This is a genomic window from Pseudomonas kielensis (genome assembly GCF_014236655.1).
Lineage (GTDB): Bacteria > Pseudomonadota > Gammaproteobacteria > Pseudomonadales > Pseudomonadaceae > Aquipseudomonas > Aquipseudomonas kielensis.
Map to the genome: position 1 here is coordinate 114,646 of NZ_JACMYG010000007.1, position 57,014 is coordinate 171,659.

Sequence of the window (57,014 nt, forward strand, 5' to 3'; positions counted from 1 at the left end):
GCCCTGGTGGCCGCCGCCAAGGCCGACGGCCATGTCGACGCGCGCGAGCGTGAGCTGATCGAGGGCGAGTTCCGCAAGCTGGACAACGACCAGGAGCTGCAGCAGTGGCTGCACGCCGAACTCAACAAACCGCTGGACCCGGCCGACGTCGCCCGCGCCGCCAGCACCCCGGAAATGGCCGCCGAGATGTACATCGCCAGCGTGATGCTGGTGGACGAAGAGAACTTCATGGAGAAATCCTATCTCGACGAACTGGCCCGCCAACTCAAGCTGGAGCCGGGATTGAAAGCCGAGCTGGAGCGGCAGGTGCGCCTCTGAGTGTCGAGTGTCGCAGGTGAGCCATCGTCAAGTGACACGCGGCGAGGACTGCGTCTTCGAACGCAGCCTCGCCGGCTCGCCCGCAATGGCCAATCCACGGTCTGTTTCTACACAAATATCACTGGCGGCGCCCGGCCCATCTGACGGAAAGTAGCCGTCCCAGAGCGGATCCAGACTTTTCGCTCGGGATGAGACGCAGTGCGCAACCGCTGCTTAAACCCAGCGCGCCCTCGGCTATACTCCCCACCATTTGAATGGCCCCGAGGACTGACTGTGAAGAACTGGACGTTGCGCCAACGCATTTTGGCGAGCTTTGCGGTGATTATCGCCATCATGTTGTTGATGGTGGTCGTCTCTTATTCACGTCTGTTGAAGATCGAAGCCAGCGAGACCAGCGTTCGCGATGATGCCGTGCCAGGGGTCTATTACAGTTCGATGATTCGCAGTGCCTGGGTCGACAGCTACCTGGAGATCCAGAAAATGCTCGGCCTGGAGGAAGGGCAGGGGGTCACTGAGCAAGACCTCGCCAACTTCAAGGACTTCGAGCAGCGTCTCGAAGAGCAAATGGCCAACTACGCCACGACCATTCAAGGTGCCGAAGACCGCACCGAGTTCGATGCCTTCCAGAAAGCGCATCAGAACTTCACCCGGATCCTGGCCACCGTCCTTGACCTGCATAAAAACCACCAGGAGCAGGAGGCGATCCAGTTGTTCAATGAGCAGTTGACGCCAGCCTGGGTGACCGGCCGCCTGAAGCTAAACGACATCATCCGTGAGAACAAGGCGGTTGCCGACCACGCGACCGCCGCCATCGACGACGCCGTCGTCGCGGCGAAAATCAGTATGGGCGTGTCGTTGTTGGTGGCGGTGCTGGCGGCGGCGCTCTGCGGACTGCTGCTGATGCGCGCGATCATGGCGCCGATGAACCGCATCGTGAAGATCCTCGAAATCATGCGCACCGGAGACTTGAGCAATCGCCTCAACCTCGACCGCAAGGATGAGTTCGGCGCCGTGGAAAGCGGCTTCAACGACATGATGACCGAGCTCACCGCGCTGGTGTCCCAGGCCCAGCGTTCGTCGGTACAGGTCACGACCTCGGTGACCGAGATCGCCGCCACCTCCAAGCAACAGCAGGCCACCGCCACCGAAACCGCCGCGACCACCACGGAAATCGGGGCGACCTCGCGGGAGATCGCGGCAACCTCGCGCGACCTGGTGCGCACCATGACCGAAGTGTCCACCGCTGCCGACCAGGCCTCGGTATTGGCCGGCTCCGGTCAGCAGGGCCTGGCACGCATGGAAGACACCATGCACTCGGTGATGGGCGCGGCCGACCTGGTCAACGCCAAGCTGGCGATCCTCAATGAGAAGGCCGGTAACATCAACCAGGTGGTGGTGACCATCGTCAAGGTCGCCGACCAGACCAACCTGCTGTCGTTGAACGCCGCCATCGAAGCGGAAAAGGCCGGTGAGTACGGTCGCGGTTTTGCCGTGGTCGCCACCGAAGTGCGGCGCCTGGCCGACCAGACGGCCGTTGCCACCTATGACATCGAGCAGATGGTCCGTGAGATCCAGTCGGCGGTCTCGGCCGGTGTGATGGGCATGGACAAGTTCTCCGAAGAGGTGCGCCGCGGCATGTCCGAAGTGCAGCAGGTCGGAGAACAACTGTCGCAGATCATCCATCAGGTCCAGGCGCTGGCGCCGCGCGTGCTGATGGTCAACGAGGGCATGCAGGCCCAGGCCACCGGTGCCGAACAGATCAACCACGCGCTGGTGCAGTTGGGCGATGCCAGCAGCCAGACGGTCGAGTCGTTGCGCCAGGCCAGTTTCGCCATCGACGAATTGAGCCAGGTGGCTGTCGGGCTGCGCAGCGGCGTCTCGCGATTCAAAGTCTGATGAGCGAACTCGTGGCCAAGCGGGGCGCGGGTGTGGCCCCGAAACAAGCGCTGTTCCTGGTGTTTCGCATCGGTGGCGAGCGTTATGCCTTGCAGGCCGTGGAAGTGGCGGAGGTGCTGCCACGCCTGCCGCTCAAACCGATTGCCCAGGCGCCGCACTGGGTCGCCGGGGTGTTCGCCTACCGCGGGACGGTGGTGCCGGTGATCGATGTCGGCGCGCTGACCTTCGGCCTGGCTGCCGAGGCCCGCACCAGCACGCGCCTGGTGCTGGTGCACTATCAACCCGATGCCACGCTGCCCGCGCAACTGCTGGGGCTGATTCTCGAGCAGGCCACTGACACCTTGCGCTGCCATCCGGCGCAGTTCCAACCCTACGGCCTGGACAACCGCCAGGCGCCTTACCTGGGGCCGGTGCGCAAAGACGCCCAGGGACTGCTGCAATGGGTGCGGGTCGCGGACCTGCTGGATGCCCAGGTGCGGGCGCTGCTGTTTCCATCGCCCCCCTTGGACCCGTCGCTGCTTGAGGATCGAGCATGAGCAGTGACCAGCGTTTTTTCGACTTCCTCAAGGAGCGTATCGGCCTGGACGTGACGTCCGTCGGGCCGGCGATCATCGAGCGCGCGGTACGCCAGCGCACGGCTGCGCAACAGGTGCAAACGGCCGATCAGTATTGGCAACGCTTGTTGGGTTCGCGAGACGAGCAGCAAGCGCTGATCGAAGCGGTGATCGTGCCCGAGACCTGGTTCTTCCGCTATCCGGAATCCTTTGCCACGCTGGCCAGGCTGGCAAGCAAACGCCTGGCCGAGCTCCACAACATGCGCGCACTGCGCATCCTCAGCCTGCCGTGCTCCACCGGCGAGGAGCCTTACTCGATCGCCATGGCCTTGCTCGATGCCGGGTTGGCCCCCCATCAGTTCAAGGTCGACGGCCTGGATGTCAGCCCATTGTCGGTGGAGCGGGCCAAGCGGGCGCGCTACGGCAAGAACTCCTTTCGCGGGCAGCAGGGCGATTTTCGCGAGCGGCATTTCAGTGTTGAAGATGACGGCTATCGCCTCAGCGAGCGGGTTCGCGAGCAGGTGCGTTTGCAGGTCGGCAATCTGCTGGACCCGACCCTGCTGGCCAATGAGCCGGCCTATGACTTCGTGTTTTGCCGCAACTTGCTGATCTATTTCGACCTGCCGACCCAGACCCAAGTCTTCGAAGTGCTCAAGCGCCTGACCCACGTTGACGGTGTGCTGTTCATCGGTCCGGCCGAAGGCAGTCTGCTGGGGCGCCTGGGCATGCGTTCGATCGGCATTCCCCAGTCGTTTGCCTTCAGCCGGCACAGTGAGCCTGAACCCCAGCCACTGCCGGCCTATATCGCGCCAGCGCTGTCGGCGAGCTTGCCGGTGCGCCGCGTGCCTGCGCCGCCAGTGCGCAGTCGGCCCTTTGCAACCGTGGCCCGCCCAGTGTCACCCCGGGCAGAACCGCCGGGCGCTGGCGATGCCGCGGTGCTGCTGGCCCACATTGCGACCCTGGCCAACGAAGGCAAAAGTCCTGAAGCGCGTGCCGCCTGTGAGGCGTACCTGCGCAGCCATGGCCCGGTGGCACAGGTGTTCTACTGGTTAGGCCTGCTCAGCGATGTGGCCGGCAGTGTGCTCGAAGCCCAGGGGTTTTATCGCAAGGCGCTGTACCTGGAGCCGCAACACCCCGAAGCCCTGATGCACCTGGCCGCGTTGCTCGCGTCCCAGGGCGATGTGGCCGGGAGCCGGCGCCTGCAGGAACGCGCGGCGCGCAACGAACGTACCGCTGACAGTGAGCGCAAATGATGACCGGTTCAGTTTCGTTGAACGTGACCCACGCCGATGCCCAGGCCATCGACGACTGCTGGAACCGCATCGGGGTCCACGGTGACAAGTCCTGTGGGTTGCTGGCGGAGCACATTCATTGCCGCAACTGCGCGGTCTACTCCGCCGCGGCTACCCGCCTGCTGGACCGATATGCGCTGCAACAGGACGACCAGGCCCATGGCTCGGCGACGGTCGAGGCGCAGGTCGCCACCCGTTCGCTGCTGATGTTCCGCCTGGGGGAGGAGTGGCTGGCGCTGAGCACCCGCAGCCTGGTGGAAGTGGCGCCTTTGCAGGCGGTGCATTCCTTGCCCCACCAGCGCTCACGGGCGTTGATGGGGGTAGCCAATGTGCGTGGCGCGCTGGTGGCCTGCCTGTCGCTGGTGGAGTTGCTGGGGCTGGAGGCCTCGACGGCAGGCCCATCCAGTGCGCGGGTCATGCCGCGCATGTTGATCATTGCCGCCCACGGCGGCCCGGTGGTGGTGCCGGTGGACGAGGTCGACGGGATCCATGCCATCGATCAGCGGCTGCTCGACGCGGCCTCGCGCTCGGGCCCGCAGGCCAGCGCCAAATACACCCGAGGCGTATTGCCCTTTAATGGGCGCAGTTTGCGTTGGCTGGATGAAGAGCAGTTGCTGTCCGCCGTGACCCGGAGCCTCACATGACCCCCGAGCAAATGCGCGACGCCTCGCTGCTGGAGTTGTTCAGCCTGGAGGCCGAAGCCCAGACCCAGGTACTCAGCGCCGGATTGCTGGCGCTGGAACGTGATCCGACCCAGGCCGATCACCTGGAAGCCTGCATGCGCGCCGCCCACTCGCTCAAGGGCGCGGCGCGCATCGTTGGCGTCGATGCCGGGGTCGAAGTGTCCCATGTGATGGAGGATTGCCTGGTCAGCGCCCAGGAAGGCCGCCTGCTGCTGCGCCCCGAGCACATTGACGCGTTGTTGCAAGGTACCGACCTGCTGATGCGCATCGCCACGCCCGGCAACGCGGTCGGGCCCAGCGATATCTACGCGTATGTGGCGTTGATGGGACGGTTGCTCGATCCCGCGTCGGCACCGACGCCGACGCCGGTGAGCCTGCCGCCGCCGGCGCCGGAGCTGCCGATGGCCGAGCTGCAACTCGAACCCCCTGTCTCGCGCTTTGAGCTGTCGGAGCTCGAGCCGTTGCAGGTGAACTCGGCGGAGCTCGCCAGGCCCGCCAAGCGAGTCACCGAGGGCGGCGAGCGGGTGCTGCGGGTGACTGCCGAGCGTCTGAACAGCCTGCTCGATCTGTCGAGTAAATCGCTGGTCGAGACCCAGCGTCTGAAACCCTATCTGACGACCCTGCAGCGCCTCAAACGTATGCAGAGCAACGGCCTGCGCGCCCTGGAAAACCTCAATGCCCAGCTCAAGGAACAGAGCCTTGGCCTGGAAGCCGAGGAGGCCCTGGAAGAGGCGCGGCGGCTGCTGGCCGAGTCCCAGCAATTGCTGGCGGAGCAAACCGCAGAGCTGGACGAATTTGCCTGGCAGGCCAGCCAGCGGGCCCAGGTGCTGTACGACACTGCGCTGGCCTGCCGCATGCGCCCGTTTGCCGACGTGCTGACCGGTCAGGCACGGATGGTCCGCGACCTGGGCCGCAGCCTGGGCAAGCAGGTGCGCCTGGAGATCGAGGGCGAAAAGACCCAGGTCGACCGCGACGTGCTGGAAAAACTCGAAGCGCCGCTGACCCACCTGCTGCGCAATGCGGTGGACCACGGCATCGAGTCGCCGGAGCAGCGCTTGCTGGCTGGTAAACCGGCCGAAGGACTGATCCGCCTGCGCGCGTCCCATCAGGCCGGCCTGTTGGTACTGGAGCTGAGCGACGATGGCAACGGCGTAGACCTGGAACAGGTCCGGCGCAGCATCGTCCAGCGTCAGCTGTCGCCGGCCGAGACCGCGGCGCAATTGAGCGAAGAGGAACTGCTGACGTTCCTGTTTCTGCCCGGCTTCAGCCTGCGAGACAAAGTCACTGAAGTTTCCGGCCGTGGCGTCGGCCTCGACGCGGTGCAGCACATGGTGCGCCAGTTGCGTGGGGCGGTGATGCTGGAGCAGAAGGCGGGCGAGGGCAGTCGTTTCCACCTTGAAGTGCCCCTGACCCTGTCGGTGGTCCGCAGCCTGGTGGTGGAAGTCGGCGAGGAGGCCTACGCCTTCCCGCTGGCGCACATCGAGCGCATGTGCGACCTGGCGCCCGAGGACATCGTGCAGGTGGAGGGCCGTCAGCACTTCTGGCACGAAGGCCGGCATGTCGGGCTGGTGGCCGCCAACCAACTGCTGCAACGGCCAGTGAGCCAGAGCAGCGCGGCCACCCTCAAGGTGGTGGTGATTCGTGAGCGCGATGCGGTGTACGGCGTGGCCGTCGAGCGCTTTATCGGCGAGCGCACCCTGGTGGTGCTGCCGCTGGATGAGCGCCTGGGCAAGATCCAGGATATTTCTGCCGGCGCCTTGCTGGATGATGGTTCGGTGGTGCTGATCGTCGACGTCGAGGACATGCTGCGTTCGGTGGAGAAACTGCTCAATACCGGGCGCCTGGAGCGGATCGCCCGCCACAGCCAGCAGGCCGCGCAGGTGGCCCGCAAGCGGATTCTGGTGGTCGATGACTCGCTGACGGTACGCGAGTTGCAGCGCAAGCTGCTGCTCAACCGGGGTTATGACGTGGCCGTCGCCGTCGACGGCATGGACGGCTGGAACGCCCTGCGCGCCGAGGACTTCGACCTGTTGATTACCGATATCGACATGCCGCGCATGGATGGGATCGAACTGGTCTCGCTGTTGCGCCGCGACAATCGCTTGCAGTCGCTGCCCGTGATGGTGGTGTCCTACAAGGACCGTGAAGAGGATCGGCGCCGTGGACTGGATGCGGGAGCCGACTATTATCTAGCCAAAGCCAGCTTTCATGACGATGCCCTGCTCGACGCAGTGGTCGAGCTCATAGGAGGAGCGCGGGCATGAAGATCGCAATCGTCAACGATATGCCCCTGGCCGTGGAAGCGCTGCGCCGGGCCCTGGCGTTCGAGCCGGCGCACCAGGTGGTGTGGGTGGCCAGCAATGGCAGGGAAGCGGTGCAGCGTTGCGCCGAACTGACCCCGGACCTGATCCTCATGGACCTGATCATGCCGGTCATGGACGGGGTCGAGGCGACTCGCCGGATCATGGCTGAAACCCCGTGTGCCATCGTCATTGTCACGGTCGATCGCCAGCAGAATGTGCACCGGGTGTTCGAGGCCATGGGCCACGGCGCGCTGGATGTGGTCGACACGCCGGCCCTGGGGGCTGGCAATGCCCAGGAAGCCGCCGCACCGCTGCTGCGCAAAATCACCAACATCGGCTGGTTGATCGGCGAGAAGGGCAACCGCGAGCGCCCGGCCCCGAGCCCGCTGCGCAGCTCGGCCTCGCGCCAGCGCCTGGTCGCCATTGGCTCCTCGGCCGGCGGCCCGGCGGCGCTGGAAGTGCTGCTCAAGGGCTTGCCACGGGATTTTCCGGCGGCCATCGTGCTGGTGCAGCATGTGGATCAGGTGTTCGCCGCGGGCATGGCAGAATGGCTCACCAGTGTCAGTGGCCTGAATGTACGCCTGGCCCAGGAAGGCGAGCCGCCGCAAAGCGGCACGGTGTTGCTGGCGGGCACCAACCACCATATTCGCTTGTTGAAAAACGGCACGCTGGCCTACACCGCCGAGCCGGTCAACGAGATCTATCGGCCCTCGATCGATGTGTTCTTCGAAAGTGTGGCCAGTTACTGGGGCGGTGATGCCGTGGGTGTGCTGCTCACCGGAATGGGCCGCGATGGCGCCCAGGGACTCAAATTGATGCGCCAGCAGGGCTACCTGACCATCGCCCAGGACCAGAACAGCAGTGCGGTGTACGGTATGCCCAAGGCCGCCGCCGCCATCGACGCCGCGGTGGAAGTTCGCCCGCTGGAAAAAATAGCGCCACGATTGCTGGAGATCTTTGCAAAATGAATGACATCCGCAGCGGTACTGGCCAAGTAGTATTTCAGGTGAATCCCCATGGATGAGTTACAGCTCGACGATTTCAAGAACGATGAAAATGCCGCGATGGTGCTGCTGGTCGACGACCAAGCCATGATCGGCGAAGCCGTGCGGCGGGGGCTGGCGAACGAAGAAAACATCGACTTCCACTTCTGCGCCGACCCGCACCAGGCCATCGCCCAGGCGATTCGCATCAAGCCGACGGTGATTCTGCAGGACCTGGTGATGCCCGGCCTGGACGGCCTGACGCTGGTGCGCGACTACCGCAACCACCCGGCAACCAAGGACATCCCGATCATTGTGCTGTCGACCAAGGAAGACCCCTTGATCAAGAGCGCGGCGTTTGCCGCCGGGGCCAACGATTACCTGGTGAAACTGCCGGACAACATCGAGCTGGTGGCGCGTATTCGGTATCACTCGCGCTCCTACACCACGCTGATCCAGCGCGACGCGGCCTACCGGGCGTTGCGGGTCAGCCAGCAGCAGTTGCTCGACACCAACCTGGTGCTGCAGCGCTTGATGAACTCCGACGGCCTGACCGGCCTGTCGAACCGCCGGCACTTCGACGAGTACCTGGAACTGGAGTGGCGGCGATCGCTGCGGGACCAGACCCAATTGTCGTTGTTGATGATCGATGTCGACTACTTCAAGTCCTATAACGACAGTTTCGGCCATCTTGAGGGCGATGAAGCCCTGCGCAAGGTGGCGACGGCGATCCGTGATGCCAGCAGCCGTCCCTCGGACCTGCCGGCGCGTTATGGCGGTGAAGAGTTCGCCCTGGTGCTGCCCAACACCTCGCCGGGCGGTGCACGACTGGTGGCTGAAAAACTCCGTCAGACCGTCGCCGCCCTGAAGATCCCCCACATCGCCCCGGCCGAAGGCGCGAGCCTGACCATCAGCATCGGCCTGTCGACCATCACCCCGAAACAGGGCAGCGACTGCCGGCAATTGATTTCGGCGGCTGACAAGGGCTTGTACCTGGCCAAGCACAATGGGCGCAATCAGGTGGGGATCGAGTAAAAAACAGCCGTTTTGGTGGCCCAATAGCCGCCAGGCGGGCTGCCGTGGCGGCCTGATTACGTTATACTCGCCGGCTTTCAAAAGTTCGCCAACGAGTGCTGCCCGCCATGGAAATCAACCCGATCCTTAACAGTATCAAGGACCTGTCCGAGCGCTCCGAAACTATTCGGGGGTATCTTTGACTACGATCAAAAGCATGAGCGTCTGACCGAAGTCAATCGCGAGCTTGAAGATCCGAGTGTCTGGAACAACCCTGAGTACGCTCAGAACCTGGGTCGCGAGCGCTCGCTGCTGGCCCAGATCGTAGAAACCCTCGATGAGATGTCCAGCGGTCTGGCCGATGCCAAGGACCTGCTGTTGATGTCTGCCGAGGAAGAAGACCAGGCCGCCGTCGACGACGTTGCAGCTGAAGTCGAACGCCTGCGCGAGGCCCTCGAGAAGCTCGAGTTCCGCCGCATGTTCAGCGGTGAGATGGACGCCAACAACGCCTACCTGGACATCCAGGCCGGCTCCGGTGGCACCGAGGCCCAGGACTGGGCCAACATCCTGCTGCGCATGTACCTGCGCTGGGCGGACAAACGCGGTTTCGACGCGACCATCATGGAACTGTCGGCCGGTGAAGTCGCCGGGATCAAGGGCGCCACCGTGCACATCAAGGGCGAGTACGCCTTTGGCTGGCTGCGCACCGAGATCGGCGTGCACCGCCTGGTGCGCAAGAGCCCGTACGACTCCGGCAACCGTCGCCATACCTCGTTCTCGGCCGTGTTCGTGTCGCCGGAAATCGATGACAACATCGAAATCGACATCAACCCGTCGGACCTGCGTATCGACACCTACCGCTCCTCCGGTGCCGGTGGTCAGCACGTTAACACCACCGACTCGGCCGTACGTATTACCCACGTACCGTCCAACACCGTGGTCAGTTGCCAGAACGAACGCTCCCAGCACGCCAACAAAGACACCGCGATGAAAATGTTGCGGGCGCGCTTGTACGAGCAGGAAGTGCAGAAACGCAACGCCGCTTCGCAAGCCCTGGAAGACACCAAGTCGGACATCGGCTGGGGTCACCAGATCCGCTCGTACGTGCTCGATGCCTCGCGGATCAAGGATCTGCGCACTAACATCGAACGCAGCGACTGCGACAAGGTGCTCGACGGCGACATCGACGAATACCTGGTGGCCAGCCTGAAACAAGGCTTGTAAGACATGCAGCACGGGATCGCCTGACACACCGCGATCCTCTGTAGGAGCCGGCTTGCCGGCGATCCCCAGGCCGCAGGCCTGGGGGCAACGAACCCGTGATGGAATTTTTGAAGACATGAGCGACCTAGAACTCGATCCGCAAGCCCTGCAACAGGAAGAAAACACCCTGATCGCCCTGCGCAAGGAAAAGCTTGCTGCCGAGCGCGCCAAGGGCAACGCCTTCCCGAACGACTTCCGCCGCGACAACTACTGCGATGCCCTGCAGAAGCAGTACGCGGACAAGACCAAGGAAGAGCTCGCAGAGGCTGCAATCCCGGTCAAGGTTGCCGGTCGCATCATGCTTAACCGTGGCTCGTTCATGGTGATCCAGGACATGTCCGGGCGCATCCAGGTCTATGTCAACCGCAAGACCCTGTCCGAAGAAACCCTGGCCGCGGTGAAAACCTGGGACCTGGGCGACATCATCGCCGCCGAAGGCACCCTGGCCCGTTCCGGCAAGGGTGACCTGTACGTGGAAATGACCAGCGTGCGCTTGCTGACCAAGTCGCTGCGCCCGCTGCCGGACAAACACCACGGCCTGACCGACACCGAACAGCGTTATCGCCAGCGCTACGTTGACCTGATCGTCAACGAAGAAGTGCGCCAGACGTTCCGCGTGCGTTCGCAAGTCATCGCCCATATCCGTAGCTTCCTGATGAAGCGCGACTTCCTTGAAGTCGAGACGCCGATGCTGCAAACCATCCCCGGTGGTGCGGCGGCCAAGCCGTTCGAGACGCACCACAACGCCCTGGACATGGAAATGTTCTTGCGTATCGCGCCTGAGCTGTACCTCAAGCGCCTGGTGGTCGGTGGTTTCGAGAAAGTCTTCGAGATCAACCGCAACTTCCGTAACGAGGGCGTTTCGACTCGTCACAACCCTGAATTCACCATGTTGGAGTTCTACCAGGCGTACGCCGACTACGAAGACAACATGGACCTGACCGAAGAACTGTTCCGTGAACTGGCGCAGCTGGTCCTGGGCAGCACCGACGTGCCGTACGGTGACAAGGTGTTCCACTTCGGCGAGCCGTTCGTGCGTCTGTCGGTCTTCGACTCGATCCTCAAGTACAACCCTGAGCTGACCGCCGACGACCTGACCGACATCGACAAGGCGCGCGCCATCGCCAAGAAAGCCGGGGCCAAGGTGCTGGGCTTCGAAGGCCTGGGCAAGCTGCAAGTGATGATTTTCGAAGAACTGGTCGAGCACAAGCTGGAGCAGCCGCACTTCATCACCCAGTACCCGTTTGAAGTGTCGCCGCTGGCCCGTCGCAACGATGACAACCCGAATGTCACCGACCGCTTCGAGCTGTTCATCGGTGGTCGCGAAATCGCCAACGCCTACTCCGAGTTGAACGACGCGGAAGACCAGGCCGAGCGTTTCATGGCCCAGGTGGCCGACAAGGACGCCGGTGACGACGAAGCCATGCACTACGACGCCGACTTCGTGCGTGCGTTGGAGTACGGCATGCCGCCGACGGCGGGTGAGGGCATCGGTATCGATCGCCTGGTGATGTTGTTGACCAACTCGCCATCGATCCGCGATGTGATCCTGTTCCCGCACATGCGACCGCAAGCGTAAATGCCGCAGTGAAAAAGCCGCCTACATCAGGCGGCTTTTTATTGCCTGTATGGAACAAACGTATCAACTTATTGCTTCCAACTGCGAGGTAAGACCGGTGAATCGTGCAAATGCTCAAGAAGGAGCAGCGGGGGTCGCCACGGCGGTCGCTGAAAGTGTTCAGTACCAGGGCCGCAAGGCCAGTCGACAGGGCAGTGAACAGCGTCGACAGGACATTCTCGACGCCGCGATGCGCATTGTCGTGCGCGACGGCGTGCGGGCGGTGCGGCACCGCGCCGTGGCCGCCGAGGCCAGCGTGCCACTGTCGGCGACGACCTACTATTTCAAGGACATCGATGACCTGCTCACCGATACCTTTGCCCAGTACGTGGAGCGCAGTGCGGCCTACATGGCCAAGCTGTGGGCCAATCACGAGGGGCTGCTGCGCGAGATGGTCGACAGCGGGGATGGCAGCCCCGAGTCGCGTTCGCGGCTGGCCGACGACATTGCCCGGTTCACCGCCGACTATGTGCACCGGCAATTGCTCAACCGCCGCGAGCACCTGATGGCCGAACAGGCGTTCCGCCAGGAAGCCTTGCTCAACCCGCGCCTGGCGTTGCTGGTACGTTCCCACCAGCAGATTCTCCTGCAGGGTACCTGCCAGCTATTCCAGGTGCTGGGCTCGCCCGAACCGCAGCAGGATGCCAAAGTGTTGACGGCGATAATCGGACGGATGGAATATCAAGGCCTGCTCAACGAGGCAGAGCCGCTGGCGGAGGAAGAAATGCTCGGAATCCTCACGCGGTATATGCACTTGGTGCTGGCCTCGGTGTAACCCTGGGGGCTGGGCAGATGGCGGTGTCGGTGTGTGCTGATTGGGAGTCTTGAATGAAGTACTGGCGTGTCGTGGTGATCACCCTGTCGTTCCTGCTGCTCAGCGGCTGCCTGGTGTCATTCAAGCAGGCGATGCCCGCCAGCGAGGCTGCGCCGGCGGGTTTGCTCGGTAAGTGGACCAGCAAGAATGCCTGGGGTGAAGCACAGAACCTGGACCTGACTCGCGTCGGCCCGCACCGCTACCAGGCGGTCAGCTACTTCAAGGCCAAGCCCAAGGAGCGCGAGGCCTATCCGTTCACGGTGGCGCGCCACGGCAATCGCTGGTACCTCTCGGCCAAGGTGCCGGCCCAGTACGGCGGCAACTTCACCATCGCCGGGTTTGAACTGAACGATAAACAGGAACTGGTGATCTACAACCTCGATCTCGAGCAGATCCGCCAGGCGCTTGGGCAACACCTCCAGGGTGAGCCTTTCAGCACCGACGACGGCGACGGCGTGCTGGTCAGCAGCAGCATGGACCAGGTGTTCGCCTACCTCGACGATCCGGCCAATTCCGACGTATTCGTCGAGGCCGCGCGCTATCAACGGCCGCACACCACTCAATCAGCGCAGTAGGCAACGGTTAACCAAGGGAGCAACCGGTGGACGATTACCAGCAGACGATACGCACCTTGTCTGATCGCATAGTGCTGGCGCAAACGCCGATCCGGGTCCTTGATGCGGTGAAATGGGACGACAGCATCCGCAAGGGGTTCCTCAAGGCCAAGGGCAAGGAAATGCCGGCGGTGGACCGGGACTATTACCTCAATCGGCCACTGGCCTTCGATTCCAGCAAAGTGAAGCTGGAATTCCAGAACATCGAGCGCGACATCACTCGCCAGCTCGGCCAGTTCAACCCGGTCGGACAGATCATGCGGCGCATGTGCAAGGAGTACCGCATGGTGGTGCGGATGCTCGAGGCCCGTGGCACCGAAGACTTCGGGCTGATTTCCCAGGAGCTGTATGGCGCGGCGTCCGATGCGTTCCATGCCGGTGACCCAACCCTGGCCGATCTGGGCCTGATGATGTCCGACTACTTGAACAACATCGATGGTCGCGGCGACCTCAAGGACGAGCCCAAGACCCTCACCGCCAAAGAGGCGGTGCACCTGCTGCAGACTCGCTTGAACAAGGTGTTCGGCGAGGCCGAGGAAACCATCCGGGTGTTCGAGTCCGACGGGATCGTCGCCGACGCGGCGGCCGGTGCCGACTACATCAAGATTCGTACCGACGCGATGTTCAACGAGCGTGACGTGCGCGCCCTGGAAGTGCATGAAGGACTGGTGCACGTGGGCACCACGCTCAACGGGCTGAATCAGCCGATCTGCACCTTCCTGTCCAAGGGCCCACCGTCCTCGACCGTGACCCAGGAAGGCCTGGCGATCCTGATGGAGATCATCACCTTCGCCTCCTACCCGAGCCGCCTGCGCAAGCTGACCAACCGTACCCGGGCGATCCACATGGTCGAGGAGGGCGCGGATTTCCTGCAGATTTTCGAGTTCTTCCGTGAGCAGGGCTTCGAAATGGCCGAAAGCTATGGCAATGCCAGCCGGGTATTCCGTGGATCGGTGCCAAATGGCCTGCCATTTACCAAAGACTTGTCCTATCTCAAGGGCTTTATCATGGTTTACAACTACATTCAGTTGGCCGTGCGCAAAGGCAAGCTTGAGCAGATCCCGTTGCTGTTTTGCGGCAAGACCACCCTGGAAGACATGCGAACCCTGCGCCAGTTGGTCGATGAAGGCCTGGTGGAACCGCCCAAATACCTGCCCGCGCAGTTTCGTGACATGAACGCGTTGTCGGCCTGGATGTGCTTCTCCAACTTCCTCAACCACTTGAGCCTGGACCGGATCGAAGCGGATTACTCAAATATTCTGTAACCCCGGGGGTTGCAGCACCCTGAACCCATTGCGAGGCTTCAAACGGATGAGAATCCTCGGCATCCTTTGCCTGCTCCTGACCCTCAACGGCTGCAGCTCGCTGCTGTTCTACCCTGAGCCCGGCCTGCCGTTCACCCCGGACAAAGCCGGCCTGCAGTACCGCGACGTCAGCCTGACCACGGCCGATGGAGTCAAGCTGCACGCTTGGTGGCTGCCGGCAAAAGAGGGGGTGGCGGTCAAGGGCACGGTCCTGCATCTGCACGGCAATGGCGGCAACCTGGCGGCGCACCTGGGGGGCAGTTGGTGGTTGCCCAAGCAGGGCTATCAAGTGTTGCTGCTGGACTATCGCGGTTATGGCCTGTCAGCAGGCGAGCCCGGTTTGCCGCAGGTCTATCAGGATATCGACGCCGCCTTCACATGGCTGGACCAGGCGCCACAGGTGCAGGGCACGCCGCTGATTGTCCTCGGCCAGAGCCTGGGCGGGGCCATGGCGCTGCACTACCTGGCCGAGCACCCACAGCGCCAGGCGCAGCTCAAGGCGCTGGTGCTCGACGGCGTGCCGGCCAGTTACCGCGAAGTGGGCCAGTTTGCCCTCAGCACTAGCTGGCTGACCTGGCCGTTCCAGGTGCCGTTGTCGTGGCTGGTGCCGGACGCTGACAGCGCAATCCGCGCCATGCCCCAGGTCAACGCGGTGCCCAAGCTGATCTACCACAGCATCGACGATCCCATCGTGCCTCTTTCCAACGGCATCCGACTGTATCAAGCTGCGCCCCCGCCGAAGGTGCTGCAATTGACCCGCGGTGGCCATGTGCAGACATTCGCCGACCCGGTCTGGCGAACCGTCATGCTGCGCTATCTGGACGATCCGCAGCACTTCAATGGTGTGCGCCGCCTGGGAGAGATCCCCAATTACCCGGCCCCCAGCCATTCACCCGATCAACCGCAAGAGAGCCCGCAATGAGTGAAGAACGTAACGCCATCCCACTGATCATCACCGGTATCTGCAGCATCCTGGGCACCGTCGCTGCCCTGTGGTGGTACGGCTACCTGCACTTTGCCAAGCCGGAAGACGCCTTGTTGCTCAATGAGTTCACCATGCTCAAGACCGTGCCGGGCGAAGACTACAAAGTCTCCCTGGAGCCGGCTGCGCAAGTGGCGCAGTGCATCGACGGCGTGTTGGTGTTGTTCGACACCGAACAGAAAGGCCTGACCGGCGTGCTGATCAACAGCAAGAAAAAAGCCGTGCGCTGCATGGGCCAGGAAACCCCGCAGAAGCTCGAGCCCTGATTCGCCTCGGCCTGTAGACCTTGTAGGCGCGAGCTTGCTCGCGATGGCGGCATCCCGGCCGACACACACAAAAAAGCCCCGCCTGATCAAATCAGGCGGGGCTTTTGCGTTACTGCGTTAAGCGCTTAGTTCGAACTGACTGCCGAACGTGGGATCACCGGCTGGTTGTCGTTGGAAATGGTCACTTCCACCCGACGGTTCATCGCCCGGCCCGAGACGCTGCTGTTCTCGGCCACCGGGTACTCTTTGCCGTAACCCTGGGCAACCACACGCGCTGGGTCGACGCCCATTTTCACCAGGGCCATGCGCACCGAGTTGGCACGACGCTCGGACAGGCTCTGGTTGTAACTGGCAGCGCCGGTGCTGTCGGTGTAGCCCTCGACAATCACCTTGCGGTCCGGATTCTCGGCGAGGAAATGCGCCAGTTTGTTGATGTTCACCAGGCCGCTGGATTTCAGTTCAGCCTTGTTGGTGGCAAACAGCACATCGCCGAAGGTCACCAGGGTGCCGCGATCGGTCTGCTTGGCGTTGAGGCTGTCCTGCAACTGCTTGATCTGCGAGTCACGGGCATCAAGGCGGGCCTGGGCCCGATGTGCCGAAGCGTTTTTCAGCTCGGCTTCAGCGGTACGCAGGGCGATGGTCTGCTTGGCGACTTCAACACGTTGATTGGTCAGGTAGGCCAGTTGATCGACCTTCTCGGCCTTCTCGCGCTCCTGGAAGGCTTTGTCGGCCTTGTCCAGGTAGTCGCTGGCTTCCTTGGTTTCCAGGGCCGCGACTTTGCTTGCTTGTGGATTGGCCTGCAGGCCCGAGTAGTTGGTCCGGGCCTGTTCCAGGTTGGCATTGGGAGGTGTCGAGCAGGCGGCCAGGGCAACGCTGGCGGCCAGGAGAGCTGGGATCATCAATTGCTTACGCATAGTGGTTCGTCCTTTCTATCGATTCGCGGGTGCACAGGGGCGTGGGGCAGGGCTTATTGCACGCTGCGCTGGCTTTCCTGGCGCAGTTCCTGAACGCCTTGCTGAGAGTCCTTGAGCGACTGTTCGGCCTTCATCGCCTGGGCTTTGCGTTCGGCGACGCGGGCATCCCACTCAGCCTGTTCGGCCAGCAGTCGGGCCTGGTCGTACTGCTTGTCGTGCATGGCCAGTTCCGCTTGTTTGAGCTTGTCCTGGGCTGCTTTCATTTCCACTGCGGCAAACTCGGTACCGCCGGCACTGACGGCGCTGTTGACCGCTGATTGGGTCACGGCGTACTGCTCGGTCGGCGGGTTGCCGGCGCATCCGGCCAGGACGAAGCCGCAACCGAGTGCCAGGGCGGCCAACTTGAGACCGCGCGGGAATGTGGACGTGGTGGTGGCGGTGCTGGTTTTCATGGTCTTCAACTCCATTGGATAACTCCTGAACATCGTCAAATCCATCCTGGTTGTGGAGCCGTGGGAACGTTGGGCGGCGCCTGCGACAGCGTGATGTGGTACGGCTGTTCCAGTGATGGTTACTGGGTCTGACCCATGGCTTTTTTTCAAAGTTCAGAAAAGATGGCGTATCGCCCAAAAAACCGTCGAGGCCTTGCGCGAGGCTCTAAACCGGGAACTTTTTCGTCGTGCAGGAGTACTCCCGAGCCACAAAGGGCTCAGGAATACGCGGTTTCAGAAGTGTGGAACGCAGGTGTGGCTAGTGTTTCTGCTTGCCGGCTGCGGCCGAAATATCATGCAGATGTTGCCGGGACAGGGCGAGGAAGCGTGGGGTGGGGCCGACGTCTTCGTAGAGCGGATCGCCCTCTTCGTCGGTGGCGATGACTTGCTGGCCCTTGATGTAGGGGAAGCTCGCTTCGAGTTCCTCCAGGGCGGCGCCAATCAGTTCCCCGAGCAACTCTTCGGGGTGGCGCTTGGGGTACATTTCGCTGAGTGCCGCCAGGCGTGCAGCGGCCTCGACGTCCAGGTGAATGCTGTAGCCGGTCTTGGTCAAACGGCCTTTGGCGGTTTCTTCCCAATGCTGGGCCAGTTCACGAATTTTCATAATGACCTCAATAATCACCTGCTCGTGACAGGGTGTGATGCGTCTACGGCGGTGGCCGATCGCAAGCCTGGGTATGGCTTACTCATGAGACTAGCCGCAACCGCGAAGGTTTAAAGTCGATTCGTCGCCTGCTTGTAAGAACCGGCTGCGAGCGGCACTCTTGAGCCTCAGGACTGCGCCTGATAGCTGACTGCCATTCGCTGGAGAACCGCTGATGACCGATATCGATGCACGCTTGCGCGAAGATGTTCACCTCTTGGGTGAGCTGTTGGGCAACACCATCCGCGAGCAGTACGGGGATGGGTTTCTCGACAAGATCGAGCAGATTCGCAAGGGTGCCAAGGCTGACCGGCGTGGCTCCATGGACGCCGAGCTGAGTGCCAGCCTCAACCAGTTGAGCGAGGATGAACTGCTGCCGGTGGCGCGGGCGTTCAACCAGTTCCTCAACCTGGCGAACATCGCCGAGCAGTACCAGTTGATCCATCGCCGCGACGAGTCGCAGCCGGCGCCGTTCGAGGCGCGGGTCCTGCCGCAACTGCTGGCCCGGCTGCGGGCGGAGGGCCACAGTGCCGAGTCACTGGCGCGGCAATTGGGCCGCCTGGAGATCGAGCTGGTGCTCACTGCGCACCCTACCGAAGTGGCGCGCCGGACCCTGATCCAGAAATACGACGCGATTGCCGCGCAACTGGCCGCGCAGGACCATCGCGACCTCACCAGTGCCGAGCGCGAGCAGATCCACCAGCGCTTGCAGCGTTTGATTGCCGAGGCCTGGCACACCGAAGAAATCCGCCGCACCCGACCCACGCCCGTGGACGAAGCCAAGTGGGGGTTCGCGGTGATCGAACACTCGCTGTGGCAGGCGATTCCCAATTACCTGCGCAAGGCCGACCTGGCCCTGCAGACCGCCACCGGCCTGCGCTTGCCGCTGGAGGCCGCGCCGATCCGCTTCGCCTCCTGGATGGGCGGCGACCGTGACGGCAATCCCAATGTGACGGCGGCGGTGACCCGTGAGGTGCTGCTGCTGGCACGCTGGATGGCGGCTGACTTGTACCTGCGCGACGTCGATCAACTGGCGGCCGACCTGTCGATGCAACGGGCCAGTGCGGCCCTGCAGGCCAAGGCCGGTGACAGTGCCGAGCCTTACCGGGCGGTGCTCAAGCAATTGCGCGACCGCCTGCGGGCGACCCGCAACTGGGCCCAGGCGTCGTTGGCAGGCAACACCCCGGCCGGGGCCGATGTGCTGCACAACAACCGCGACCTGCTGGACCCACTGGAGCTGTGCTACCAGTCGCTGCACGAATGTGGCATGGGTGTGATTGCCGATGGCCCGCTGCTCGATTGTGTACGCCGGGCCGTGACCTTCGGCCTGTTCCTGGTGCGCCTGGACGTGCGTCAGGACTCCTCCCGGCATTGCTCGGCGATGACCGAGATCACCGATTACCTCGGCCTGGGGCGTTATGAAGACTGGGACGAGGAGGCGCGCATCGCGTTCCTCATGACTGAGCTGCACAACCGCCGGCCGTTGTTGCCCAGCCACTTCAAGCCTTCGGCCGATACCGCAGAGGTTCTGGCGACCTGTCGGGAAGTCGCCGCTGCACCGGCGGCGTCGCTGGGCTCCTATGTGATCTCCATGGCTGGCGCCGCCTCCGATGTGCTCGCCGTGCAACTGCTGCTCAAGGAGGCCGGGGTGCTGCGGCCGATGCGGGTGGTGCCGCTGTTCGAAACCCTGGCCGACCTGGACAACGCCGGGCCGGTGATCGAAAAGCTGTTGCTGCTGCCGGGTTACCGCGCGCGTTTGCAAGGGCCCCAGGAAGTGATGATCGGCTATTCCGATTCGGCCAAGGACGCCGGCACTACCGCGGCGGCCTGGGCGCAATACCGGGCGCAGGAACGGCTGGTGGATATCTGCCGTGAGCAGCAGGTCGAATTGCTGTTGTTCCATGGTCGCGGCGGGACCGTGGGCCGTGGCGGTGGCCCGGCGCACGCGGCGATTCTGTCGCAGCCACCGGGGTCGGTGGCCGGGCGTTTCCGTACCACCGAGCAGGGCGAGATGATTCGCTTCAAGTTCGGCCTGCCGGACATCGCCGAGCAGAACCTGAACCTCTATCTGGCCGCTGTGCTGGAGGCAACCTTGCTCCCGCCACCGCCGCCGGAACCCGCATGGCGCGGCTTGATGGACGAACTGGCCGCCGATGGCGTGAGCGCTTATCGGGCTGTGGTGCGGGAGAATCCGCAGTTTGTCGAGTACTTCCGCCAATCCACCCCCGAGCAGGAACTGGGACGGCTGCCCCTGGGCAGTCGCCCGGCCAAGCGCCGGGCCGGTGGTATTGAAAGCCTGCGGGCGATCCCGTGGATCTTCGGCTGGACCCAGACGCGCCTGATGCTGCCGGCGTGGCTGGGGTGGGAAGCGGCGCTGAGCAAGGCGCTGGCCCGTGGCGAAGGTGAGCTGCTGGCGCAGATGCGCGAACAATGGCCGTTCTTCCGCACCCGGATCGACATGTTGGAAATGGTCCTGGCCAAGGCCGATGCGGACATCGCAAGGTCCTACGACGAGCGTCTGGTGGAGGCCGATTTGCTGCCTTTGGGTGCGCATTTACGCGACCTATTGTCGCAGGCCTGCGCCGTGGTCCTGGGGCTGACTGGCCAGTCGCAGTTGCTCGCCCATAGCCCCGACACCCTGGAATTCATCCGGCTGCGCAACACCTACCTCGACCCCCTGCATCTATTGCAGGCCGAGTTGCTGGCCCGCTCGCGGCAGCAGGAGGTGGCGCAGGGCAGCCCAGTGGAACAGGCGTTGCTGGTGTCTGTAGCGGGGATTGCCGCCGGTTTGCGCAACACCGGCTAAGGCCCGATGGGCATCCTCGGCAGCCTGCTCTGTCCGGCCAACCGGTCGCAGGGGAGGGCTGCCGGCGCCTGCCAGGCGACACTTTGTTATGGGGTTGCGACTTGTAATACCTCGTCGCAACGGCTGGGCCGGCGCGGGTTCCTCCGACTTTCGGCGGCTTGTGTGGGCCGTGCCTGCTGTGTATCTTGATCAGCCTTTGGCCGTTTGGGCGGCCCACGACCCTATTCTGAGATTGGCCCCACGCGGCGAATCCGATCGTTTATAAATAAGAAATTGAGGAGCACATCGATGCGCGTCATTCTGCTGGGAGCTCCCGGGGCCGGTAAAGGTACTCAGGCTAAGTTCATCACCGAAAAATTCTCCATTCCGCAGATCTCCACCGGCGACATGCTGCGTGCGGCGGTCAAGGCTGGCACCGAGCTGGGCATCAAGGCCAAGAGCATCATGGATGCCGGTGGCCTGGTCTCCGACGACCTGATCATCGCCCTGGTCAAGGACCGTATCGCCCAGCCGGATTGCGCCAACGGTTTCCTGTTCGACGGTTTCCCGCGCACCATTCCGCAGGCTGAAGCACTGGTCAGCGAAGGCGTCGAGCTGGACCACGTAGTGGAAATCGCTGTCGACGACGAAGAAATCGTCCAGCGTATCGCCGGTCGTCGTGTCCACGAAGCCAGCGGCCGCGTGTACCACACCGTCTACAACCCGCCAAAACTGGCTGGCAAGGACGACATCACTGGCGAAGAGCTGGTGCAGCGCAAAGACGACACCGAAGAAACCGTGCGTCATCGCCTGTCGGTCTACCACGATCAGACCAAGCCTTTGGTAGCGTTCTACCAGAATCTCGCGGCTGCCCAAGGCAAGCCGAAGTACAGCCACATTGCAGGCGTTGGTTCGGTTGAAGCCATCACCGGCAAGGTGCTTGAAGCACTGAGCTGATAAAGCTCACTGGCTTTACGTTCAACGGCCCGCTTGCGGGCCGTTGTTGTTTATACTGACGAACTTTTTTCTACGACGCTGACGGAAACATCGATGAGTACCTTGCTGGCCCTGGACACCGCGACTGAAGCTTGCTCCGTTGCCTTGCTGCATGACGGCAAGGTAACCAGCCATTACGAGGTGATCCCGCGCCTGCATGCGCAAAAGCTGCTGCCGATGATCCAGCAATTGCTGGCCGAGGCCGGCACCACCTTGCAGGCGGTCGATGCGATTGCCTTCGGGCGTGGGCCTGGGGCGTTCACCGGCGTACGGATTGCCATTGGCGTGGTCCAGGGCCTGGCGTTTGCCCTGGATCGTCCGGTGTTGCCAGTGTCCAACCTGGCCGTGCTGGCGCAGCGCGCGTTGCGTGAGCACGGCGCGACCCAGGTGGCGGCCGCCATCGATGCCCGCATGGATGAAGTCTATTGGGGTTGCTACCGCGAAACCGCCGGTGAAATGCGTCTGGTCGGCGCCGAGGCCGTGTTGCCACCGGAAGTCGCGGCGTTGCCCGCTGATGCTGCGGGTGACTGGTTTGGCGCCGGTACCGGTTGGGGGTATGCCGAGCGCATAGCCGTCAGCCTGAGTGGCCAGGACGCCGGCATGCTGCCCCACGCCCAGGACTTGCTGAGCCTGGCGCGGTTCGCCTGGGAGCGTGGTGAAGCGATTGTGGCTGACAACGCCCAGCCGGTTTACCTGCGCGACAAAGTGGCGACGCCCAAGGCCCGTTAAGCCTGGGTCAGCGGCTGTCATTGCAGCCAATCGTCAGTTTCCAGCCCGGGCTTTTAAACCTTTTGCCTTTTATGTGTTCTAGTTATCACTTGGCAGTTTGCGCGTCGCAGTAAGTGCCGCTAAATTGCCATCATTGATAACGAGTTTATCTCTATGCGCGTAGACGGTTTTTCCTCGCAGTCCTATCCCATCCCCCGCAAGCCTCGCAAAGGCAGTGCGACGGTGGACGAGTCCGTCCTGGACCACGACGATGAACCGCAAGTGCCCTCTGAAGAGCAACTGGCCGCCCGCGCCGCACAGCGCCAGAGCAACCTGCCCGCGCGCCCGCAAGACCTGCTCTACCACCGCGCCATGAGCCGGCATGTCTCCCTGGCCCTGGCCAGCTACCTGAGTACCGCCGCTTTCGTCGATTGGGACATGGAAGTGCTGGGTCTCGACCTGCACATCTGATGTCGCTGCCGTATTTCCTCGGCTGCCCGTCCTGGAGCGAAAACGCCTGGCGCCAGTACCTGTATCCGCAAGACGCCCGTCCCAACCAGTTCCTCGAACTGTATTCCCAGGTATTCAACGCCGTTGAAGGCAACACCACCTTCTATGCGCGCCCGGCACCGGCGACGGTGGCACGCTGGGCGCAAACCATGCCCGCGCACTTTCGTTTCACCGCCAAGTTCCCCAGCGATATCAGCCACGGCGGGGATCTGCGCGAGCACCTGACGGCCGCGGAGTCCTTCGTGCAATTGCTCAGCCCGCTGGGTGAGCGGGTGGCGCCGTACTGGCTGCAGCTGTCGAAGGCCTTCACCCCGCAACGCTTGCCGGAACTGGCGGGGTTCATCGACGGTTTGCAGCAGCCCCTGGCGGTGGAAGTGCGGCATCGGGATTTTTTTGCCAAGGGCGACGCCGAGCGCCAGCTCAATCGCCTGCTGCTGGCGCGTGGCGTGGAACGGATCTGCCTGGACCCGCGCGCGCTGTTCAGTTGCACCTCGCGCGACCCTGGGGTCCTGCATGCGCAGTCGAAGAAACCCAATGTGCCGACTCGCCCGGCAGCGTTCACCCAGTGCCCGCAGGTGCGCTTCATCGGTCATCCGCTGCTGCTGGCCAATGATCCGTTCCTGACGCCCTGGGTCGAGAAAATCGCCCAGTGGATCGAAGAGGGACGCACGCCGTACATCTTCCTGCACACCGCCGACAACCTGCAGGCAGCCGCCTTGGCACAGCACTTTCATGCCCGATTGATGACGCGTTTGCCTGGCTTGCCGGCGCTGCCTGAGCTATACAGAGAACCCGCCGCGGAGCAGCTTGGGTTGCTCTGACGACGGGCCAATCCCCCGCGACAGGAGAGAGCCAATGGCAACGCAGATCTTCAAAGCCCAAGCGTTCAAAGCCTTGCACGAAGGTCCCGGGACCTTTGTGATCCCCAACCCCTGGGATGCCGGCTCGGCCAGGATGCTGGCCAGCCTGGGTTACCAGGCGTTGGCGACCACCAGTGCCGGTTACGCGTTTTCCATGGCCCGCCCCGACGGCGCGCTGAAGCTTGAGGACACCCTGGCCAACGTCCGGGCGATAGTCGCGGCCAGTGACTTGCCGGTTGCCGTGGACCTGGAGAACGGTTTTGCCGATGACCCTGCGCTCTGCGCCGAAAGCCTGCTGCGTGCCGCCAGTGCCGGGGCCGTCGGTGGTTCCATCGAAGACGCCACGGGCCGCGAAGACGGCCCCATTTACTGCTTCGAGCATGCCGTGGCGCGCATCGAAGCGGCGGTGGCGACCGCACGCAGCCTGCCATTCCCCTTCACCTTGACCGCCCGCGCGGAGAACTACCTGCACGGCAACCCAGACCTGGCCGACACCATCCGCCGCCTGCAGGCGTTTGCCGAGGCGGGCGCCGATGTGCTGTATGCCCCCGGCCTGCGTACGGCCGCTGAGGTGCTGGCGGTGGTGCAGGCGGTGGCGCCCAAACCGGTCAACGTCCTGATGTCCGGGGGGCTCAAGCTCAACGTGGCGCAACTCAGCGAGATGGGGGTCAGGCGCATCAGCGTCGGTTCGGCCATGGCCTTGGCGGCCTATGGCGAGTTCTTCCGCGCCGCCCGGGAGATTCAGGAGCATGGCACCTTTGGCTTCACCGAGCGCTCGATGCCGTACGCGCAGGCCAATCAACTGTTCAAGGGCTGACTGACGGGGCGTGATGGTGAAGTGGCTGAAAGTCCTGGCACTGTTGTCATTGTTGGTGGGGGCTGTGATGTTCGGCGTCTGGCGTGGCTGGATTGCAGTGCCTGCGGCATGGAATCCCTGGGCGCCGCTGGATGTGCAGGCGGCGCCGAACCTGCTGACGCGCTACAAGCTGATGCGCCTGCGTGATAACCCGACACTCTGTGACCAGGTACTCGCCACTTCTGGCCTTAAGTTCAGCCGCCAGGCGGACAGCCCGGTCGATGCGGCCTGCCCGTTGCACAACACCTTGCGTGTGCAAGGTGGCGAGGTGGCGCTGAGCAGCAGCTTTCTCGCCAGTTGCCCCTTGGCGGTGGCCTTTGCCCTGTTTCAGCGCCACGCGCTGCAGCCGGCGGCTCAGGCGGTCTACGGCCAGGCGGTGACGCGGGTCGATCACCTGGGCAGCTTTGCCTGCCGCACTATGTACAACCGGGAAAAAGCCGCACGCAGCCAGCACGCCACGGCCAACGCCCTGGACATTGCCGGTTTTCGCCTGGCCGATGGGCGCACTGTCAACGTGCTGCGGGACTGGCCACAGGACAACACCGATGCGCGGTTTTTGCGCCAGGTGCGCGATGACGCCTGTGAGGTGTTCAACGTCGTGCTGAGCCCGGACTATAACGCCGCCCATCGCAATCATTTTCACCTGGATGCGGGGCCCTGGTGGGTGTGTCGCTGAGACTCAGGCGGCGATGCGCAGGTTGTGCAGGACGACCGGTCGTGCCCAGCGCGTGTCGAAGTCCAGTTGCTTCTGCTGTTCGACCAGTTCTTCCGGTGGATAGGGCGGGGCAGGCGGCGGCAACAGTTGCAGTTCGAACTCGGCGATCGGCAGGAACAGCGCCCGTGGTTGCGGAGCTGGCGATGGGGGTGGCAGTGGTTGGCCGGCGGTGAGCACCAGCGGGCGCAGCCACTCGCGGTCGAAGTCCTGTTGCGCTTGCTGGGCGACGATCTCGTCAGCCGGGAAGGGCGGGGCTGGCGGGTCCAGCAGTTCCATTTCGAATTCGGCAATCGGCAGGAACAACGGCTCGGGCGGGCGGATCTCGGTATCGACGACGTCGCATGCGCGCTGGCAGACGATTTCGTTGAGCAGCTCGGTGCCGCCTGCGGGCTCAATCGGACCGTCAATGGCAACGGGCGTGTAGTCGCCCGCCGCCGGTACCCGGTCACCCAACTGATCGGCCAGGGCCTGGGCAAAAAAATCCTGCCACAGGTGACTGACGCCGCTCAGTGTTTGGGTGTTGTGCCGGCTGTATTCGCGGTAAGGCGAAATAAACCCGGCGGGTACGTGTTGAATGTCTGACATTTTTCTCGGTCGACGCTCAGCTCTGGCAAAATGCTCGATAGTTTGGTTATCGGCCGTTTTTGCCGATCATTAATTTTTTGAGTGTGTTTTCTGATGAGTGAGCAACCTGCGGCCAGCCGCATCAAAGTCCAGGCCCTGGCGGATGGCTTTCAGGCGCAAGCCTTGCATTGGGCCGAGTGCCTGGGCCTGCCGCTGCAACTGGACGATGCCGAGTTCGCCCTGCAAGTGGGTGAGCAGGGCCTGCAGTTGCAGCAACTGGGGCCGGATGCGCCGGGTCCGGTGCGGGTGGACTTTGTCGAAGGTGGCGCGGCCCATCGTCGGTTGTACGGTGGCGGCAGTGGACAGATGATCGCCAAGGCGGTGGGCGTTGCCCAGGGCGTGCGCCCCAGGGTGCTGGATGCCACGGCGGGGCTGGGCAAGGACGGTTTTGTGCTGGCGAGCCTGGGCTGTGAAATCAGTCTGATCGAGCGCCAGCCGTTGATTGGCGCTTTGCTCGAGGACGGTCTGGCCCGGGCGGCAGAAGATTTCGAGGTGGCGCCGATTGTCGCGCGGATGCGCTTGCTCAAGGGCAATTCGATCGAGCTGATGCGCAACTGGGAAGGCGAGCCACCGCAGGTGATCTACCTCGATCCGATGTTCCCACACCGTGAGAAAACCGCATTGGTGAAAAAGGAGATGCGCCTGTTTCGCCCGTTAGTGGGAGACGACGCGGATGCCCCGGCCCTGTTGGAAGCCGCCCTGGCCCTGGCCAGCCACCGGGTCGTGGTCAAACGCCCCCGCAAGGCCCCCTGCATCGCCGGGCCGAAGCCGAGTCATGCGCTGGATGGCAAGTCCAGCCGGTATGACATCTACCCGAAAAAAGCCCTCAAGTCGTAAGCTGCAAGCTACATGGCTTGCAGCTTGTAGCCACCTAGGGCCTGTACGCCCGCATAAACAACCCCACCACTTCCTGCACATGGGCTTCGGCCGCCTCACCGATGGGCGGCTCGCCGCAGCCGTAGAGCAGACGGAAATTCCCCGCGCCCTTGAGCAGGCAAAAGAAGTGTTCGGCGGCATTGCGCGGCTTGTCGATGCGCAAGGCCCCCAGTTGGTCGATCTTGCCCAGCAAGCGCTCCATGCCGTTGAGCATCCGTTGCGGGCCGGCGTTGAAGAAGATCAGCGAGAGCTTCGGGTCCTGGCTGCCCAGGGCCATGATCAGGCGGTGCAGGTTGACTGATTCATCGCTGTTGATCAGTTGATGAAAACCCCGGGCGATGTTCAGCAATACATGTTCTACCGGCATGCCGTCGGGCAATTCGAAGTACAGGGTGGGCACTTGCTCTTCGCACTTGGCCATGACCGCGGCACTGAACAGCGTCTCCTTGTCATTGAAGTGGCTGTAGACGGTCAGTTTTGATACGCCGGCCTCAGCCGCCACCGCGTCCATGCTGGTGCTCGAATAACCGTTGCTCAGGAACAGGCGCTTGGCTGCCTCGAGGATCGCTTCGCGCTTGGCGAGATCTTTTGGGCGGCCCGGGCCGTTGGAGGGAGAAAGAGTGTCGGACATTTTTCGCTTTTAATACTGGACTGGTGAGTTTGCTATTAATAACATACCGCCCAGTATAATTATTCCAAGCACCATTAGCGAAAGGTCGCTCACCATGTTCCGCTATGCCTTGCCCCTCGCGTTGCCAGTCAGCCTGGCGCTGTTATTAACGGCATGCGGTCACGAAGAGCCGGTGCAGGCCACCGTACGCCCGGCCATGGTGGTCCAGCCAGAGCCTTCGGCTCAGGCGCTGGACAGCTACCCCGGTGAAGTCCGCGCGCGTTATGAGCCGGACCTGGCCTTTCGCATCGGTGGCAAAGTCAGCCGACGACTGGTCGACGAAGGGCAACGGGTCAAGGCCAACCAGGCACTGGCCGAGCTCGATCCCGAGGACGTGCGCCTGCAACTGGACGCAGCCCGGGCCCAGGTCGCGGCGGCAGCGGCCAACCTCAACCTGGTACGCGCCGAACGCGACCGGTACAAGACCCTGATGGAGCGGCAGATGGTCAGCCGCTCGCAGTATGACAATGCCGAGAACCTCTACCGCTCCGGTGAAGCACGCCTCAAGCAAATCAAGGCGGAGTTCGACGTGGCCAGCAATCAGGCCAGCTATGCGGTGTTGCGCGCGCCCCAGGATGGGGTCGTGGCCAAGCGCGCAGTGGAAGTCGGGCAAGTGGTGGGCGCCGGGCAAACGGTCTTTACCTTGGCCACCGATGGCGAGCGTGAGGTCCTGATCAGTCTGCCGGAGCAGCATTTTGGCCGGTTCAAGGTCGGCCAGCCGGTCACGGTCGAACTCTGGACCCAACAAGGACAGCGATTCGCCGGCACGATTCGCGAGCTGTCGCCCGCCGCCGATCCCAAGTCGCGGACCTTCGCGGCGCGTATCACCTTTACCGCCGGCAAGGTCCCGGCCGAACTTGGGCAAAGCGCCCGGGTGTTCATTCAGAGCGCCGATGCCGTTGCGCTCACCGTGCCGCTTTCGGCGCTCACGGCCGAGAACGGTGCCACCTATGTCTGGGTCGTGGGTGCCGACAATAAACTGAAAAAAGCCCCGGTGCGGGTCGGCGCGTTCGGCGAAAAAACCGTGCCGGTGCTCGAAGGCTTGAACCCCGACGACTGGGTCGTGGCGGCCGGGGTGCATGTGCTCCTTGAAGGCCAACAGGTGCGACCGGTGGATCGCTCCAACCGCGTAGTCAATCTGGCGGGCAAGGAGTAATACTCAATGGGTTTCAATCTTTCCGCATGGGCGTTGCGCAATCGCCAGATCGTACTGTTTCTGATGATCCTGCTGGCCGTCGTTGGCACCCTGTCCTACACCAAGTTGGGGCAGAGCGAGGACCCGCCGTTCACCTTCAAGGCCATGGTGATCAAGACCAATTGGCCTGGGGCCACCGCCCAGGAGGTATCGCGCCAGGTCACCGAACGCATCGAGAAGAAGCTGATGGAAACCGGCGAGTACGAGCGCATTGTCTCGTTCTCCCGCCCCGGCGAATCCCAGGTGACGTTCATTGCCCGCGACTCGATGCACTCCGAGCAGATTCCCGATCTGTGGTACCAGGTGCGCAAGAAGGTCAGCGACATTCGCCAGACCCTGCCCCCAGGCATCCAGGGGCCATTCTTCAACGATGAATTCGGCACCACCTTCGGCAATATCTATGCGCTGACCGGCGAGGGGTTTGATTACGCGGTGCTCAAGGATTATGCCGACCGCATCCAGATCCAGCTGCAACGGGTCAAGGATGTCGGCAAGGTCGAGCTGCTCGGACTGCAGGACGAGAAGATCTGGGTCGAGCTGTCCAACGTCAAGCTCGCCACCCTGGGCTTGCCCCTGGCCGCTGTGCAGCAGGCGCTGGAGGAGCAGAACGCGCTGTCCAACGCCGGCTTCTTTGAAACCGGCAGCGAGCGCCTGCAACTGCGGGTCACGGGCAACTTCGAGACGGTGGAGCAGATCCAGCGGTTTCCAATCCGGGTCGGCGACCGGACTTTCCGGATTGCCGATGTGGCCGACGTGCATCGCGGGTTCAACGATCCACCGGCGCCGCGCATGCGCTTTATGGGCGAGGATGCCATCGGCCTGGCAGTGGCCATGAAGGACGGCGGCGACATCCTGGTACTGGGCAAGGCCCTGGAACTGGAATTCGAGCGCATCCAGAACAACCTGCCGGCCGGCATGCAACTGCGCAAGGTTTCGGATCAGCCGGCGGCGGTGAAAACCAGTGTCGGTGAATTCGTGCAGGTGTTGGTCGAAGCGCTGGCGATTGTCCTGCTGGTGAGTTTTTTCTCGCTGGGTGTGCGCACCGGCATGGTGGTTGCCCTGGCGATTCCCCTGGTGCTGGCGATGACTTTTGCCTGCATGTATTACCTGGGCATCGGCCTGCACAAGATTTCCCTGGGCGCGCTGGTGCTGGCCCTGGGGCTGCTGGTGGACGACGCGATCATCGCCGTGGAAATGATGGCGATCAAAATGGAGCAGGGCTACGACCGCTTCAAGGCCGCCAGCTATGCCTGGACCAGCACCGCCTTCCCGATGCTCACCGGCACCTTGATCACCGCAGCCGGCTTCCTGCCGATCGCCACGGCGCAATCGGGGACCGGCGAATACACCCGCTCGATCTTCCAGGTGGTGACCATTGCGTTGCTGGCGTCCTGGGTGGCAGCGGTGGTGTTCGTGCCGTACCTGGGCGAGAAGCTGCTGCCAGACCTGGCGAAGCTTCACGCGGCCAAGCACGGCGCCGGCCAGCCCGACCCTTACGGCACGCCGTTCTATCAACGGGTCCGGCGGTTGGTGGAGTGGTGCGTGCGCCGGCGTAAAACGGTGATCGCGTTGACCGTCGTGCTGTTCGTGGCCTCGGTGGTGCTGTTCCGGTTTGTCCCGCAGCAGTTCTTCCCGGCCTCCGGCCGCCTGGAGCTGATGGTCGATCTGAAGCTGGCCGAAGGTGCCTCGCTGAGCAATACCACCGCCGAGGTCAAGCGCCTGGAGGCATTGGTCAAGGAACACGCCGGCATCGAAAACTACGTGGCCTACATCGGTACCGGTTCGCCGCGTTTCTACCTGCCGCTGGACCAGCAATTGCCGGCGGCAAGCTTTGCTCAGTTCGTGGTGCTGGCCAATACCATCGAGGAGCGAGAGAACCTGCGCAGCTGGCTGATCGAAACCCTCAACGAGCAGTTCCCGGCATTGCGCTCACGGGTGACGCGCCTGGAGAACGGCCCGCCAGTGGGTTACCCGGTGCAGTTCCGGGTGACCGGCGAGCACATCGAGGAGGTGCGTGCCCTGGCCCGCAAAGTGGCGGCCAAGGTGCGCGAGAACCCCCATGTGGTCAATGTGCACCTGGATTGGGAAGAGCCGAGCAAGGTGGTGTACCTCAATGTCGACCAGGACCGGGCTCGGGCGCTGGGCGTGAGCACCGCCAATCTGTCGAAGTTTTTGCAAAGCTCGCTGACCGGCTCCAGCGTCAGCCAGTACCGTGAAGACAACGAGTTGATCGAAATCCTCTTGCGCGGCACCTTGCAGGAGCGCAGCGAACTGTCGCTGCTGTCGAGCCTGGCGGTACCGACCGACAACGGTAAAAGCGTGGCGCTGTCCCAGGTGGCGACCCTGGAATACGGCTTTGAAGAGGGGATCATCTGGCACCGCAACCGCTTGCCCAACGTGACAGTGCGCGCTGACATCTATGGCAAGGAACAGCCGGCCACCCTGGTCAAGCAGATCCTGCCGACCCTGGAGCCGATTCGTGCCGAACTGCCTGACGGCTATCTGCTGGATGTCGGCGGCACGGTGGAAGACTCGGCCCGTGGCCAGAACTCGGTGAAGGCCGGTGTGCCGTTGTTCATCGTGGTGGTGCTGACCTTGCTGATGCTGCAACTGCGCAGCTTCTCGCGCACCATCATGGTGTTCCTGACGGCACCGCTGGGGTTGATCGGTGTCACCCTGTTCCTGATCGTGTTTCGCCAGCCGTTCGGGTTCGTGGCGATGCTGGGCACCATCGCCCTGTCGGGGATGATCATGCGTAACTCGGTGATTCTGGTGGACCAGATCGAACAGGACATTCGGGCTGGTCTCAAGCCCTGGCAGGCGATCATCGAAGCCACGGTGCGGCGTTTCCGGCCCATCGTGCTGACGGCGCTGGCCGCCGTGCTGGCGATGATCCCGTTGTCGCGCAGCGTGTTCTTCGGCCCGATGGCGGTGGCCATCATGGGCGGTCTGATCGTCGCCACGGCCCTGACCCTGTTGTTCCTGCCGGCACTGTATGCGGCGTGGTTTCGGGTCAGGAAGGAGTAAACGGACTCAGCGCACGGCGTCGACGCGCACTTGCAGCGGTTGTGGGTCCTTGCCATCGAGCTGCACGGCGTGATGCTCGGTGGTGATGAACAGCAACTTGCCGTCGTTTTCGATCCGCGCGCTCACCGAGTAGCGGTGGCCAGGTTCAACTTGCAGAGGGTCATAGCTGAGGTGGAACTTCAGGGGGACCTGGCCTTGAACCGGGCCTTTCTGTTCGTCGATCACCCGGGCCGGAGCATCGGCGAGGGACACGTCTTGCAGGCTGACACTCAAGGTCGCCGTCGGCGGCAATGCGATGCGCTGCAGGTAGAAGACTTCCCCGTCCAGGGATGCCTTGGGTTCGGAGGAGGGCGTCTGGCAAGCGGTGAGTAAGACGGCGGCGGCGAGCAGGGTGAGTTTTTTCATCACGGTTCTCCGTAGCGAGGACACCAGCACACGGCTGGCGCCCTGATTGATTTAGACGGTGGGTGGCGGTGCCGGTTGATCGGCGGCATCTTCACTGCGATGCAGCGCGACCTGGCGGATCGACAGGCGAATTTCCGCAGGCAACACACGTTTGGCCGCGCCTTCGGCCAGCTCACCCAATAACTCATGATGGCTGAGTTTGCCGGCTTCGTCGCGCCGCAGCACATCGAGGTCGAGCAGGGTCTGGATGAAGTGGCGGAACAGGCTCTTGTCGAAGAACTCGGGAGCGTTGAGGCCGTGCAGGATCGACAGGCGCTGGGCCATGACGGTGCACAGGTCTTCCAGCTCTTCGGCGCTGAGGGTGTTCTGGCCGCTGTTGAGCAGCAGCGAGATGGCCATGTAGAAGCGCTGCAGGGTCTGGGCGATGCTCTTGGACAGCAAGGTCAGCAACACGAAATGCCGCGAGCTGGGGGCCGGCCGCAGGTACACATCGTTTTCCAGGCGCAGCAGGCCTTGCTCGACAAAGGCTTCGAGCCACTGGTCGATCACCGCGTCCAGTTCGTCCAGCGACCAGCGAATGAACAACTCCGATTGCAGGTACGGGTACAGCGCACGGGTGTAGCGCAGGATCTGTTCGCGGTTCATCCGCGAGGCGCTCTGGAAGAAGCTGGCGAGCAGCGCTGGCAGGGCGAAGATGTGCAGCACGTTGTTGCGGTAGTAGGTCATCAGGACGGCGTTCTGCTCATCCAGATAGAGGATCTTGCCCAGCGCATCGTTTTGCTCGGACAGCAGGTCCATGTCCTTGACGTGTTCGATCAGCGCGCGGCCGTCGCCTTCGGGCAAGGTGGTGTGCGGCGAGTAAGGTACGCGGCGCAGCAGGGCCAGGTACAGGTCGAGCACCCGCGCCATCGCCCGATCGTCCAGCGCCAGGCGGCTGGTGGAGAGCAATGCCAGGGCCACCAGGTTGACCGGGTTGATCGCCGCTGCTTCGTTGAGGTGACGCGCTACACGTTCGCCCAGGCGGTTGGTGGTTTCGTTGAGCCAGGTGGGCTTGAACTGCGGGCCCAGGTCCTGGCTGCGCCAGTCCGGTTGCTCGCTGTCGAGGAACTCGGCCAGTTTGATCGGTTCGCCGAAGTTCACCGCGACCTGGCCGAAGCGCTGCTTGAGCGCGCCGATGACTTTGAAGATGTCGAAGATCGACTCTTTCTTCTTGCTCGCGCCCCGCAGTTCGCCCAGGTAGGTGCGGCCTTCCAGCACCCGTTCATAGCCGATGTACACCGGCACGAAGACGATGGGCATGCGCGACGAACGCAGGAAGCTGCGCAGGGTAATGGCCAGCATCCCGGTCTTGGGTTGCAGCATGCGCCCGGTGCGCGAGCGCCCGCCCTCGACGAAGTACTCCACCGGGAAGCCCTTGGTGAACAGGGTGTGCAGGTATTCGTTGAATACCGAGGTGTAGAGCGGGTTGCCCTTGAAGGTACGACGCATGAAAAACGCCCCGCCACGGCGCAGCAGGCCACCGATCACCGGCATGTTGAGGTTGATCCCGGCAGCGATGTGCGGCGGGGTCAGGCCGTTGCGAAAGAGCAGGTAGGACAGCAACAGGTAGTCGATGTGGCTGCGATGGCACGGCACGTAGATCACTTCGTGACCCTGGGCGACCTTCTGCACGCCTTCGATGTGGTTGACCTTGATCCCGTCGTAGATCTTGTTCCAGAACCAGCTCAGCACCACTTCCAGAAAGCGGATCGCGGTGTAGGTGTAGTCCGAGGCAATCTCGTTGCCGTAACGCAGGGCCTGGGCCTTGGCTTTTTCCGGCGAGATGTTCTCGCGCTCGGCTTCGTCGAGGATCGCCTGCTTGACCAGCGGTTGGTTGAGCAGGCCCTTGACCAGGTTGCGGCGGTGGGAAATATCCGGGCCGATCACCGCGGCCTTGAGGTTGCGAAAGTGCACCCGCAGGATGCGCTGGGCCATGCGCACGGTGCGCTCATGGCCCTTGTTGTGGTCGATCAGCTCGCGCAAGTGAATCGGTGCGGAGAACTGCACCCGGGTCTTGCGTCCCAGGATCATGATGCTCAGCAGGCGACGCAGGCGGCCGGTGACGGCCCAGCTGTCGGCGAACAGCAATTTCCACGGGCTCGATTCGCTGTCTGGCGACTGGCCCCAGAACACGCTAACGGGAATGATCTGCGCGTCTTCGGCGGCGTTCTGGCTCAGGGCGCTGACCAGGCGGGTCAGGGTTGGCGGTGCGCCGCGCTTGTCCTGGCGGCCGAGCCAGTCCGGCTCCGGCGTCAGGTAGAAGAACGCGGCCGGCTCCAGCAGGTTACCCACCGACACCGGCAGCACCGGACGCGGCAAGCCGGCCTTGGTGCACTCGGTGTCGAGCACGGTCAGGTCGGTCAGTGAGGGGTTTTGCAGGACGTAGAACACCGGGCGACTGCGGTCGAGGTTGAGGGTAAAGGACGACTGGTTGATCGTCTCCGAGCGGACCCAGAGGTACAACAGTCGGCGCAAGGTGCCAAACACTAGACGGCGGAGCGGGGAGCGGGTCATACGGCTTCTGCTTTGAGTTGGATAAACCGAGCAGGTGCTCGGGGCCGCTAGTGTGCCGTATTCGTCGAAAATCGGCAAAAAGGTGGCGAAGTATTGTTGAGTTGAGAGTTTTTGTGGCTGGCATATACTCGGCCAGCCGTTTGCCACTATCGACCCGGATGCTTACCCATCGTCGAGCCGTGGCAAACGTACTGCAGGCTTGTCCTGGAGCAGGCCGACTTAATAATAAAAAACGGGAGTACTGATTGATGGCAACGCGCGAGACCGGCAACGTGAAGTGGTTCAACGACGCCAAGGGGTATGGCTTCATCCAGCGTGAGGGAGGGGCGGATGTGTTCGTGCACTACCGCGCGATCCGTGGCGAAGGCCACCGCTCGCTGGTCGAGGGCCAGCAAGTGGAATACGCCGTGGTGGATGGGCAGAAGGGATTGCAGGCTGAGGACGTGGTAGGGCTGTAAGCTCAGGTCTTCAGTGCACGCAAAACCAGTGTGGGAGCGGGCTTGCCCGCGAAAGCGGTTTGTCAGTCACATCAATGCTGGATGTGCCATCGTCTTCGCGGGCAAGCCCGCTCCCACAGGTGATTAAGCAGTTTTCCAGGTGATCTCTTCTTCACCGTCAGCGCTGATGCGCATCCAGCGATCAGCCGATTCTTCACCTTCTTCCTCGACCCAAGTCCCCGGTGCGCAGCGCACTTCGACGTTCAGTGCGGCAAACGCGGCGCGGGCGCAGGCGATGTCGTCGTCCCAGGGGGTCTGGTCGCTTTCCAGGTACAGGCTGTTCCACTTGCCCACGGCTTTTGGCAGCCAGGTCACGGGCACGTTGCCGGCCTCGCACTTGTAGGTCTGGCCTTTCTGGACCCAGTCGGTGCAAGGGCCCAGCGCAGCGCCGAGCCAGGCAGCGATGGCCTTGTAGTCGACGTCGGCGTCTTTGAGGTAAATCTCGATATCGGGTTGGCGCATGGATATTCCTCACGGCAGGTTTCGAAAAATCCATTCGCGGATTTAGCCGGCCCACGCCTGTGGCGAGGGCCAAAAGTTAAAGGGTTATTGCAGCACGAAGTAATCGTAGCGCATCGACACACTGACCTCGAACGGCTCGACCTGTTCGATCACCGCCGCCCGGCGTTCAGCGCTGGCGCGCCAGCCATGGGGGGTCATGGCCAGCAGGTTGGCGCGATCCTGGGGGAGTACCAGGTTCAGTTTGAAGTCCAGGGTCTCGCTGTGTTGCAGGGTCATGCCTTGCGGCACCAGCGCCAGGTGCTTGTCATCGGTGTACTCACGGACTTCGTCGTACAGACGCTCACGCAATTCCATCAGGTGACCACTGGTCGGGCCGACTTTCATCAGGCCGCCGCCAGGGCTGAGCAGGCGCTTGGCCTCCTGCCAGTCGAGCGGGCTGAAGACGCTGGCCAGGAACTGGCAGCTGGCATCGGCCAACGGCACCCGGGCCATGCTGGCGATCAACCAGGTCAGCTGTGGATTGCGCTTGCAGGCGCGCTTCACGGCTTCGCGGGAGATGTCCAGGGCATAGCCCTCGGCGGCGGGCAGGGCCGCGGCGATCTGCGCGGTGTAGTAACCCTCGCCACAGCCGATATCCAGCCAGCGTTGCGGCGCGCGTTCGGCGGCCAGCTCGGCCAGGCGCCTGGCCACCGGGGCGTAATGCCCGGCGTTGAGGAAGTCGCGACGGGCTTCGACCATGGCCTGGTTATCGCCGGGGTCTCGGCTGTTCTTGTGCTGCACCGGCAGCAAGTTCAGGTAACCCTGGCGGGCGCGGTCGAAACGGTGCCCGGCCGGGCACGTCACACCGTTGTCGACTGTGCTCAGCGGCGCGCTGCAGATAGGGCAGGCCAGCATCAGGCGAGCAACTTGATCAGGGTCTGGTAGTAGATTTCAGTCAGCACATCGAGGTCGCTGGCCAGGACTCGCTCGTTGACTTGGTGGATCGTCGCGTTGACCGGCCCGAGCTCGACCACCTGGGTGCCCATGGTGGCGATAAAACGCCCATCCGAGGTGCCGCCGCTGGTGGAGGCGTGGGTGTCGCGACCGGTGATGTCCTTGATGCTCGAGGCCACGGCATCCAGCAGGGCGCCGGGCTCGGTGAGGAACGGCAGGCCGGACAGGGCCCAGTCGATGTGCCAGTCCAGGCCATGCTTGTCGAGGATCACGGCGACCCGCTGTTGCAGGCCTTCAACGGTGGACTCGGTGGAGAAGCGGAAGTTGAACACCGCCACCAGTTCGCCGGGGATCACGTTGGTCGCGCCGGTGCCGGAGTTGACGTTGGAAATCTGGAAGCTGGTCGGCGGGAAAAAATCGTTGCCGTGATCCCAGTGCTCGGCGGCCAGTTCGGCCAGGGCCGGGGCGGCGAGGTGGATCGGGTTCTTCGCCAGGTGCGGGTAGGCCACGTGGCCTTGCACGCCGCGCACGGTCAGCTTGGCACCGAGGGAGCCACGGCGACCGTTCTTGACCACGTCACCCACCAGGGTGGTGCTCGACGGCTCGCCAACGATGCACCAGTCCAGACGCTCCTTGCGCGCAGCCAGGCGCTCGACCACAGCCTTGGTGCCGTGGTGCGCCGGGCCTTCCTCGTCGCTGGTGATCAGGAAGGCAACCTTGCCCTTGTGGTTCGGGTAGTCGGTGACAAAACGTTCGGCCGCCACGGTCATCGCCGCCAGGCTGCCTTTCATGTCGGCCGCGCCACGCCCGCAGAGCATGCCGTGCTCGTCGATCAAGGCGTCGAATGGGTCGATCTGCCAGGCCGCCACCGGACCGGTGGGCACAACATCGGTGTGACCGGCGAAGCACAATACCGGACCTTCCTGCTGACCGTGGGTGGCCCAGAAGTTATCCACATCTTCGATGCGCATCGGCTCCAGCAGAAAACCGGCATCGCCCAGACGCTGCATCATCTGCTTCTGGCAATCGGCATCGAGCGGCGTCACGGACGGACGACGAATCAGGTCGATGGCAAGTTGGAGGGTCGGCGAAAGGTCGGCGTGGGCCGTCATGTAAGACTCCGGAAGATCTTAATGTGGGGGCGAGCTTGCTCGCGATAGCGCAACCAGCCTCAACATAGAGGTTGAATGTGACGGACTCATCGCGAGCAGGCTCGCTCCCACAGCAATTGTGGTCAGGGCGCGCAAAATGGCGGATATCTTAAAGCAAAACGGCGACCATTGGCCGCCGTTTAGTGCATCGGTACAGATTTAGACCGCTGGTTGAGTTTCAGCCTTGGCCGCAGGTTTTGGCAACGACGACAGGAAGGCCATGATCAGCGCCGCCAGGTACGGCAGCGACTGCACCAGCAGCATGGTCACCCAGAAGCGCATGTCGTTGCTCGGCAGGCCTTGTACCAGGCAGATCCCCAGCGCCGCGCCCCACAACAGCAGCATGATGAACATTTCCTCGCGGGCCTCGGAAATCGCCAGCCAAAAACCGTGGCTATCGGCATTTTTCGGGGTGCGGATAAACGGAATGCTGCTGGTGAAGAAGCCGTACAGCACCGCCTTGGCGATGGTGTGGGACAACGCCAGGCCAGCCAGCGCCGCGCAGAACGCATCCTTGAGGTTGACCCCCACCGCCCGACGGTAGAGGAAGATGATCTTGCCCACCTTGAACACGAACAACGCCAGGGGCGGGATCGCGAAAATCAGCAGCGGTGGGTCGACCCGGTGCGGCACGATGATCATCGCCGCCGACCACAACAGGGCGCCCACGGTGAAGAAGATGTTCATGCCGTCGGCCACCCACGGCAGCCAGCCCGCGAGGAAGTGGTAGCGCTGGCCACGGGTCAGCTCGGTGTCCTTGCCACGGATCAGGCTGGCGGTGTGACGCTTGATAATCTGGATCGCGCCGTAGGCCCAGCGGAAGCGCTGTTTCTTGAAGTCGATAAAGGTATCGGGCATCAGGCCCTTGCCGTAGCTGTCGTGGTAGTACGCCGCCGACAGGCCTTTCTCGAACACCCGCAGACCCAGCTCGGCGTCTTCGCAGATGCACCAGTCGGCCCAGCCGAGTTCGTCGAGTACGGTGCGGCGGGTCATGGTCATGGTGCCGTGCTGGATGATCGCATCGCGGTCGTTGCGCGTGACCATGCCGATATGGAAGAAGCCCTTGTATTCGGCGTAGCAGAGCTTCTTGAAGGTGCTTTCGTTCTGGTCGCGGTAGTCCTGTGGCGATTGCACGATGGCGATTTTCGGATCGGCGAAGTGCGGCACCATGTGCTTGAGCCAGTTGGGGTGCACGCAGTAGTCGGAGTCGATCACCGCGATCACTTCGGCGTCCTTGGCGGTGTGCGGCAGCAGGTAATTCAGCGCGCCGCCCTTGAAACCGGCCAGGGGCGCGACGTGGAAGAACTTGAAGCGCGGGCCGAGGGTGGCGCAGTAGTCCCGCACCGGCTCCCAGACGGCCGGGTCCTTGGTGTTGTTGTCGATGATCAGGACTTCAAAGTCCGGGTAATCGAGGTTGGCCAGGGCATTGAGGGTCTGTTTGACCATCTCCGGCGGCTCGTTGTAGCAGGGCACGTGAATCGACACTTTGGGGCGGTAGTTCGAATCACCCAGCACCGGCAGGAACTCGCGCCGGCGTTTGTGGATCCACACCGCCTCGGCCAGTTCGTGGGCTTCGGTGAGCAACACGATAAACACCCCCAGGGCACCGAGGGCGAGCAGGAAACCCACCGTCAGGCTGAACCAGGTGCTGTATTGCTGGCTGTAGTCGTAGCCGATCCACACCAGCACCGAACCGCAGAGGAACGCGATGAAGGTCAGGAAGGTACGACCACGCTGGCGCAGGGCCGAGCCGTCGATCATCAACAGGGTCAGGGACAGCAGCGCCAGGACCACGGAGCCGATGGCCAGCACTCGCCATTGAGGGATCGCGACGACCGGGCCTTCAAAGTTGAATTTCTGCTGGCGCGCGGCGTTGAATACGCCCCAGTAGGCGCCCACCGAGCCTTCATCGCTGGCTTTCCACGGCTGGTCAAACGCTTCGATCACGAAGTAGTTGAAGCCCTGGCGGTTGAGCTTGTTGACCAGGGTGCGCAGGTAAATCGCCTGGTCAGCCGGCGTGGCATCGGCACCGCCGCGCATGCGGCCGTTGCTTGGCCAGCCCACTTCGGAGAGCAGCAGCGGTTTTTTCGGGAACATCTTCTTCAGGTCGCGGGCGCGGTCCAGGACGAACTGGCCTGCCTGGTCCACCGGCACGAACTCCCAGTAGGGCAGGACGTGGGCGGCGATCAGGTCGACGTGCTTGGCCAGCATCGGGTTTTCTTCCCAGACGTGCCATTGCTCGGAGGTGGTCACCGGGACTTTGACTGCGGCGCGCACTCGGTCAAGGATCACGCTGAGCTGCTCGGCGGTGATTTCCTTGCGGAAAATCGCTTCGTTGCCGACCACCACCCGCACCACGCTGCGCGAGCTGTTGGCAATCTCGATGGCCCGCAGGATTTCCCGTTCGTTGCGTTCCAGGTCCGGGCTGATCCAGATACCGAGGGTCACGCGCAGGCCAAACTCTTCCGCCAGCTTGGGAATGTCGCCCAGGGTGCCGTCGACGGAGTAGGTGCGGATGTTATCGGTCAGCTTGCTCATGATTTCCAGGTCACGACGCATTTCTTCGTCGGACGGAAACTGGTTTTTCTGCGGGTACTGGCCTTGCTGGAACGGCGAGTAGGAAAAACCGGAGATCTGCTCTGGCCAGTTGGGGGTCGTGACCGGGCGGTTGATCAGCGCCCAGAAACCGGTGAACAGCGCGGCGATCGCCAGCACTACCACCAGGTTGAGTCCAAATTTACGCGATGACATAGCTATTTCGGGTTCCAAAAGGTGCGGAACGAGGGGGTGGTCGGCTTACCGCCAAAGGGCGCGCATCCTACACTGGGCCTTCACTGACCGTATAGCAGACAGGGAAATGCCGGACATTGGGCAATCTACTTTCACATTAGTTCTTACACTTGTAGCCAGAAGGTTAAAACTTATCGGCCCGTGGCCCTATAATGCGCGCCGGTTTTTAGGGTAGTGGTCATGAGTACAGAAGATCCGCGGTTTGCTGGCATCGCCCGCTTGTATGGCATTGAAGGCCTGGCCCGGTTGCGCGCGGCCCACGTGGCGATAGTCGGCGTCGGTGGCGTCGGTTCCTGGGCGGCAGAAGCCATCGCCCGTTGCGGGGTGGGCGAGATATCCCTGTTCGACCTCGACGACGTCTGTGTGAGCAACGCCAATCGGCAGTTGCACGCCCTGGACAGCACGGTGGGCAAACCCAAGGTCGAGGTCATGGCCGAGCGCCTGCGCGGGATCAACCCCGAGTGCACGGTTCACGCGGTGGCGGACTTCGTCACTCGCGAGACCATGGCCGAGTACATCACCCCGGACATCGACTGCGTGATCGACTGCATCGACAGCGTCAACGCCAAGGCCGCGCTGATCGCCTGGTGCAAACGTCGCAAGATCCAGATCATCACCACCGGCGGCGCTGGCGGGCAGATCGACCCGACGCTGATCCAGGTCTGCGACCTGAACCGCACCTTCAACGACCCGCTGGCCTCAAAAGTGCGCTCGACCCTGCGTCGCGACTACAACTTCTCCCGCACCGTGACCCGCCACTACAGCGTGCCGTGCGTGTTCTCCACCGAGCAACTGCGCTACCCCAAACCCGATGGCAGCATCTGCCTTCAGAAAAGTTTTGTCGGCGACGGCGTGAAACTGGACTGCGCTGGCGGCTTTGGCGCAGTGATGATGGTGACCGCGACCTTCGGCATGGTGGCGGCGACCAAGGCGGTGGACAAGATTGTGGCGGGTGTGCGGCGGCCGGCGGATCGGGCCAAACCACAGGTATAAAGGCTTACAGAGTGGGGCGAAGACTAGCGCGGGGGGGCTGTCAGACCGCTGCGCGCCGCAACGTCGCTCAACAGTGCCTTGACGACAGCCTTGTCCGACAGATCGCACCATGGGCCGTCGTCAACGATCGAACCGTCATGCATGACGATGACGCGATCAAAGCGGTGCAAGTGCTCCACATCATGGGTGACACAAATCAGTCCGCGCTTGGTAAAGGTGGCGAATAACAAATCCCACACGGGTGTGGCCAGTTTCGGCTCAATCGACGCGCTGGGCTCGTCAAACAGATTGAACCGCCCTGGCCGGTTGATCAGGCGCAGCAGTGACAGCCGTTTGGCTTCCCCTCCTGAAATGTTCGATGCGTTTTCCGTCAGACAACGCTCGGATACGACCTCTTCAAGCTTCAGTTGTTGAATCGCGTGCTTGAGACCCGGTGATGGGGTAATACCGAACAGGACCGCTCTGGCAAAGATGCCCTCAAGAAACTGCGGTGACTGGGGGCAGTACCGCACAAGCGTCAAGTGGGTCTGGGCATTGAGACGGGAAAGCGCCACCTCGTCGATGCTTAGCTGCTCCCTCGCCAGTACATTCAAACCCGCCAGTGCTTCGAGCAAGGTGGATTTCCCCGCGCCACTGGGGCCGATGATGGCAACCGATTGGCCCTGGGTGAACGCGATACGGTTGTTGATGGACAGCCGGACGGCCTCGTTGTCTCTCACAACTACAGGGCCTAGTACCAGTGTCGAGGGTGCGAGGGGATTGAGGTCGGCCCCTCGAGTGTCGTCATCGAAGTTTGGCAGCGAGAGCAAGTGCTGGAAGCGGCGCTGGTCAGCGAGAAACTGATCAAGGACCCGATAACCTTCGGTCAAGGCAGTGATGTTGAGTAAAAAACTACCGGCAATGGAAAAGGTCGCCACCAACTGACCGACGCTGATGCTGGGCTCGCCCGACAATTGATCGAGGACGCCCCAGGCGAGCAATCCGCCCATGGAAACGCTCACAAACAAGGTTTTTACCCCGCTCAACACCCCACCTGAGCTTGCGACGGTTACAGCCGCCCCGGCATAGCGCTTGAACGCATGGTTCAGCGGCGCAGTTGCGGTGTGCTCGGCACGCTCCAGCTTTATCGTCTTGGCGCTGCTCAGGGTATTGAACAGCACGGCGCTGAGTTCATCCTCTTGCTCATTGACGGCATCAATATGTTTTCTGCGCCATCGGATGATCCGATGGGCGACAAACAGATAGACGATGCCCAAGCTGGCCATGGCGAAAAAGATACCTGCGCCCCCCATGTAGATAAAAGCCCCTGCGACGATCAGGAACTCGAGACACAGAGGGAATCCGATGGTCACAAAGAAGGTCAGCAGTTGTTCATGCGCGGTAATTCCCCGTTCGACCGACTTTATAAAGTGTCCGATACGCCACGCGCTGAACTGCAGGAATTCCTTGCGCATTAATTGGGAGATCCAGTGGATGGATGCGTCTTTCACTACTTGCTGGACCAATTTTGATAAGAAAACTGTTTGTAATGGATTGATAAGTGCCTGGATGCAGCCGGCTAGTGTAAAGGCTGTAGTGAGATATAGGAGTGTACTTAGAGGCGATGGGGCTTCACTGCCTAAAATGTCGATAATTTTACCTAGTAATAGTGGCGGTATTAGTGCTATGACCTTTAACGCTATTATTGCAATTGTCGTTGATGTGAGTAGTGTTGAGTGATTTTTACAGGCTGATTTAATTAGGGTCTTCATAGGGTGCCTGCTGGTGCTTGCCGAAGTATCGCTTGAGGAGCAACCCAAGACCCATTTCTAATTAGATTGAAGCGTTCTAGTCTCGGGACATATGCTTGGCAAACGATACCGTCGTCTGGGTATCGAGAAATTATTCTATGGTATATAGTTTTTCCAGAGGCTATCAGGTTGTTTTCTAATGTTCTAAGTTGTAGTGGAACGCTTGTGTTGAAGTTTATTGAAGGCAAATCCAGTGTTGGGAGTCTGAGGTGTGTTGCAGGCTCGAAGTCAATTAAGTGTCTCAGTATTTTTGATCTGCTCAGGAAGTCTAACGATCTGCGGTCGACTATCTCTTGTGTGTCGTCATATAGAGTGTGTACTTGATGTTGTTCTGTGACAGCCCTTTGAACGGCAGTGCAGATATCCAACGAGCAACCTGAGCCGATCGGTGAAATATGAAAATCTCCAGGGCCGTATTTAGGTATCGCAACAGAGAAGTAAATATTCATCACGTCTTTTATGATGATTATTTGTAGCTGCTCAGCTAACGAAAGCGCGTGGGGGGTGCTCTCTAGCGCTTTCGTGAGCAATGCCTTCGAGGGGCTATACAATTTCAGGGACGGACCGATTGTGCAGACTGCCATAAAAAAGCAAGACAGAATGTGTCTTTCAATGACCTCATTGGCTCCGTGCAGAATTGCCTCGGCTTTGGTGCAACCAAATGCAATCCCCGAGTTGGATGAGTAGCGAGACAGGAATTGCATGTTTGGATCTTCACCGTCCCATGAGTCTTTCTCTATGGTTGGGCAAAGAATAATACTCGGAATGTAAAGCGTCTCTGCATTGTCTAGGGTTGTAAGTTTGAACGCTTCTATTGGTCCTGCTCTATATGGAAGGCCTGTTAAAAGTCCATCATGCTCAGCTCCTTTTTGTGTGGCGATTAACTCGCAATTTTGATTGAGTGCTTGGCCTTTGTTTCGCTGGAATGTACTGAAGTGTTCAATGCTTTCAGCTAGCGCTCCAGTAAGTGAGTCGGGTCCTTTTCCAGCTCCCGATTGTATGTGTTTGTTGTTCTCGTCAACGAGTTCTGCGGTTGCTACTAGTTTGTGTTCGTCAGTGTAATGTGTTTTCGAGCGAAGGTTCAGTGATTGAATGATTTTTTTGATTTTTGCTAGCGCAATAGCGGGGGGGAATTCTCTTTCAGACATAAGTAACCTCGTGAGGCTGCGAGTGCCGAAAGGGTGTCCTTTCGGCACTGGTTACTGGTACCGCGCAGTGAGTATCAGATTATCAGGAAAGCAAAGAATTTTTCTTCGCTTTTCAGGAATCCACCTGATCTCCCCATTGCCTGTGGGATTTCATCCCCTGGGACTATTTCGGTACGTCTTTTACCCATGATGTTGACTCCTTTTTGATAAAGGCGGTGCTTGTGAGTAAGCCCCGCACTTGCGTTGATTTTGCGCAAGTGAGTTATTAATGCTTTCGCCGAATGTTTTTTCAATCAAAAAGTGTTGCGAAACTTCCCGTGCAAGTGTGGGTTTATTCCTACGGGTGGGTGGGGGTAAAACGTTTATATTTTTTGTTTTTGTTTTTGTTGAGGTTTTTGATTTTATTGCGTTGTGTCAGCGGCTTGCGATGTTTAATAAGTTTGAGGGTGTGAATTATTCGGGGCTCCATTTAGGTCTGAACATGTCCATGCATACCGCCAATAGGTGTCGGGCGGACGAAAGCAGCAGAATTTCGTTCTGGTGCTGAAGAAGTTTCTTAAAAAGGAAGTGCTATTGCCAACTCATTCATCCGCTGCAACACCGCATTCAAGCCATTGCTGCGTGACGGGGAGAGTTGGCGGCTGAGGCCCAGTTGGTTGAACCAGTCTGGTAAATCTACCTGTTGCAGGTCTTGCGCGGACAAGCCGTTGACCCGGGCCAGCAGCAATGCCACCAGCCCGCGGATCAAGCGCGCATCGCTGCTCGCGGCAAACTGCCAGTGGCCGTCGTGCAACTTGCCCACCAGCCACACCTGGCTTTCACAGCCGTGCACGCGGTGGGTCTCGGATTTGTCGGCTTCACTCAAGGGCGGCAGGCGGTCGCCCCATTGCATCAGCAGGCGGGCCCGTTGTTCCCAGCCGGCGGCGGCCTGGAAGGTGTGCAGGGCGTTGACGGCTTCGGCGGGCAGGTTCATCGCAACAGTTCCAGGGCTTGGTCCAGGGCTTCGAAGAAGCGCTCAAGGTCTTCGGAGTCGTTGTACAGCGCCAGGGACACACGAATGGCCCCGGCCAGCTTGTAGCTCTTGAGCAATGGCATGGCGCAGTGATGACCGGCGCGCACGGCAATCCCTTGCTCGGTGAGCAGGTGGGCCAGGTCGGAATTGTGCACGCCCTCGACGACAAAGCTGGCCAGTGCCAGTTGGGGGGTGCCCAGTAGCCGGATGCCCTTGCGCGCCCGCAGGCCCTTCAACAGGTACTCATGTAGCGCCGCTTCGTGGGCCGACACTGCGTCCTGGTCCAGGCCCGCCAGGTAGTCGAGGGTCGCGCCCAGGCCAATCACGCTGGCAATCGGCGGGGTCCCGGCTTCAAACCCCAGGGGGGCCGGGCGGAACCGTGCGTCGTGGTAGTCGGCGTCCAGCACCATCTCGCCACCGAACTGCCAGGGTTGCAATTGCTCCAGGGCGGCGTGGCGGCCAAATACCACGCCCAGGCCATCAGGCCCGTAGAGTTTGTGGCTGGAGAACACATAGAAGTCGCAGCCCAGCGCCTGCACGTCATGCCGGCCATGGACCACGCCCTGGGCGCCATCGATCACGGTCAAGGCGTTGTGGGCTTGCGCCAGGGCCAGCAGCGGCGCCAGTGGCTGCCAAGCCCCCAGCACGTTGGACAGTTGGCAGACGGCCAGCAACCGGGTGCGGGGGCCGATCAGTCCGGCGGCGGCCTGCAGGTCGATCACGCCATCGGCATCCAGTGGCAGTATCACCAGCTTAAGCTCGCGACGGTTGGCCAGTTGTTGCCAGGGCAGCAGGTTGGCGTGGTGTTCCAGGGCGCTGATGACAATTTCATCGCCCGCTTGGAAAAGGTGCTCCAGGCCATAGGCCAGGAGGTTCAGCGCAGAGGTCGCGCCGTGGGTGAAGATGATTTGCCCGCTGCTGCCGGCATTGAGCCAATGGGCGACTTTGCTGCGGCTGTCTTCGAACGCTTGCGTGGCATGGGCGCCGGGCAGGTGTTGCGCCCGATGGACGTTGGCCGCGCCATTGGCGTAGTAGTGCGCCAGCGCGTCGAGCAGGGCTTGGGGTTTCTGGGTGGTGGCGGCGTTGTCCAGGTAGGTCTGGTCTTGCCGTTGCAGGGCGGCGATGGCCGGGAAGTCGGCGCGCCAGGGTGAGGAAATCATCATGCTATCGGGCCCTAGTGAACATGGGCGGGCATATGCCAGGCCCCTGTAGGAGCGAGCGGGCTCGTTCCTACAGGTGAACTCGTGTGACGCTTAGTTGTGAGCGTGCAGCGCTTCGTTCAGCTCGATGGCCGACTTGTGGGTCTTGCACTCCACGGCGCCGGTCTGCGAGTTGCGGCGGAACAGCAGGTCGGACTGACCGGCCAGTTCGCGGGCCTTGACCACTTTGACCAGTTGGTTGTTTTCATCCAGCAGGGCCACTTTGGTCCCGGCGGTGACGTACAGGCCCGACTCGACGGTGTTGCGGTCGCCCAATGGGATGCCGATACCGGCGTTGGCGCCGATCAGGCAGCCTTCGCCGACCTTGATCACGATGTTGCCGCCGCCCGACAGGGTGCCCATGGTGGAGCAGCCGCCGCCCAGGTCCGAACCCTTGCCGACGAAGACACCTGCCGACACGCGGCCTTCGATCATGCCCGGGCCTTCGGTGCCGGCGTTGAAGTTGACGAAACCTTCGTGCATCACGGTGGTGCCTTCGCCCACGTAGGCACCCAGGCGGATCCGCGAGGCGTCGGCGATACGCACGCCGGCCGGTACCACGTAGTCGGTCATTTTCGGGAACTTGTCCACCGAGAACACTTCCAGCCACTCGCCACGCAGGCGCGCTTCGAGTTGATGCTCGGCCAGTTCGCTGAGGTCGATGGCGCCCTGGCTGGTCCAGGCGACGTTAGGCAGCAGCGGGAAGATCCCGGCCAGGTTCAGGCCGTGTGGCTTGACCAGGCGGTGGGACAGCAGGTGCAGCTTGAGGTAGGCCTCAGGGGTGGAGCTCAGTTGTGCGTCTTCGGCCAGCAAGGTGGCGACCAGCGGCTTGTGGCTTTCCGCCAGGCGGGTCAGCAGGGCGGCCTGGGTCGCGTCGATGCCTTTCACGGCTTCGGCCAGTTGCGCGGCCTGGGCGGTAGTGAACGCGATGGCCTGGTTGCCTTCGGTGTAACCGAGGATCGGGGCAACGGCGGCGATCAATTCGGCCGACGGGTTGAGCAGGGGTTGGGCGTAAAACACTTCCAGCCATGTGCCTTGACGATTCTGGGTACCAACACCAAAGGCCACGCTGAACAGGGTAGTGGACATGCAATTACCTCTAACAAAATTGAACGGGCTGCCTTACTTGAGTGCGGCCGCGTAGATATCTGGCTTGAAGCCAATCAGGGTTCGGTCACCGAGATCGAGCACCGGGCGCTTGATCATCGAGGGTTGTGCGAGCATCAGTTCGATAGCTTTCGCCTGGTCGAGATCGGCTTTGCGTTCGTCGTCGAGTTTGCGAAAGGTCGTGCCTGCACGGTTAAGCACCACTTGCCAGCCGTGCTCGTTGCACCACTGGGTCAGGTGTTCACGGTCGATTCCGGCCGTCTTGTAATCGTGGAAATCAAAGCTGACAGCGTTTTCATCGAGCCAGGTGCGCGCCTTTTTCATGGTGTCGCAGGCTTTGATGCCGAAAAGGTGCAACGTTTTGCTTGAAGCGGTCACGGAATTGCCCCCCTTTGGAGGTGCTGGAACTAAAAGGTGAAGGATTATGCCATGACCGAGGAGGTTCGGCGTCGGCAGCGACGGCCATAAAACGATTGTGCGACAGGTTACCGGGTCAGGTGCGACCTTTGTGTAAAGGTCGAAGGATAGCTTAAGCGTCTAATATGGCACTTCAACGGCAACTTGTTGCCTGATGTGTGCTGTTGTGCGTCGACTGTCCGGGAACTGTTGTTTTATGCAAACCGCTTATACCGTCCTCATCCTGCTGATGCTGGTTAGCGTCTCGCGCCTGGTGGGCCGGGTGATTCCACTGCCGTTGCCGCTGGTGCAGATCGCCGCCGGGGCGCTGCTCGCGTGGCCGACGCTGGGGCTGCATGTGGCGCTCGATCCCGAGCTGTTCCTGTTTCTGTTTCTGCCCCCACTGCTGTTCTCCGATGGCTGGCGCATGCCCAAGCGCGAGCTATGGAAGTTGCGCGGGCCGATCCTGACGCTGGCGGTGGGGCTGGTGTTGTTCACCGTGGTCGGGGCGGGCTACTTCATTCACTGGCTGGTACCGAGCATTCCGTTGCCGGTGGCCTTTGCGCTGGCGGCGGTGTTGTCGCCGACCGATGCCGTGGCGGTCTCGGCAATCTCCCAGAACCGCTTGCCCACGCCCTTGATGCACATGCTGCAGGGTGAGGCCCTGATGAATGACGCCTCGGGCCTGGTGACCTTCAAGTTTGCCCTGGCGGCGGCCATTACCGGAGCGTTTTCCCTGGCCAATGCCAGCCTGACCTTTGTCCTGGTGGCCATTGGCGGGCTGCTGGTCGGCGTGGCCCTGAGCTGGCTGGTCGGGCGGTTGCGCGCCTGGATGATCGCCCGCGGCTGGGACGATCCGGCGACCCACGTGGTGTTCATGTTGCTGCTGCCGTTTGCCGCCTATGTGCTGGCCGAGCGCCTGGGTGTCTCGGGGATTCTGTCGGCGGTGGCGGCGGGGATGATGCAGAGCTGGCTTGACCTGCTGCCGCGTCAGACCAGCACCCGGTTGCTCAATCGCAGTGTCTGGTCGCTGCTGGAATTTGCCTTCAATGGCCTGATTTTCCTGCTGTTGGGTCTGCAGCTGCCGGACATCATCAAGGCTGTGGTCAGTCACGAAAGCTCGTTGTGGCCGACCCTGTTTTACCGTTGCCTGGAAGTGGTGGCGATTTTCCTGGCGCTGGTGATGCTGCGGTTCATCTGGGTGCAGAGCATCTGGCGCTTGTCGGTGCTACTGCGGCGCTGGCGCGGCAAGGGCGAGCTGACCCAGGTGCCGACCGCCCGTTCCTGCTGGCTGTTGACGGTGGGTGGCGTGCGTGGGGCGGTGACGCTGGCGGGTGTGATGTCGGTGCCGATGCTGATGGGCGGCGAGGCGTTTCCAGAACGCGACCTGCTGATCTTCATTGCCGCCGGGGTGATTCTGTTGTCGCTGGTGACGGCCTGCATCGCTTTGCCGCTGCTGTTACGCGGTCTGCCGAAAAGTCCGGACGACAAGCGCCGGCAAGAGGTGCGCGACGCCTGGCGCAAGACCGCCGAGGCGGCGATTCACGCCTTGGAGGCCGAGGAGGCCAATCCGCAGGATGCGGCACAGGCTGCGCTGGCAGTGGAGCTCAAGGCACGGATCATGTCCGAGTACCGGCATCAACTGGAGGTTTTCAACGATTCCGCCGAAGCCCAGGCCCTGGCGTTTCAGATGGACTTGCTGGAGCGGCGCCTGCGCTTGAATGCGCTGCGGGCCCAGCGTCTGGAGCTGTACCGGCTCAGTCGTCATCACCAGATCGGTGATGACGTGCTGCGCGAAGTGCTGGCCGACCTCGACTTGAGCGAGGCCAACCTGGGGCCGATGAAGTAACGCCGGGTTACTGGTGGCGCTGGATAAAGGCGCGAATCCGCTCGGCGGCTTCCACGCATTCGGCCAGGGGCGCAACCAGGGCCAGGCGCACGCGACCGGCACCCGGGTTGAAGCCGTCGACTTCGCGCGACAGGTAAGAGCCCGGCACCACCGTGACGTGCTCTTCGACATACAGGTCGCGGCAGAAGGTCGCGTCGTCGCCGCCGACGTTCGGCCACAGGTAGAAGCTGCCATCCGGGCGCTGGACGTCGAGCACCGGGCTGAGGATCGCCAGCACTGCGTCGAACTTCTCGCGGTACAGGCTGCGGTTGGCGCGCACGTGCTCTTCATCGTTCCAGGCGGCGACGCTGGCCAGTTGGGTTTGGACCGGCATGGCGCAGCCGTGGTAGGTGCGATACAGCAGGAAACCCTTGAGGATCTCGGCATCGCCGGCCACGAAGCCCGAGCGCAGGCCTGGCAGGTTGGAGCGCTTGGACAGGCTGTGGAACACCACGCAGCGTTTGAAGTCCTGGCGGCCCAGTTCCACGCAGGCACTCAACAGGCCGGGGGGCGGGGTTTGTTCGTCGAAGTACAGCTCGCTGTAGCACTCGTCGGCGGCGATCACGAAGTCGTATTCGTCAGCCAGGGCGATCAGCTTTTTCAGGGTGTCCACCGGAATCAACGCACCGGTTGGGTTGCCTGGAGAGCACAGGAACAGGATCTGGCAGCGTTTCCAGATGTCTGGCGACACGGCGTCGAAATCCGGGTTGAAGCCATTTTCGTCCAGGCACGGCAGGTAGTGCGGCTTGGCCCCGGCGAGGAACGCGGCGCCTTCGTAGATCTGGTAGAACGGGTTCGGGCTGACCACCAGCGCGTCGTCGCCACGGTTGACCACGGTCTGGGTGAAGGCGAACAGGGCCTCACGGGTGCCGTTGACCGGCAACACGTTGCGCGCCGGGTCAATCCAGCCGGCGGGGACGTTGAAGCGCCGCTCGCACCAGCCGGCGATGGCTTCGCGCAGGGCCGGGATCCCGAGGGTGGTCGGGTAAACGGCCATCTGCTCCAGGTTGCTGGCCAGGGCTTCGGCGACGAAGCTTGGCGAGCGATGTTTTGGCTCGCCGATGGACAGGGCGATCGGGCGCTTGTCAGGGTTGGGCGTGACAGCACCGAGCAGGGCGCGCAGTTTCTCGAACGGGTAGGGCTGGAGCTGGTTCAGAGCGTTGTTCATCGGTGAGTCTCGATGGCGTCATTAAATGAATGCAATCTGTGTAATGCAGCAGATCCAGCGTGGGAGCGGGCTTGCCCGCGATAGCGGTGGATCAGCCACTGTGGGCCTTGAATGTGCCGGCGCCATCGCGGGCAAGCCCGCTCCCACAGGGGGAGGCTGGAGTCAAATGCTCAGGCGCGAAAGCTTGATATCCGGTTCCTGGGTGACGCTCAACTGCTCGACGATTGCATCCTGCAGCCGGCGGCACAGCTCCGGGTCCGAGAGCGGCTGGTTGTGGGCGTCGGTAATGAAAAAAACGTCTTCGACCCGTTCGCCGAGGGTGGCAATCTTGGCGTTTTGCAGTGACAGGTCGAACTCCAGGAATATCCCCCCGATCCGGGCGAGCAGGCCCGGACGGTCCGGGGCGCTGAGCTCGAGCACCGTCACCGGGCGATGGGCGTCGTTATGGATCGTCACCTGGGGCGCGAAGGCGAAATGCTTGAGCTGGCGCGGCACGCGGCGCTGGATGATGGTTGGGTAGTCGTCCGGGTTGCGCAGTGCGTCGGTCAGGCCGTCGCGGATCTGTTTGACCCGGGCCGGGTTGTCGCCGATCGAGTCACCGTCGGTGTCGAGCACGATGTAGGTGTCGAGGGTGAACTGGCTGGTGGAGGTGATGACCCGGGCGTCGTGAATGTTCAGGTTGAGCTGGTCCATCGCGGCCACGGTCACGGCAAAGAAGTCGTGTTGGTCCGGTGCGTAGATGAAGATCTGGGTGCCGCCTTCGAACTCGCGCTGGGTGGTCTCCTTGATCAGGACCAGCGGGCCGCCATCGGCCGGTTGCTGGAGGATCGCGTCACTGTGCCAGGCCACGTCGCCAGCGGTGTGGCGCAGGAAGTAGTCGTCACCCAGTTGCGACCAGAGTTGCTCGACGTCGTCCGGATCGGTGCCGCCGCGTACCAGGATGTCCAGGGCCGCGCTTTGGGTCTGGCGAATCTGCTCCTCGCGGTCGACTGGGTTTTCCAGGCCGCGGCGCAGGGCACGCTTGGTCTCGGTGTAGAGCTGGCGCAACAGGCTGGCGCGCCAGGAGTTCCACAGGGTCGGGTTGGTGGCGTTGATGTCCGCGACGGTCAGTACGTACAGGTAGTCGAGACGGGTCTCGTCGCTGACCGTCTGGGCGAAGTCGTGGATCACCTGCGGGTCGGACAGGTCCTTGCGCTGGGCGGTGGTCGACATCACCAGGTGGTTTTGCACCAGCCAGACGATCAGGCGGCTGTCCCAGGCGGGGAGCTGATGGCGCTGGCAGAAGGCTTCCGCGTCCACCGCGCCGATGTCGGAATGGTCGCCATGCCGGCCCTTGCCGATGTCGTGGTACAGCCCGGCCAGGTAGATCAGTTCCGGCTTGGGCAGCTTGGCCATGAGCTTGCTGGCCAGCGGGAATTTTTCCGACACCTTTGTGTATTGCAGCTTACGCAGGTGCTTGATCAGGTTCAGGGTGTGGGCATCGACCGTGTAGATGTGGAACAGGTCGTGCTGCATCTGCCCGACAATAAAACCGAACTCCGGCAGGTAGCGACCGAGGATGCCGTAGCGGTTCATCCGCCGCAGGTTGCGGTGGATGCCGATCTTGCACTTGAACAGTTCGATGAACAGGCTGGTGTTGCGGATGTCGTGGCGGAAGTCGTCGTCGATCAGGTGCCGGTGTTCGCGCAGCAGGCGAATGGTGTCGGCGCGCACGCCCTTGATTTCCGGCTGCTGGGCCATCAGCACGAAGATTTCCAGCATGGCAAACGGCGTGCGCTTGAACACGTTGGGGTTGATGGCCTCGATGTAGCCGTCATGCAGTTGGAAACGCGAGTTGATCGGCTGCGGCGGCGCTTCGTCGGCCGGGGCGAGGATGATTTCCTCGAAGTGCTGGATGATCAGGTCGCTGAGCTGGGCAATGCTCATCACCACCCGATAGTACTGCTGCATGAAGTTTTCGATGGCGTGCTTGGCGTCTTCGCCTTCAAAACCCAGCAGGCCGGCGATCGAGCGCTGGTGGTCGAACAGCAGGCGGTCTTCCGAGCGTCCGGCGAGCATGTGCAGGGCATAACGGACTTTCCACAGGAATTCCTGGGAGGAGGCCAGCAGGGCGTTCTCGCTTTCCACCAGGAAACCTTCGCCGGCCAGGGCGCGCAGGTTCAGGGTGCCATATTGGCGGCGAGCCACCCACAAGATCGTCTGGATATCCCGCAGGCCGCCGGGCGAGCCTTTGACGTTGGGTTCCAGGTTGTATTCGGTGTCGTTGTATTTGTGGTGGCGGGCCTTCTGCTCGGCGCGCTTGGCCAGGAAGAACTCCTTGGCCGGCCACATGTGTGCGGTACTGGTGACCTCTAGCATGCGCTGGCGCAAGCGCTCGGGGCCGGCAATGGTGCGGCTTTCCATGAGGTTGGTGACAACCGTCAGGTCGGCGCGGGCCTCCTCGGCGCATTCGTCCACCGAGCGCACGCTCTGGCCCACTTCCAGGCCGATGTCCCACAGCAGGGTCAGGAAGCGCTCGATGGAGTCGCGGAAAACTTCGTGATCGGCGCTGTCCAGCAGGATCAGCAGGTCGATATCGGAATAGGGGTGCAACTCGCCTCGGCCGTAGCCGCCGACCGCGACCAGCGCGATGTCGGCGTCTTCGCTCCAGTTGAACTGGTCCCAGGCCTTTTGCAGGATGTTGTCGACGAACCAGGCGCGATCCTCGATCAGCCGGCGAATGTCCCGGCCACTGCGAAAGCGCGTGTCCAGCACTTCGCGGGCCTGGCGGATGGCCTTCTTGAAAGCCGCAATCGGGCTTGCCTTCAGGGCCAGTTCAGCCTGGAACTGGCCGCGGTCGAAGAGTTCGGGATCCACCTGCGGCATCGATTGGCTTTCCTTTCTATCTATAAGGCTGGGAGCGGCAGGTCAGGCGGAAACGCGAGGGATGGTGTCATCGCTGCGCAAGGTGAAGATTTCGTAGCCGGTTTCGGTCACCAGCAGGGTGTGTTCCCACTGGGCCGAGAGCTTGCGGTCCTTGGTGATGGCGGTCCAGCCATCGCCCAGGACCTTGGTGTCGGCCTTGCCCTGGTTGATCATCGGCTCGATGGTGAAGGTCATGCCGGCTTGCAGTTCCATGCCGGTACCGGCACGGCCGTAGTGCAGGATCTGTGGCTCTTCGTGGAACACCTTGCCGATGCCGTGGCCGCAGAACTCGCGCACGACCGAAAAGCCGTTCTTTTCAGCGTGCTTCTGGATCACTTCGCCGATATCGCCCAGGCGGCAGCCGGGTTTGACGATCTCGATGGCTTTGTACATGCACTCCTGGGTGACCTGGGACAGGCGCTCGGCCCAGACCGGCACGCTGCCGACGTGGAACATGCGGCTGGTGTCGCCGTGGTAGCCGTCCTTGATCACCGTGACGTCGATGTTCAGGGTGTCGCCGTCCTTCAGGGCCTTCTCGTTCGGAATACCGTGGCAGACCACGTGGTTGATCGAGGTGCAGATCGACTTCGGGAAGCCTTTGTAGTTGAGCGGGGCAGGGATGGCCTGCTGCACGTTGACGATGTAGTCGTGGCAGATGCGGTCGAGCTCTTCGGTGGTGATCCCGGGCTTGACGTGTTCGGCAATCATTTCCAGCACATCGGCGGCGAGCTTGCCGGCGATACGCATTTTGGCGATGTCCTCTGGGGTTTTGAGGGTGACGGTCATACAGGCTCTCTCTACGCTCAGTGGCGCTTGCTATGCGGAATGGGCTCTGCGTGATGCGGCGCGCAGGCCTGAAAAACGCGATTCTAACAGACGATCACGGCAAATCCGTGGCGGCATGCATCGCTTCTCTCTATAGAATGGCGCATTCTTGAGCGATTCCAAGGGCTGGAACACCCGCGCTGACCCGGTTTTGAGAAACCGGGTTCCGTTTTCAGCCTTGCTGTGGTATAAAATGCGCCGCTTTCCGGGGATGCCCCGAAAGGCTTAAATCCACACACGTGTCGACACGATGACCTGGGTGCCTTCAGCTGAAGCTGCTGGTTGGTCATTGGGATACGTGGAGGCCAAACCCGACTTATTAAGGAACTATCATGTCCCAAGTCAACATGCGCGATATGCTGAAGGCCGGTGTGCACTTCGGTCACCAGACCCGTTACTGGAACCCGAAAATGGGTAAATACATTTTCGGCGCGCGTAACAAGATCCACATCATCAACCTTGAAAAAACCCTGCCAATGTTCAACGAAGCTCTGACTTTCGTAGAGCGTCTGGCCCAGGGCAAAAACAAGATTCTGTTCGTCGGCACCAAGCGTTCCGCTGGCAAGATCGTTGCTGAAGAAGCAGCACGTTGCGGTTCGCCGTACGTCGATCACCGCTGGTTGGGCGGCATGCTGACCAACTTCAAAACCATCCGTGCTTCCATCAAGCGTCTGCGTGACCTTGAAGTGCAAGCCGAAGACGGTACTTTCGCCAAGCTGACCAAGAAAGAAGCGCTGATGCGCACTCGTGACCTGGAAAAGCTCGATCGTTCCCTGGGTGGTATCAAGGACATGGGCGGTCTGCCTGACGCACTGTTCGTTATCGACGTTGATCACGAGCGCATCGCGATCACCGAAGCCAACAAGCTGGGCATCCCGGTTATCGGCGTAGTCGATACCAACAGCAGCCCGGAAGGCGTTGACTACATCATCCCAGGCAACGATGACGCAATCCGCGCTATCCAGCTGTACATGGGTTCGATGGCTGACGCTGTGATCCGCGGTCGCAACCACGTTGCTGGCGGCACCGAGCAGTTCGTAGAAGAAGCTCCGGTAGCAGCAGCTGAGTAATTGACGCCTTGGCGTTGACTCAGTAAGCAAAAAGGGGGCTTGGCCCCCTTTTTGCCACCTCGAAAACCATTTGTCGGCGCCCACTGCCTTTTTGTAACGTGCGGCAGCTAACAAAGGGTGGATCGAGAAGAATTGATCGCCCGTTCGATCGGGTGGAATGGTTGAAAACCTATCCAAGAGGAATTTGAAAATGGCAGAGATTACTGCAGCGTTGGTCAAAGAACTGCGCGAGCGTACTGGCGAAGGCATGATGGACTGCAAAAAGGCCTTGACCAAGGCTGGCGGCGACATCGAAAAAGCCATTGATGACATGCGTGCTTCGGGCGCGATCAAGGCTGCCAAAAAAGCAGGCAACGTTGCTGCTGAAGGCGCTATCGCTCTGAAGGAAGACGGTAAATCCGCAGTCCTGCTGGAAGTGAACTCGCAGACTGACTTCCTGGCTCTGCAGGACGACTTCAAGGCATTTGTTGCTGCCAGCGTTGAAAAAGCGTTCGCCGACAAGCTGACTGACGTCGCTCCGCTGATCGAAGCTCAAGAAGCTGCTCGCCTGGTACTGGTCGGCAAGGTTGGCGAAAACGTCAACATCCGTCGCCTGGCTCGCGTTGAAGGTGATGTGGTTGGTGGCTACCTGCACGGCAACAAGATCGGTGTAGCTGTTGTTCTGAAAGGCGGCGACGTTGAGCTGGCCAAGGACATCGCTATGCACGTAGCGGCCAGCAACCCTGAGTTCCTGCTGCCATCGGAAGTTTCCGCTGAAGCGATCGAGCGCGAAAAAGCCGTGTTCCTGCAGCTGAACGAAGAAAAAATCAAAGGCAAGCCAGAAAACATTGTTGAGAACATGGTCAAAGGCCGTATCAGCAAGTTCCTGGCTGAAGCAAGCCTGGTTGAGCAGGCGTTCGTCAAGAACCCTGAAATCAAGGTTGGCGAACTGGCCAAGAAAGCCGGTGCT

50 protein-coding genes (2 of these 50 only partly in view) are annotated in these 57,014 nt (G+C 62.0%); 30 read left to right on the plus strand and 20 right to left on the minus strand.

The features are described 5' to 3' along the window. The 15 genes from H7995_RS09375 to H7995_RS09445 all read left to right on the plus strand — a co-directional run. Nucleotides 1–318, plus strand: partial view of a tellurite resistance TerB family protein gene (locus H7995_RS09375; RefSeq protein ID WP_166588603.1) — the final stretch only. 357 nt of this gene lie to the left of the window's left edge; the window shows 318 of its 675 coding nt (coding positions 358–675); the start codon falls outside the window, past its left edge; the stop codon is at nucleotides 316–318. Nucleotides 319–591: 273 nt separating this feature from the next. Continuing rightward, complete coding sequence (locus H7995_RS09380; RefSeq protein WP_166588602.1) at nucleotides 592–2,214, plus strand: methyl-accepting chemotaxis protein; 1,623 nt, start codon at nucleotides 592–594, stop codon at nucleotides 2,212–2,214. Then, entirely contained in the window at nucleotides 2,214–2,750 is a 537-nt protein-coding gene (locus H7995_RS09385; protein ID WP_166588601.1) for a chemotaxis protein CheW, read from the plus strand. Before H7995_RS09380 ends, H7995_RS09385 begins: the two co-directional genes overlap by 1 nt. Further along, nucleotides 2,747–4,021: a CheR family methyltransferase gene (locus H7995_RS09390; protein WP_185818268.1), complete on the plus strand. Its 1,275-nt coding sequence runs from the start codon at nucleotides 2,747–2,749 to the stop codon at nucleotides 4,019–4,021. Before H7995_RS09385 ends, H7995_RS09390 begins: the two co-directional genes overlap by 4 nt. Next, on the plus strand, nucleotides 4,021–4,704 hold the full coding sequence (locus H7995_RS09395; RefSeq protein ID WP_166588599.1) for a chemotaxis protein CheW: 684 nt from the start codon (nucleotides 4,021–4,023) through the stop codon (nucleotides 4,702–4,704). Before H7995_RS09390 ends, H7995_RS09395 begins: the two co-directional genes overlap by 1 nt. Further along, the gene (locus H7995_RS09400) at nucleotides 4,701–7,007 is read left to right on the plus strand and encodes a hybrid sensor histidine kinase/response regulator (RefSeq protein ID WP_185818269.1); all 2,307 of its coding nucleotides are present in this window, start codon (nucleotides 4,701–4,703) and stop codon (nucleotides 7,005–7,007) included. Before H7995_RS09395 ends, H7995_RS09400 begins: the two co-directional genes overlap by 4 nt. Beyond that, nucleotides 7,004–8,014, plus strand: coding sequence for a chemotaxis response regulator protein-glutamate methylesterase (gene cheB, locus H7995_RS09405; protein WP_185818270.1), 1,011 nt, complete (start codon nucleotides 7,004–7,006; stop codon nucleotides 8,012–8,014). Before H7995_RS09400 ends, cheB begins: the two co-directional genes overlap by 4 nt. Before the next feature lie 48 nt (nucleotides 8,015–8,062). Then, a complete protein-coding gene (locus H7995_RS09410) occupies nucleotides 8,063–9,064 on the plus strand; it encodes a response regulator (protein WP_166588596.1) in 1,002 nt (333 codons plus the stop codon). A gap of 107 nt (nucleotides 9,065–9,171) precedes the next feature. Next, nucleotides 9,172–10,267, plus strand: a protein-coding gene (prfB, locus tag H7995_RS09415; RefSeq protein ID WP_166588595.1) for a peptide chain release factor 2 whose coding sequence is annotated in 2 segments (ribosomal slippage) — nucleotides 9,172–9,243 and nucleotides 9,245–10,267 — 1,095 coding nt in all. Because the reading frame shifts where the segments join, the coding sequence is not laid out codon by codon here. Between the two features lie 115 nt (nucleotides 10,268–10,382). Next, nucleotides 10,383–11,885, plus strand: a complete 1,503-nt coding sequence (lysS, locus tag H7995_RS09420; RefSeq protein ID WP_166588594.1) for a lysine--tRNA ligase — start codon at nucleotides 10,383–10,385, stop codon at nucleotides 11,883–11,885. A 97-nt stretch (nucleotides 11,886–11,982) separates the two neighbouring features. Next, nucleotides 11,983–12,699, plus strand: a complete 717-nt coding sequence (locus H7995_RS09425) for a TetR/AcrR family transcriptional regulator (protein WP_166588593.1) — start codon at nucleotides 11,983–11,985, stop codon at nucleotides 12,697–12,699. A gap of 53 nt (nucleotides 12,700–12,752) precedes the next feature. After that, a complete protein-coding gene (locus H7995_RS09430) occupies nucleotides 12,753–13,313 on the plus strand; it encodes a hypothetical protein (protein ID WP_182343645.1) in 561 nt (186 codons plus the stop codon). Between the two features lie 26 nt (nucleotides 13,314–13,339). After that, entirely contained in the window at nucleotides 13,340–14,617 is a 1,278-nt protein-coding gene (locus H7995_RS09435) for a flavohemoglobin expression-modulating QEGLA motif protein (protein WP_166588591.1), read from the plus strand. A gap of 46 nt (nucleotides 14,618–14,663) precedes the next feature. Continuing rightward, nucleotides 14,664–15,578, plus strand: a complete 915-nt coding sequence (locus tag H7995_RS09440) for an alpha/beta hydrolase (RefSeq protein ID WP_182343647.1) — start codon at nucleotides 14,664–14,666, stop codon at nucleotides 15,576–15,578. Next, nucleotides 15,575–15,904 (plus strand): PA3694 family proteiin, encoded by a 330-nt coding sequence (locus tag H7995_RS09445; protein WP_166588589.1) that lies wholly within the window; start codon nucleotides 15,575–15,577, stop codon nucleotides 15,902–15,904. The genes H7995_RS09440 and H7995_RS09445 overlap by 4 nt, the downstream gene beginning before the upstream one ends. A 125-nt stretch (nucleotides 15,905–16,029) precedes the next feature. Here the strand turns inward: H7995_RS09445 and lptF are convergent, their stop codons facing one another. From lptF to H7995_RS09460, 3 genes are all read right to left on the minus strand, one after another. Further along, nucleotides 16,030–16,818, minus strand: coding sequence for a lipotoxin F family OmpA-related lipoprotein LptF (gene lptF, locus H7995_RS09450; RefSeq protein WP_166588588.1), 789 nt, complete (start codon nucleotides 16,816–16,818; stop codon nucleotides 16,030–16,032). Between the two features lie 53 nt (nucleotides 16,819–16,871). Next, nucleotides 16,872–17,285, minus strand: a complete 414-nt coding sequence (locus H7995_RS09455; RefSeq protein WP_166588587.1) for a DUF4398 domain-containing protein — start codon at nucleotides 17,283–17,285, stop codon at nucleotides 16,872–16,874. Nucleotides 17,286–17,568: 283 nt separating this feature from the next. Next, nucleotides 17,569–17,913, minus strand: a complete 345-nt coding sequence (locus H7995_RS09460) for a pilin assembly protein (RefSeq protein WP_166588586.1) — start codon at nucleotides 17,911–17,913, stop codon at nucleotides 17,569–17,571. A 214-nt stretch (nucleotides 17,914–18,127) separates the two neighbouring features. Here H7995_RS09460 and ppc point away from each other — a divergent pair, with 214 nt between their 5' ends. The 7 genes from ppc to H7995_RS09495 all read left to right on the plus strand — a co-directional run bounded on the left by ppc (nucleotide 18,128) and on the right by H7995_RS09495 (nucleotide 25,343). Next, the gene (gene ppc / locus H7995_RS09465; protein WP_182343649.1) at nucleotides 18,128–20,758 is read left to right on the plus strand and encodes a phosphoenolpyruvate carboxylase; all 2,631 of its coding nucleotides are present in this window, start codon (nucleotides 18,128–18,130) and stop codon (nucleotides 20,756–20,758) included. Nucleotides 20,759–21,046: 288 nt separating this feature from the next. After that, the gene (gene adk / locus H7995_RS09470; protein ID WP_166588584.1) at nucleotides 21,047–21,694 is read left to right on the plus strand and encodes an adenylate kinase; all 648 of its coding nucleotides are present in this window, start codon (nucleotides 21,047–21,049) and stop codon (nucleotides 21,692–21,694) included. A 93-nt stretch (nucleotides 21,695–21,787) separates the two neighbouring features. Continuing rightward, on the plus strand, nucleotides 21,788–22,462 hold the full coding sequence (gene tsaB / locus H7995_RS09475; RefSeq protein WP_166588583.1) for a tRNA (adenosine(37)-N6)-threonylcarbamoyltransferase complex dimerization subunit type 1 TsaB: 675 nt from the start codon (nucleotides 21,788–21,790) through the stop codon (nucleotides 22,460–22,462). A gap of 153 nt (nucleotides 22,463–22,615) precedes the next feature. Then, nucleotides 22,616–22,912: a hypothetical protein gene (locus H7995_RS09480; RefSeq protein WP_166588582.1), complete on the plus strand. Its 297-nt coding sequence runs from the start codon at nucleotides 22,616–22,618 to the stop codon at nucleotides 22,910–22,912. Next, entirely contained in the window at nucleotides 22,912–23,772 is an 861-nt protein-coding gene (locus H7995_RS09485) for a DUF72 domain-containing protein (protein WP_185818271.1), read from the plus strand. Before H7995_RS09480 ends, H7995_RS09485 begins: the two co-directional genes overlap by 1 nt. 34 nt (nucleotides 23,773–23,806) lie before the next feature. Then, nucleotides 23,807–24,628: an isocitrate lyase/PEP mutase family protein gene (locus H7995_RS09490; RefSeq protein WP_182343652.1), complete on the plus strand. Its 822-nt coding sequence runs from the start codon at nucleotides 23,807–23,809 to the stop codon at nucleotides 24,626–24,628. Nucleotides 24,629–24,641: 13 nt separating this feature from the next. Further along, complete coding sequence (locus H7995_RS09495; protein WP_206684524.1) at nucleotides 24,642–25,343, plus strand: extensin-like domain-containing protein; 702 nt, start codon at nucleotides 24,642–24,644, stop codon at nucleotides 25,341–25,343. Nucleotides 25,344–25,346: 3 nt separating this feature from the next. Here the strand turns inward: H7995_RS09495 and H7995_RS09500 are convergent, their stop codons facing one another. Continuing rightward, nucleotides 25,347–25,967, minus strand: a complete 621-nt coding sequence (locus H7995_RS09500) for an energy transducer TonB (protein WP_185818272.1) — start codon at nucleotides 25,965–25,967, stop codon at nucleotides 25,347–25,349. A 93-nt stretch (nucleotides 25,968–26,060) separates the two neighbouring features. Here H7995_RS09500 and H7995_RS09505 point away from each other — a divergent pair, with 93 nt between their 5' ends. Then, nucleotides 26,061–26,843, plus strand: coding sequence for a class I SAM-dependent methyltransferase (locus H7995_RS09505; protein ID WP_166588578.1), 783 nt, complete (start codon nucleotides 26,061–26,063; stop codon nucleotides 26,841–26,843). A gap of 34 nt (nucleotides 26,844–26,877) precedes the next feature. On the opposite strand, the gene H7995_RS09510 is transcribed toward H7995_RS09505, so the two are convergent. Further along, nucleotides 26,878–27,513, minus strand: a complete 636-nt coding sequence (locus tag H7995_RS09510) for a TetR/AcrR family transcriptional regulator (RefSeq protein ID WP_185818273.1) — start codon at nucleotides 27,511–27,513, stop codon at nucleotides 26,878–26,880. 94 nt (nucleotides 27,514–27,607) lie between these two features. On the opposite strand from H7995_RS09510, the gene H7995_RS09515 reads away from it, so the two are divergent. Beyond that, on the plus strand, nucleotides 27,608–28,708 hold the full coding sequence (locus H7995_RS09515; RefSeq protein ID WP_166588576.1) for an efflux RND transporter periplasmic adaptor subunit: 1,101 nt from the start codon (nucleotides 27,608–27,610) through the stop codon (nucleotides 28,706–28,708). A gap of 6 nt (nucleotides 28,709–28,714) precedes the next feature. Continuing rightward, complete coding sequence (locus H7995_RS09520) at nucleotides 28,715–31,774, plus strand: efflux RND transporter permease subunit (RefSeq protein WP_166588575.1); 3,060 nt, start codon at nucleotides 28,715–28,717, stop codon at nucleotides 31,772–31,774. 6 nt (nucleotides 31,775–31,780) lie between these two features. Here H7995_RS09520 and H7995_RS09525 read toward each other — a convergent pair whose 3' ends face one another. Both H7995_RS09525 and plsB read right to left on the minus strand, forming a co-directional pair. Further along, nucleotides 31,781–32,179, minus strand: a complete 399-nt coding sequence (locus H7995_RS09525) for a YbaY family lipoprotein (protein WP_166588574.1) — start codon at nucleotides 32,177–32,179, stop codon at nucleotides 31,781–31,783. A 51-nt stretch (nucleotides 32,180–32,230) separates the two neighbouring features. After that, entirely contained in the window at nucleotides 32,231–34,732 is a 2,502-nt protein-coding gene (gene plsB / locus H7995_RS09530; protein ID WP_185818274.1) for a glycerol-3-phosphate 1-O-acyltransferase PlsB, read from the minus strand. A 248-nt stretch (nucleotides 34,733–34,980) separates the two neighbouring features. Between plsB and H7995_RS09535 the strand changes: the two genes are divergently transcribed. Further along, a complete protein-coding gene (locus tag H7995_RS09535; RefSeq protein ID WP_095166762.1) occupies nucleotides 34,981–35,190 on the plus strand; it encodes a cold-shock protein in 210 nt (69 codons plus the stop codon). 123 nt (nucleotides 35,191–35,313) lie between these two features. Here the strand turns inward: H7995_RS09535 and H7995_RS09540 are convergent, their stop codons facing one another. The 4 genes from H7995_RS09540 to H7995_RS09555 all read right to left on the minus strand — a co-directional run bounded on the left by H7995_RS09540 (nucleotide 35,314) and on the right by H7995_RS09555 (nucleotide 40,526). Further along, nucleotides 35,314–35,691 (minus strand): hypothetical protein, encoded by a 378-nt coding sequence (locus H7995_RS09540; protein WP_185818275.1) that lies wholly within the window; start codon nucleotides 35,689–35,691, stop codon nucleotides 35,314–35,316. Between the two features lie 84 nt (nucleotides 35,692–35,775). Continuing rightward, on the minus strand, nucleotides 35,776–36,585 hold the full coding sequence (locus H7995_RS09545; protein ID WP_182343658.1) for a putative RNA methyltransferase: 810 nt from the start codon (nucleotides 36,583–36,585) through the stop codon (nucleotides 35,776–35,778). After that, on the minus strand, nucleotides 36,585–37,736 hold the full coding sequence (gene dapE, locus H7995_RS09550; protein WP_166588571.1) for a succinyl-diaminopimelate desuccinylase: 1,152 nt from the start codon (nucleotides 37,734–37,736) through the stop codon (nucleotides 36,585–36,587). Before dapE ends, H7995_RS09545 begins: the two co-directional genes overlap by 1 nt. A gap of 198 nt (nucleotides 37,737–37,934) precedes the next feature. Continuing rightward, nucleotides 37,935–40,526, minus strand: a complete 2,592-nt coding sequence (locus H7995_RS09555) for a glycosyltransferase (RefSeq protein ID WP_166588570.1) — start codon at nucleotides 40,524–40,526, stop codon at nucleotides 37,935–37,937. A 219-nt stretch (nucleotides 40,527–40,745) separates the two neighbouring features. On the opposite strand from H7995_RS09555, the gene tcdA reads away from it, so the two are divergent. After that, a complete protein-coding gene (gene tcdA / locus H7995_RS09560) occupies nucleotides 40,746–41,558 on the plus strand; it encodes a tRNA cyclic N6-threonylcarbamoyladenosine(37) synthase TcdA (RefSeq protein ID WP_166588569.1) in 813 nt (270 codons plus the stop codon). Nucleotides 41,559–41,581: 23 nt separating this feature from the next. Here the strand turns inward: tcdA and H7995_RS09565 are convergent, their stop codons facing one another. From H7995_RS09565 to H7995_RS09590, 6 genes are all read right to left on the minus strand, one after another. Then, nucleotides 41,582–43,309, minus strand: coding sequence for an ATP-binding cassette domain-containing protein (locus H7995_RS09565; RefSeq protein WP_166588568.1), 1,728 nt, complete (start codon nucleotides 43,307–43,309; stop codon nucleotides 41,582–41,584). Beyond that, nucleotides 43,306–44,496, minus strand: coding sequence for a YcaO-like family protein (locus H7995_RS09570; protein WP_185818276.1), 1,191 nt, complete (start codon nucleotides 44,494–44,496; stop codon nucleotides 43,306–43,308). Before H7995_RS09570 ends, H7995_RS09565 begins: the two co-directional genes overlap by 4 nt. A 556-nt stretch (nucleotides 44,497–45,052) precedes the next feature. Next, nucleotides 45,053–45,469, minus strand: coding sequence for a SufE family protein (locus tag H7995_RS09575; protein ID WP_166588566.1), 417 nt, complete (start codon nucleotides 45,467–45,469; stop codon nucleotides 45,053–45,055). Further along, nucleotides 45,466–46,671 carry an aminotransferase class V-fold PLP-dependent enzyme gene (locus H7995_RS09580; protein WP_185818277.1) on the minus strand — a complete coding sequence of 402 codons (1,206 nt, stop codon included), beginning with the start codon at nucleotides 46,669–46,671 and terminating at the stop codon, nucleotides 45,466–45,468. Before H7995_RS09580 ends, H7995_RS09575 begins: the two co-directional genes overlap by 4 nt. Nucleotides 46,672–46,761: 90 nt before the next feature. Then, nucleotides 46,762–47,796, minus strand: coding sequence for a 2,3,4,5-tetrahydropyridine-2,6-dicarboxylate N-succinyltransferase (gene dapD, locus H7995_RS09585; RefSeq protein WP_166588564.1), 1,035 nt, complete (start codon nucleotides 47,794–47,796; stop codon nucleotides 46,762–46,764). Nucleotides 47,797–47,829: 33 nt separating this feature from the next. Next, nucleotides 47,830–48,138, minus strand: a complete 309-nt coding sequence (locus H7995_RS09590; RefSeq protein ID WP_232534623.1) for an arsenate reductase — start codon at nucleotides 48,136–48,138, stop codon at nucleotides 47,830–47,832. A 289-nt stretch (nucleotides 48,139–48,427) separates the two neighbouring features. On the opposite strand from H7995_RS09590, the gene H7995_RS09595 reads away from it, so the two are divergent. Next, nucleotides 48,428–50,059 (plus strand): Na+/H+ antiporter, encoded by a 1,632-nt coding sequence (locus H7995_RS09595; RefSeq protein ID WP_166588562.1) that lies wholly within the window; start codon nucleotides 48,428–48,430, stop codon nucleotides 50,057–50,059. Between the two features lie 7 nt (nucleotides 50,060–50,066). On the opposite strand, the gene dapC is transcribed toward H7995_RS09595, so the two are convergent. The 3 genes from dapC to map all read right to left on the minus strand — a co-directional run bounded on the left by dapC (nucleotide 50,067) and on the right by map (nucleotide 54,956). Next, nucleotides 50,067–51,266: a succinyldiaminopimelate transaminase gene (gene dapC / locus H7995_RS09600; protein ID WP_166588561.1), complete on the minus strand. Its 1,200-nt coding sequence runs from the start codon at nucleotides 51,264–51,266 to the stop codon at nucleotides 50,067–50,069. A 162-nt stretch (nucleotides 51,267–51,428) separates the two neighbouring features. Next, a complete protein-coding gene (locus tag H7995_RS09605; RefSeq protein WP_185818278.1) occupies nucleotides 51,429–54,131 on the minus strand; it encodes a [protein-PII] uridylyltransferase in 2,703 nt (900 codons plus the stop codon). 42 nt (nucleotides 54,132–54,173) lie between these two features. After that, complete coding sequence (gene map, locus H7995_RS09610; RefSeq protein WP_166588559.1) at nucleotides 54,174–54,956, minus strand: type I methionyl aminopeptidase; 783 nt, start codon at nucleotides 54,954–54,956, stop codon at nucleotides 54,174–54,176. A gap of 371 nt (nucleotides 54,957–55,327) precedes the next feature. Here map and rpsB point away from each other — a divergent pair, with 371 nt between their 5' ends. Next, nucleotides 55,328–56,065, plus strand: coding sequence for a 30S ribosomal protein S2 (gene rpsB, locus H7995_RS09615; RefSeq protein ID WP_003219330.1), 738 nt, complete (start codon nucleotides 55,328–55,330; stop codon nucleotides 56,063–56,065). A 190-nt stretch (nucleotides 56,066–56,255) separates the two neighbouring features. Then, nucleotides 56,256–57,014, plus strand: partial view of a translation elongation factor Ts gene (tsf, locus tag H7995_RS09620; protein ID WP_157714741.1) — the 5' portion only. The gene runs 105 nt beyond the window's last position; the window shows 759 of its 864 coding nt (coding positions 1–759); its start codon is at nucleotides 56,256–56,258; its stop codon lies off the right edge, out of view.

Excerpts from the sequence above, each read along its gene's own strand:
- H7995_RS09500 (WP_185818272.1), bottom strand. The coding sequence starts at position 25,967 with ATGTCAGACATTCAACACGTACCCGCCGGGTTTATTTCGCCTTACCGC.
- tcdA (WP_166588569.1), top strand. The coding sequence starts at position 40,746 with ATGAGTACAGAAGATCCGCGGTTTGCTGGCATCGCCCGCTTGTATGGC.
- ppc (WP_182343649.1), top strand. The coding sequence starts at position 18,128 with ATGACCGATATCGATGCACGCTTGCGCGAAGATGTTCACCTCTTGGGT.
- H7995_RS09565 (WP_166588568.1), bottom strand. The coding sequence starts at position 43,309 with ATGAAGACCCTAATTAAATCAGCCTGTAAAAATCACTCAACACTACTC.
- lysS (WP_166588594.1), top strand. The coding sequence starts at position 10,383 with ATGAGCGACCTAGAACTCGATCCGCAAGCCCTGCAACAGGAAGAAAAC.
- H7995_RS09545 (WP_182343658.1), bottom strand. The coding sequence starts at position 36,585 with ATGCTGGCCTGCCCTATCTGCAGCGCGCCGCTGAGCACAGTCGACAAC.
- tsaB (WP_166588583.1), top strand. The coding sequence starts at position 21,788 with ATGAGTACCTTGCTGGCCCTGGACACCGCGACTGAAGCTTGCTCCGTT.
- H7995_RS09480 (WP_166588582.1), top strand. The coding sequence starts at position 22,616 with ATGCGCGTAGACGGTTTTTCCTCGCAGTCCTATCCCATCCCCCGCAAG.
- H7995_RS09410 (WP_166588596.1), top strand. The coding sequence starts at position 8,063 with ATGGATGAGTTACAGCTCGACGATTTCAAGAACGATGAAAATGCCGCG.
- rpsB (WP_003219330.1), top strand. The coding sequence starts at position 55,328 with ATGTCCCAAGTCAACATGCGCGATATGCTGAAGGCCGGTGTGCACTTC.
- H7995_RS09575 (WP_166588566.1), bottom strand. The coding sequence starts at position 45,469 with ATGAACCTGCCCGCCGAAGCCGTCAACGCCCTGCACACCTTCCAGGCC.
- plsB (WP_185818274.1), bottom strand. The coding sequence starts at position 34,732 with ATGACCCGCTCCCCGCTCCGCCGTCTAGTGTTTGGCACCTTGCGCCGA.
- H7995_RS09455 (WP_166588587.1), bottom strand. The coding sequence starts at position 17,285 with ATGGAGTTGAAGACCATGAAAACCAGCACCGCCACCACCACGTCCACA.
- H7995_RS09570 (WP_185818276.1), bottom strand. The coding sequence starts at position 44,496 with ATGTCTGAAAGAGAATTCCCCCCCGCTATTGCGCTAGCAAAAATCAAA.
- H7995_RS09390 (WP_185818268.1), top strand. The coding sequence starts at position 2,747 with ATGAGCAGTGACCAGCGTTTTTTCGACTTCCTCAAGGAGCGTATCGGC.
- H7995_RS09395 (WP_166588599.1), top strand. The coding sequence starts at position 4,021 with ATGACCGGTTCAGTTTCGTTGAACGTGACCCACGCCGATGCCCAGGCC.
- H7995_RS09580 (WP_185818277.1), bottom strand. The coding sequence starts at position 46,671 with ATGATGATTTCCTCACCCTGGCGCGCCGACTTCCCGGCCATCGCCGCC.
- H7995_RS09505 (WP_166588578.1), top strand. The coding sequence starts at position 26,061 with ATGAGTGAGCAACCTGCGGCCAGCCGCATCAAAGTCCAGGCCCTGGCG.
- H7995_RS09400 (WP_185818269.1), top strand. The coding sequence starts at position 4,701 with ATGACCCCCGAGCAAATGCGCGACGCCTCGCTGCTGGAGTTGTTCAGC.
- H7995_RS09445 (WP_166588589.1), top strand. The coding sequence starts at position 15,575 with ATGAGTGAAGAACGTAACGCCATCCCACTGATCATCACCGGTATCTGC.
- H7995_RS09595 (WP_166588562.1), top strand. The coding sequence starts at position 48,428 with ATGCAAACCGCTTATACCGTCCTCATCCTGCTGATGCTGGTTAGCGTC.
- dapD (WP_166588564.1), bottom strand. The coding sequence starts at position 47,796 with ATGTCCACTACCCTGTTCAGCGTGGCCTTTGGTGTTGGTACCCAGAAT.
- H7995_RS09485 (WP_185818271.1), top strand. The coding sequence starts at position 22,912 with ATGTCGCTGCCGTATTTCCTCGGCTGCCCGTCCTGGAGCGAAAACGCC.
- H7995_RS09535 (WP_095166762.1), top strand. The coding sequence starts at position 34,981 with ATGGCAACGCGCGAGACCGGCAACGTGAAGTGGTTCAACGACGCCAAG.
- H7995_RS09510 (WP_185818273.1), bottom strand. The coding sequence starts at position 27,513 with ATGTCCGACACTCTTTCTCCCTCCAACGGCCCGGGCCGCCCAAAAGAT.
- H7995_RS09515 (WP_166588576.1), top strand. The coding sequence starts at position 27,608 with ATGTTCCGCTATGCCTTGCCCCTCGCGTTGCCAGTCAGCCTGGCGCTG.
- H7995_RS09525 (WP_166588574.1), bottom strand. The coding sequence starts at position 32,179 with ATGAAAAAACTCACCCTGCTCGCCGCCGCCGTCTTACTCACCGCTTGC.
- cheB (WP_185818270.1), top strand. The coding sequence starts at position 7,004 with ATGAAGATCGCAATCGTCAACGATATGCCCCTGGCCGTGGAAGCGCTG.
- lptF (WP_166588588.1), bottom strand. The coding sequence starts at position 16,818 with ATGCGTAAGCAATTGATGATCCCAGCTCTCCTGGCCGCCAGCGTTGCC.
- H7995_RS09605 (WP_185818278.1), bottom strand. The coding sequence starts at position 54,131 with ATGCCGCAGGTGGATCCCGAACTCTTCGACCGCGGCCAGTTCCAGGCT.
- dapE (WP_166588571.1), bottom strand. The coding sequence starts at position 37,736 with ATGACGGCCCACGCCGACCTTTCGCCGACCCTCCAACTTGCCATCGAC.
- map (WP_166588559.1), bottom strand. The coding sequence starts at position 54,956 with ATGACCGTCACCCTCAAAACCCCAGAGGACATCGCCAAAATGCGTATC.
- H7995_RS09540 (WP_185818275.1), bottom strand. The coding sequence starts at position 35,691 with ATGCGCCAACCCGATATCGAGATTTACCTCAAAGACGCCGACGTCGAC.
- H7995_RS09460 (WP_166588586.1), bottom strand. The coding sequence starts at position 17,913 with ATGAAAATTCGTGAACTGGCCCAGCATTGGGAAGAAACCGCCAAAGGC.
- H7995_RS09495 (WP_206684524.1), top strand. The coding sequence starts at position 24,642 with ATGGTGAAGTGGCTGAAAGTCCTGGCACTGTTGTCATTGTTGGTGGGG.
- dapC (WP_166588561.1), bottom strand. The coding sequence starts at position 51,266 with ATGAACAACGCTCTGAACCAGCTCCAGCCCTACCCGTTCGAGAAACTG.
- H7995_RS09430 (WP_182343645.1), top strand. The coding sequence starts at position 12,753 with ATGAAGTACTGGCGTGTCGTGGTGATCACCCTGTCGTTCCTGCTGCTC.
- adk (WP_166588584.1), top strand. The coding sequence starts at position 21,047 with ATGCGCGTCATTCTGCTGGGAGCTCCCGGGGCCGGTAAAGGTACTCAG.
- H7995_RS09490 (WP_182343652.1), top strand. The coding sequence starts at position 23,807 with ATGGCAACGCAGATCTTCAAAGCCCAAGCGTTCAAAGCCTTGCACGAA.
- H7995_RS09555 (WP_166588570.1), bottom strand. The coding sequence starts at position 40,526 with ATGTCATCGCGTAAATTTGGACTCAACCTGGTGGTAGTGCTGGCGATC.
- H7995_RS09520 (WP_166588575.1), top strand. The coding sequence starts at position 28,715 with ATGGGTTTCAATCTTTCCGCATGGGCGTTGCGCAATCGCCAGATCGTA.
- H7995_RS09385 (WP_166588601.1), top strand. The coding sequence starts at position 2,214 with ATGAGCGAACTCGTGGCCAAGCGGGGCGCGGGTGTGGCCCCGAAACAA.
- H7995_RS09590 (WP_232534623.1), bottom strand. The coding sequence starts at position 48,138 with ATGAAAAAGGCGCGCACCTGGCTCGATGAAAACGCTGTCAGCTTTGAT.
- H7995_RS09440 (WP_182343647.1), top strand. The coding sequence starts at position 14,664 with ATGAGAATCCTCGGCATCCTTTGCCTGCTCCTGACCCTCAACGGCTGC.